This window comes from Pilimelia columellifera subsp. columellifera (assembly GCF_039532605.1).
Classification (GTDB): Bacteria; Actinomycetota; Actinomycetes; order Mycobacteriales; family Micromonosporaceae; genus Pilimelia; species Pilimelia columellifera.
In genome coordinates this window covers 1-42,876 of record NZ_BAAARY010000019.1, presented here as the reverse complement: position 1 = coordinate 42,876, position 42,876 = coordinate 1, and the positions used below count along the sequence as shown (strand labels likewise).

The 42,876-nt window shown below is 71.1% G+C and carries 38 protein-coding genes, 2 pseudogenes and 1 riboswitch; of the genes and pseudogenes, 17 read left to right on the top strand and 23 right to left on the bottom strand.

The annotated features are described in order from the left end of the window. Positions 1 to 229: 229 nt before the first annotated feature. Positions 230 to 742: a DinB family protein gene (locus ABD287_RS16005; protein ID WP_344173891.1), complete on the top strand. Its 513-nt coding sequence runs from the start codon at positions 230 to 232 to the stop codon at positions 740 to 742. A gap of 160 nt (positions 743 to 902) precedes the next feature. Here ABD287_RS16005 and ABD287_RS16000 read toward each other — a convergent pair whose 3' ends face one another. Next, positions 903 to 1,274 (bottom strand): peptidase inhibitor family I36 protein, encoded by a 372-nt coding sequence (locus ABD287_RS16000; protein ID WP_344173889.1) that lies wholly within the window; start codon positions 1,272 to 1,274, stop codon positions 903 to 905. Between the two features lie 193 nt (positions 1,275 to 1,467). Between ABD287_RS16000 and ABD287_RS15995 the strand changes: the two genes are divergently transcribed. From ABD287_RS15995 to ABD287_RS15985, 3 genes are all read left to right on the top strand, one after another. Next, a complete protein-coding gene (locus ABD287_RS15995) occupies positions 1,468 to 3,747 on the top strand; it encodes a tetratricopeptide repeat protein (protein ID WP_344173887.1) in 2,280 nt (759 codons plus the stop codon). Positions 3,748 to 3,811: 64 nt separating this feature from the next. Then, a complete protein-coding gene (locus tag ABD287_RS15990) occupies positions 3,812 to 4,153 on the top strand; it encodes a PadR family transcriptional regulator (RefSeq protein WP_344173885.1) in 342 nt (113 codons plus the stop codon). After that, complete coding sequence (locus ABD287_RS15985) at positions 4,150 to 4,881, top strand: hypothetical protein (RefSeq protein ID WP_344173883.1); 732 nt, start codon at positions 4,150 to 4,152, stop codon at positions 4,879 to 4,881. Before ABD287_RS15990 ends, ABD287_RS15985 begins: the two co-directional genes overlap by 4 nt. A 19-nt stretch (positions 4,882 to 4,900) precedes the next feature. On the opposite strand, the gene ABD287_RS15980 is transcribed toward ABD287_RS15985, so the two are convergent. Genes ABD287_RS15980 through ABD287_RS15960 form a run of 5 tightly spaced genes read right to left on the bottom strand, consistent with a single transcriptional unit; the run spans position 4,901 to position 10,380 of the window. Continuing rightward, positions 4,901 to 5,608, bottom strand: a complete 708-nt coding sequence (locus tag ABD287_RS15980; RefSeq protein WP_344173881.1) for an ATP-binding cassette domain-containing protein — start codon at positions 5,606 to 5,608, stop codon at positions 4,901 to 4,903. Further along, positions 5,605 to 7,392 carry a dipeptide/oligopeptide/nickel ABC transporter permease/ATP-binding protein gene (locus ABD287_RS15975; protein ID WP_344173879.1) on the bottom strand — a complete coding sequence of 596 codons (1,788 nt, stop codon included), beginning with the start codon at positions 7,390 to 7,392 and terminating at the stop codon, positions 5,605 to 5,607. The genes ABD287_RS15980 and ABD287_RS15975 overlap by 4 nt, the downstream gene beginning before the upstream one ends. Next, entirely contained in the window at positions 7,389 to 8,357 is a 969-nt protein-coding gene (locus ABD287_RS15970; RefSeq protein WP_344173877.1) for an ABC transporter permease, read from the bottom strand. The genes ABD287_RS15975 and ABD287_RS15970 overlap by 4 nt, the downstream gene beginning before the upstream one ends. 6 nt (positions 8,358 to 8,363) lie before the next feature. Beyond that, positions 8,364 to 9,935 (bottom strand): ABC transporter substrate-binding protein, encoded by a 1,572-nt coding sequence (locus tag ABD287_RS15965; RefSeq protein WP_344173875.1) that lies wholly within the window; start codon positions 9,933 to 9,935, stop codon positions 8,364 to 8,366. After that, on the bottom strand, positions 9,925 to 10,380 hold the full coding sequence (locus ABD287_RS15960; protein ID WP_344173873.1) for a (2Fe-2S) ferredoxin domain-containing protein: 456 nt from the start codon (positions 10,378 to 10,380) through the stop codon (positions 9,925 to 9,927). The genes ABD287_RS15965 and ABD287_RS15960 overlap by 11 nt, the downstream gene beginning before the upstream one ends. A gap of 127 nt (positions 10,381 to 10,507) precedes the next feature. Then, positions 10,508 to 10,736: riboswitch (cobalamin riboswitch) on the bottom strand. A gap of 46 nt (positions 10,737 to 10,782) precedes the next feature. Here ABD287_RS15960 and ABD287_RS15955 point away from each other — a divergent pair. After that, positions 10,783 to 11,187 (top strand): annotated as a pseudogene (locus ABD287_RS15955) (glycosyltransferase family 2 protein); the annotation flags it as partial. 720 nt (positions 11,188 to 11,907) lie between these two features. Here ABD287_RS15955 and ABD287_RS15950 read toward each other — a convergent pair. Next, on the bottom strand, positions 11,908 to 13,485 hold the full coding sequence (locus ABD287_RS15950; protein ID WP_344173871.1) for a glycosyltransferase family 2 protein: 1,578 nt from the start codon (positions 13,483 to 13,485) through the stop codon (positions 11,908 to 11,910). A 228-nt stretch (positions 13,486 to 13,713) separates the two neighbouring features. Between ABD287_RS15950 and ABD287_RS15945 the strand changes: the two genes are divergently transcribed. From ABD287_RS15945 to ABD287_RS15915, 7 genes are all read left to right on the top strand, one after another. Next, entirely contained in the window at positions 13,714 to 15,009 is a 1,296-nt protein-coding gene (locus tag ABD287_RS15945; RefSeq protein ID WP_344173893.1) for a glycosyltransferase family 4 protein, read from the top strand. 67 nt (positions 15,010 to 15,076) lie between these two features. Then, entirely contained in the window at positions 15,077 to 18,184 is a 3,108-nt protein-coding gene (locus tag ABD287_RS15940) for a M14 family metallopeptidase (protein WP_344173869.1), read from the top strand. Positions 18,185 to 18,456: 272 nt separating this feature from the next. Then, on the top strand, positions 18,457 to 18,651 hold the full coding sequence (locus ABD287_RS15935; protein WP_344173867.1) for a hypothetical protein: 195 nt from the start codon (positions 18,457 to 18,459) through the stop codon (positions 18,649 to 18,651). 36 nt (positions 18,652 to 18,687) lie between these two features. Then, a complete protein-coding gene (locus tag ABD287_RS15930) occupies positions 18,688 to 19,257 on the top strand; it encodes an Asp23/Gls24 family envelope stress response protein (protein WP_344173865.1) in 570 nt (189 codons plus the stop codon). Further along, positions 19,254 to 19,655 carry a hypothetical protein gene (locus tag ABD287_RS15925; protein ID WP_344173863.1) on the top strand — a complete coding sequence of 134 codons (402 nt, stop codon included), beginning with the start codon at positions 19,254 to 19,256 and terminating at the stop codon, positions 19,653 to 19,655. The genes ABD287_RS15930 and ABD287_RS15925 overlap by 4 nt, the downstream gene beginning before the upstream one ends. Before the next feature lie 19 nt (positions 19,656 to 19,674). Beyond that, complete coding sequence (locus tag ABD287_RS15920) at positions 19,675 to 20,199, top strand: hypothetical protein (protein WP_344173861.1); 525 nt, start codon at positions 19,675 to 19,677, stop codon at positions 20,197 to 20,199. Then, positions 20,196 to 20,822, top strand: coding sequence for an Asp23/Gls24 family envelope stress response protein (locus tag ABD287_RS15915; RefSeq protein WP_344173860.1), 627 nt, complete (start codon positions 20,196 to 20,198; stop codon positions 20,820 to 20,822). The genes ABD287_RS15920 and ABD287_RS15915 overlap by 4 nt, the downstream gene beginning before the upstream one ends. 46 nt (positions 20,823 to 20,868) lie before the next feature. Here the strand turns inward: ABD287_RS15915 and ABD287_RS15910 are convergent. Next, positions 20,869 to 21,195, bottom strand: a pseudogene (locus tag ABD287_RS15910) (Scr1 family TA system antitoxin-like transcriptional regulator); the annotation flags it as partial. 462 nt (positions 21,196 to 21,657) lie between these two features. Here ABD287_RS15910 and ABD287_RS15905 point away from each other — a divergent pair. After that, positions 21,658 to 22,116, top strand: coding sequence for a GNAT family N-acetyltransferase (locus ABD287_RS15905; RefSeq protein ID WP_344173858.1), 459 nt, complete (start codon positions 21,658 to 21,660; stop codon positions 22,114 to 22,116). A 39-nt stretch (positions 22,117 to 22,155) separates the two neighbouring features. On the opposite strand, the gene ABD287_RS15900 is transcribed toward ABD287_RS15905, so the two are convergent. The 13 genes from ABD287_RS15900 to hemE form a co-directional block, all read right to left on the bottom strand. Next, positions 22,156 to 24,138: an ABC transporter ATP-binding protein gene (locus tag ABD287_RS15900; protein ID WP_344173856.1), complete on the bottom strand. Its 1,983-nt coding sequence runs from the start codon at positions 24,136 to 24,138 to the stop codon at positions 22,156 to 22,158. Beyond that, positions 24,135 to 25,868, bottom strand: a complete 1,734-nt coding sequence (locus tag ABD287_RS15895) for an ABC transporter ATP-binding protein (RefSeq protein WP_344173854.1) — start codon at positions 25,866 to 25,868, stop codon at positions 24,135 to 24,137. The genes ABD287_RS15900 and ABD287_RS15895 overlap by 4 nt, the downstream gene beginning before the upstream one ends. Before the next feature lie 96 nt (positions 25,869 to 25,964). Then, positions 25,965 to 26,678 (bottom strand): hydrogen peroxide-dependent heme synthase, encoded by a 714-nt coding sequence (gene hemQ / locus ABD287_RS15890; protein WP_344173852.1) that lies wholly within the window; start codon positions 26,676 to 26,678, stop codon positions 25,965 to 25,967. Further along, positions 26,675 to 28,075 (bottom strand): protoporphyrinogen oxidase, encoded by a 1,401-nt coding sequence (gene hemG / locus ABD287_RS15885; protein WP_344173850.1) that lies wholly within the window; start codon positions 28,073 to 28,075, stop codon positions 26,675 to 26,677. Before hemG ends, hemQ begins: the two co-directional genes overlap by 4 nt. Positions 28,076 to 28,218: 143 nt before the next feature. Further along, entirely contained in the window at positions 28,219 to 29,151 is a 933-nt protein-coding gene (locus tag ABD287_RS15880; RefSeq protein ID WP_344173848.1) for a type II secretion system F family protein, read from the bottom strand. Then, a complete protein-coding gene (locus ABD287_RS15875) occupies positions 29,152 to 31,104 on the bottom strand; it encodes a VWA domain-containing protein (protein ID WP_344173846.1) in 1,953 nt (650 codons plus the stop codon). It lies immediately after the preceding gene. Then, positions 31,101 to 32,564, bottom strand: coding sequence for a TadA family conjugal transfer-associated ATPase (locus ABD287_RS15870; protein ID WP_344173844.1), 1,464 nt, complete (start codon positions 32,562 to 32,564; stop codon positions 31,101 to 31,103). The genes ABD287_RS15875 and ABD287_RS15870 overlap by 4 nt, the downstream gene beginning before the upstream one ends. Positions 32,565 to 32,566: 2 nt before the next feature. After that, entirely contained in the window at positions 32,567 to 33,736 is a 1,170-nt protein-coding gene (locus ABD287_RS15865; protein ID WP_344173842.1) for a CpaE/TadZ family protein, read from the bottom strand. A 10-nt stretch (positions 33,737 to 33,746) separates the two neighbouring features. Next, a complete protein-coding gene (cpaB, locus tag ABD287_RS15860) occupies positions 33,747 to 34,544 on the bottom strand; it encodes a Flp pilus assembly protein CpaB (protein WP_344173840.1) in 798 nt (265 codons plus the stop codon). 21 nt (positions 34,545 to 34,565) lie between these two features. Continuing rightward, the gene (locus ABD287_RS15855; RefSeq protein WP_344173838.1) at positions 34,566 to 35,720 is read right to left on the bottom strand and encodes a pilus assembly protein TadG-related protein; all 1,155 of its coding nucleotides are present in this window, start codon (positions 35,718 to 35,720) and stop codon (positions 34,566 to 34,568) included. Next, a complete protein-coding gene (locus ABD287_RS15850) occupies positions 35,708 to 36,091 on the bottom strand; it encodes a TadE/TadG family type IV pilus assembly protein (protein WP_344173836.1) in 384 nt (127 codons plus the stop codon). The genes ABD287_RS15855 and ABD287_RS15850 overlap by 13 nt, the downstream gene beginning before the upstream one ends. Positions 36,092 to 36,227: 136 nt before the next feature. Further along, complete coding sequence (locus ABD287_RS15845; protein ID WP_344173834.1) at positions 36,228 to 36,407, bottom strand: Flp family type IVb pilin; 180 nt, start codon at positions 36,405 to 36,407, stop codon at positions 36,228 to 36,230. Positions 36,408 to 36,677: 270 nt separating this feature from the next. Continuing rightward, positions 36,678 to 37,727 (bottom strand): uroporphyrinogen decarboxylase, encoded by a 1,050-nt coding sequence (gene hemE, locus ABD287_RS15840; RefSeq protein ID WP_344173832.1) that lies wholly within the window; start codon positions 37,725 to 37,727, stop codon positions 36,678 to 36,680. A gap of 72 nt (positions 37,728 to 37,799) precedes the next feature. Between hemE and ABD287_RS15835 the strand changes: the two genes are divergently transcribed. The 4 genes from ABD287_RS15835 (at position 37,800) to ABD287_RS15820 (ending at position 40,957) form a co-directional block, all read left to right on the top strand. Beyond that, a complete protein-coding gene (locus ABD287_RS15835; protein ID WP_344173830.1) occupies positions 37,800 to 38,372 on the top strand; it encodes a DUF3000 domain-containing protein in 573 nt (190 codons plus the stop codon). Between the two features lie 113 nt (positions 38,373 to 38,485). After that, positions 38,486 to 39,718, top strand: a complete 1,233-nt coding sequence (locus ABD287_RS15830) for an HRDC domain-containing protein (protein WP_344173828.1) — start codon at positions 38,486 to 38,488, stop codon at positions 39,716 to 39,718. A gap of 412 nt (positions 39,719 to 40,130) precedes the next feature. Then, positions 40,131 to 40,478, top strand: a complete 348-nt coding sequence (locus tag ABD287_RS15825) for an AbrB/MazE/SpoVT family DNA-binding domain-containing protein (RefSeq protein ID WP_344173826.1) — start codon at positions 40,131 to 40,133, stop codon at positions 40,476 to 40,478. After that, positions 40,475 to 40,957, top strand: coding sequence for a PIN domain-containing protein (locus ABD287_RS15820; RefSeq protein ID WP_344173824.1), 483 nt, complete (start codon positions 40,475 to 40,477; stop codon positions 40,955 to 40,957). Before ABD287_RS15825 ends, ABD287_RS15820 begins: the two co-directional genes overlap by 4 nt. Positions 40,958 to 41,465: 508 nt before the next feature. On the opposite strand, the gene ABD287_RS15815 is transcribed toward ABD287_RS15820, so the two are convergent. Together ABD287_RS15815 and ABD287_RS15810 are read right to left on the bottom strand one after the other, a co-directional pair. Beyond that, positions 41,466 to 41,975, bottom strand: coding sequence for a hypothetical protein (locus ABD287_RS15815; protein ID WP_344173822.1), 510 nt, complete (start codon positions 41,973 to 41,975; stop codon positions 41,466 to 41,468). An 18-nt stretch (positions 41,976 to 41,993) separates the two neighbouring features. Then, positions 41,994 to 42,632 (bottom strand): hypothetical protein, encoded by a 639-nt coding sequence (locus ABD287_RS15810; protein ID WP_344173820.1) that lies wholly within the window; start codon positions 42,630 to 42,632, stop codon positions 41,994 to 41,996. Positions 42,633 to 42,876 lie beyond the last annotated feature (244 nt).

Sequence of the window (42,876 nt, the reverse complement as noted above, 5' to 3'; positions counted from 1 at the left end):
ATCACCGGGACACAGGACCAACGCCGCCGCAGCAACAGACATGCCGCATTGTCTCGCACCCAACTCGTCAAATCACTTCAGACACGCGACACTAGGGTCGAGCCGCGCTCGGACAGTGAAGAGCCGCAGTCGCGCTTCCCTGACGCGGACGCATCCCACCATGCGGCGGAAGGGCACCCTCCACGTTCGGGTCCCCCACGCGTTCCCTGATGAGCGGTACGGTGCCCGGATGACCGCCAACGCGCCCCTCGCCGCAGAAGAACGTGTCAGCACCGCCGGAGAACGGGAGGTTCTCGAAGCGTTCATCGACTACTTCCGGCAGGTAATCGTCAGCAAGCTCGCCGGGCTCTCCGACGACGACGTCCGCCGCCGCCTGGTCCCTTCACGGACCACGCTGATCGGCCTGGTCAAGCACGCCGCTGCTGTGGAGCGGGGCTGGTTCCACCACCGTCTTGCTCAACGGCCGCGCGAGCAAATCGGCGCAAACTCGCTCGGCGATGATGCCAGCTGGGACGTTACCGCGGACGAAGCGATCACCGACGTAGTCGCCGAATACGCCGAGGCTTGCACCGAGTCGAGGGAGATCGCGGCCCGCTTCGCGCTCGACGACACCGTGCCGCATCACCGACTCGGCCGAGTGTCACTGCGCTGGATCTACGTGCACATGATCGAGGAGATGGCCCGGCATGCCGGTCACGCCGACATCCTGCGCGAACAGATCGACGGGGCAACCGGCGACTGACCGCCCACAAACCCGACACCGGCCCGGCCGGGCTTCGCGGATGAGATGCGTGCTGGCCGTCACGTAGTTGCCGCGCGTTGGACGGTCCTGCCGGGGAGACTGGAGCTCCCCGGCAGGACCGCTCGGTGGCGCAGCAGGTCGCGGATCCCTACCCGGACGGTCAGAACGGCTGGAAGGAGCTGATCCGGTCGTTGGCGCCCGAGCCGACGTTGGCGGTTGAACCTCCGCCGTCGAGGCAGAGCAGCTGGCGCTGGTAGTTGGTGTCGTTGTAGAAGCAGACCTTGCGCCCGGTCCGGTTCCAAATTGACGTGGTGAGGTCGTTCATGGCTGAGCCGATGTTCGAGACGAAGAGGTCGTGCTCCGGCTGGAACCGGTACCGGCCCGCGTAGTTGCCGTCTCCCCAGAGGCAGACGTAGCGGTCAGGGCAGTCCTTCCACTCTGCCTGAGCGGCTCCGGTCGTGACGACCTGCATGGCCGCGGCGACGACGAGGGTGACGACGGCCGCCGCGGCGGCCTTGAGGCTGATACGCATTAGGATCTCCATACCGTGGAATGTGGTCTGTGGGTCGCACCTCACCAGCTGGTGCTGCGCCCTATCCTTCGAGACGGTCAGTCACGGCGACAGGCTGTCCACCGGACGTTCACCGGAAGTCAGGTTCGCCGCAGGGGTCGACTCGCGGCAGTTTCCGGTCCCGATGGGCCAGTGGCAGTTTGAAGGGGGAGCCTTGTTCGGGGAGTCGACCCGGGACTACCGCAAGAGGCTCGCGCTCTCCCAGGAGGAGCTGGCAGAACGCACCGGGCTCAGCTCCCGTGCCATCCGGGCGATCGAGACCGGCCGCAGCGCAGCGCCACGACCGAGCACCGTGCGCCTGCTGGCCGAGGCGCTCGAATTGTCTGATCAGGAGCGCCGCAGGTACACCGCGCTGGCGACTGGCCGGGACACGGCCGGGACGGCCACCGCTACTCCACCGGCCAGGGACGCGGTGGCGGAGCGGGTGCCGCGTGGGCTGCCTCTCGCCGTGCCGGTCTTCGCCGGGCGCCGCGGGTATCTGCGGCAGCTGACCGCCTACCTGGACGACGGCCGTCCCGGCGCGATCGTGGTCTCGGGAACCGCCGGTGTCGGCAAGAGCACCCTGGCGATCCACTGGGCGCACCAGGTCGCGGATCGATTTCCGGACGGTCAGCTCTTCGTCAACCTGCACGGCTTCGGACCGGGGCAGGCTGTCGTCAGCGCCGGTGAGGCGATCCGGGGGTTCCTTCAGGCGCTGGATGTGCCGGAACGGCGGATTCCGGCGGACCTGGCTGGCCAGGTCGCGTGCTACCGCAGCGTGCTGGCTGGTCGGCGGGTTCTGGTGGTGGTGGACAACGCCCGCGATAGCGACCAGATTCGGCCCCTGATTCCAGGCAACCCAGACTGTCTGGTGTTGGTCACGAGCAGACGAGAACTCGCCAGCCTGGTCGTGACGGAGGGCGCGGCGCCCGTGCCGCTGGGCCTGCCCAGCATCGAGGAGGCGCGGGCGCTCCTGATCAGCCGGTTGGGAACACGGCGCATGATGGCCGAGACCGACGCGGCCGACGCCCTGATCGACCGCTGCGCACGACTGCCGCTGGCGTTGGCGGTTGTGGCCGCCCGCGCTGCGCTGCGACCGACCTTCCCGCTCAGTAGCATCGTCGCCGAACTCGACGACGCCGACGACCAACTCAGCCGCCTGCACGGCGGTGACGCCGTCAGCGACGTACGGACCGTCTTCTCCTGGTCGTACCGGCAACTGTCGGGGGGCGCCGCGCTGTTCCGGCTCCTCGGCCTGCACCCGGGACCGGACATCGGCACGGCGGCGGCGGCCAGCCTGGCCGGTCAATCCGTGGCCGAGGTCCGGCAGCGCTGCGCCCAACTCGCCGAAGGCAACCTGATCACCGAGGCCACGCCGGGACGGTTCGTCCTGCACGACCTCATGCGAAGCTACGCCGGCGAACTCGCCGGGCGGATCGACAGCGCGTCCCAACGACGGTCCGCCGTTCGGCGGATGCTCGACTTCTATCTGCACACCGGCCAGGCCGCGGCCACGCTGCTCGCTCCGCACAACGAGACGATCAGCCTCGACCCGGCCGCCGAGGGCACAGCGCAGCTCGCGGTCAAGGATCAACACGACGCGCTCGCCTGGTTCACGGCCGAAATCGGGACGCTGCTGGCGGCGAGCCGCCTCGCCGCCGAGTTCGGATTCGACGCCCACGCGTGGCAGCTCGCTTACACCATGCACCCCTACCTGCACCGCCAGGGCCGATGGCATGAGGCGACAGAAATCCTCCACGGCGCGCTGCGGGCAGCGCGGCGGCTCGGCAGCGACGTGGGGCAGGCACACACCAACCAGCTCCTCGGCCGGGTTCTGATCCATCTGGACGTGCTGGAAGCGCGGCAGCATCTGGAATCCGCGTACGCGCTGTTCCACAGCCTGGGCGATACCGCAGCGGCGGCCCGTTCCCAACAGGCCATCGGCATCACCTACGAGCGCGACGACCCGGCGCGTTCCCTGCCACACGCCCGCCTCGCGCTGCGCCTGGCGACCTCGGCCGGCAACAGCTACTTGCAAGGACGCATCATGAACGGGCTCGGCTGGCTACACGCCCTGCTCGGAGATCACGCCGAGGCGCAGACCCACTGCCGGCGGGCGCTGCGTCTGATGACCGAGATCGGCGATGACGACGGCGCAGCCGACGCCTGGGACAGCATCGGCTTCGCACTCCACCATCTCGGTGATCTGACCGAGGCGGTCCGGTGCTACCACCAGGCGCTCCGGCTCTACCGCGTCCTCGGCCACCGGTACTACCTGGCGCTCACCTTGACCCATCTCGGCGAGACCCACCGGGCCGCAGGCTCCCCTGACCTGGCGCGACAATCGTGGCAGGACGCGCTGGAAATCTTCACCGAACTGCGCAGCCCCGAGCGAGAAGGCGTACAACAGCAGCTGAGAGAGCTAGGCGCAGTTCCTGATGGCACGGACCTGTAACTGGGCGCTTGGCAGCGCTTACTGTGGATGGTGATGCTAGCTAGATTGCCATACTATGTAGCTTGTGGATGATGAGGGGTTTCCAGCGGAGTGGCTGCGGGGCGCTCTCGGGCTGAGCGTGCTCGGGGCGCTGAGGGACGGCCCGACATACGGCTACGCGTTGAGCCAGCGCCTGGAAAAGGCCGGGCTCGGCGTGATCAAGGGTGGGACCCTGTACCCCCTGCTGGCCCGGCTGGAAGCCGACGGACTGGTCACCGCCCAGTGGCAGCTCAGCGAATCCGGCCCCGGCCGAAAGTACTTCTCCCTCACCAGCACCGGGCGGTCGACGCTCGCTGCGCGGCGGAACCGGTGGCAACGCCTCGCCGCGATCGTCGCCTCACTCACCAGCGACGAGGAGCAGTCGTGACGGACCAGTGGTACCAGAGACTGACAGCCCAGCTGGCGCTGCACGATGTGCCGGGCAAGGCGATCGGTGAGGCGCTGGCGGAGGCGCGGGCCCACTGCGCGGACAGCGGCGCCACTCCCGCCGAGGCGTTCGGCGATCCCGCAGCCTACGCCGCCCGCCTGGCCGTTGCGCGGCCACGGAAACCCGGGCGGCGCCTGGCGACAATCTGGATCAGCACCCTGCTCGTAGGGTTGGGAATGCTCACGGTCCCGTACGGGATCGGTTGGGCGACCACCCCGTTCGTGGTGGTGACGCTGGGCCACATGCTGTCGGTGCTGCCGCTCCTCGGGCTGGTCGCGTTGTTTCCCTGGCTGCTGCGGGCCCAGCGGCGTTCGACCACCTCGCCTGATCGCCGCGCCCCCGACGAACGCGGTTGGTGGCTCGGCGGCGCCCTCCTGCTGTATGTCGTCGGCGGTGGCCTGGTCTTCCTGGGCGTGCCCCGTTGGCTACCCATCAGACTGTTCGCACTGCCCGGATGGTTGGCTACGGCGCTCGGACTGATCTGCGTGGTAGTCGGCTGGACACTTGCCTTCAGGCAGCGCGCGGCCGCAAGGCCGATCGACCCGAGAACTGGCGCGCCCGTACGCATGGTGTCCACGAAACGGCAGGTGCGGGTGGTGGCGGCAGCGGCGCTGGTGGGATTCGCGGTCGGCGGTCTTCTGAGCTGGCTCAGCGTGTCCGACAGCTGACCCGCAGCCGCCTGGGCAGTCATCCCGCCGAGTTCGGCGAGCCGATCCAAAGAGGCAGGACGTGGTGAGCGATGCCGCGCAGCCAGGTCGTGTCGTGGCTGACGACGATGATGGCCGTCCCGGACTGGCTGGCGTTGGTGAGCAGCTCACTCATGGCGGCGGCCGTGATGACGTCCTGGCGGGCGGTCGGTTCGTCGGCGACGATGAGCGCGGGTTCGGCGATGAGGGCGCGGAGCAGGGCGACGCGCTGGCGTTGCCCGCCGGAGATCTGTCCAGGCCGGGCGGTGGGGTCGAGGTGGCCGAGTCGGGCCCGGTCGAGCCACTGCCGCGCGGTGGCCCGCAGCGCGGCGCGGCCGGGGTTGCCAGAGGCGGTGAGCGGCTCGGTGAGGGTACGCCAGATCGGCCAACGCGGGTCGAGGCTGGCGGAAGGGTCCTGAAAGATCGGCATGACGTAGCCGGCCCGCGGGTAGCGTGCCGTCCGGGAGCGCGCCGGCCAGGCGGCCCGGTCGCGGTAGCGCAGCTGCCCGCTGTCCGGTCGCTCCATTCCGGCGAGCAACCGCAGCAGCGTCGACTTCCCGGACCCGGAGGGCCCCCGGATCCCGAGGATCTCGCCGCGGCGCACCGCCAGGCTGACCTCGTGGACGGGTGTGATGTCGCCGTGGGTGGTGCGATACCTGCGGGTGATCGAGTCAGCCGAGACGACGGCCGGCTCCGCGGTGGCGTTCATCGCTGGTCGCCGTTGAAGCAGGCCACACCGCCGACGAGTACGGGCTCACGGTCGTGGCAGATGCTGCGGGCTTCCACACATCGCGGGGCGAATGCGCAGCCTGGGTCGATGTGGTGAGCCAGGCTCGGCGGGGCGCCGGGCAGGGATCGTGCGGGTGGCCCTTCTACAGGGGGCGTCGCGGCGAGCAGTGCCCTGGTGTACGGGTGGCGGGGGTTGTCCAGGATGTCGCCGGTCGTTCCCGTCTCGACGATCCTGCCGGCGTACATGACGGCGATGTGATCACTGTGTCGGGCGACCAGGCGCAGGTCGTGGCTGATGAGCAGCACCGCCTGGCTCGCTTGGCGCAGCGTGATCAGTACGTCGTCGGAGAGGTCCGCGTCGAGGGCGCTGGTCGGCTCGTCGGCGACGGTGAGCGCCGGTTGGTGGACGGTGGCGGCGGCGATGGTGGCGCGTTGCAGCATGCCGCCGGACCAGCGGTGCGGGCGTTCGGCGAGCCGCTCTCGCGCGTGTTGGACACCGAGATCGGCGACCCGTCCGGTCACGGTCGACCTGTCGGGGCGTCGGCGGTGCGCCAGCCATGCCTCGGTGACGTGGTGGCGCACCGGGTGGAGAGGGTCGCAGGCGGCATACGGGTCCTGGGCGACGTAGCCGATGGCGCGGCCGCGGGCCCGGCGCATCGCGGGGGCGTCGAGGTTGAGGATGTCCTGGTCGTCGACCTGCACGTGTCCGGTGATGGTCGCGGCCGGGGGCAGCAGTCGCAAGACGGCTCGGGCGAGCGTGGTCTTGCCGCATCCGGACTCGCCGACGACGGCGAGACACTGCCCGGAGCGCAGCGTCAGGCTCACGCCGCGGACAGCACGGGCGCCGTCAGAGTAGGTGACGGCCAGGTCGGTGACCCGCAGGGCGACGGCGTCCGTCACGGTGGCGGGCGCCCGGACCGCGACTGGCGGCGCGGTCCGGGCACGGACCTCGGTGGGCTGTGGGTCGAGCACGTCGCGCAGGGCGTCGCTGAGCAACATGGCCGCCGTGACGGTGAGCGCGATGATCACGGTCGGCCCGATGAGCAGCCATGGTGAGCTGACGAGGGAGCCTTGGCTGTCGGCCAGCATCTGGCCGAGCTCGGCGGTCGGGGGTTGGGCGCCGAGGCCGAGGAACGACAACCCGGCCAGCACCAGCACCGTCTCACCGACCGTCGCAGTGGCGGCAACCACGACCGTCGCCAACGCTCCGGGCAGGATGTGGGTGCGCAGCACGCGGGCCGGCCCGATACCGGCCATTCTGGCGGCGATCACGTCGAGGCGGGTATGGCTGCCGAGGGTGGCGCTCCGGGCGATGCGGGCGGGGTAGGCCCAGCCGGCGGCGACGATGGCCAGAATCAGGTTGTCCGCGCCGACACCGAGCGCCCCGACGATCGCCAGGGCGATGATCTGCGACGGCAGGCCGAGCATGACGTCGATGACCCGGCTGATGACGGCGTCGACGATCCCGCCGAGGTAACCGGCCGCGCCACCGACAAGCAGCCCGAGCGTCGTCGTCAGGGCGAAGACGACCAGCACCGCCTGGAGCGAGGTGCGGGCGCCCGCGATGGTCCGGGCCAGCAGATCACGGCCGGCGTCGTCAGTGCCGAGCCAGTGCGCGGCGCCCGGCGCGGCGAGCTGGTTGGCGTAGTCGGGCAGGTCAGGGTCGGCGGTCGCCAGCGCGGGGCCGAACACCGCGAAGGCCACCAGGGCCAGCGCCAGCGCGGTTCCGGCCCGGCCTCCGCGGTGACGCAGCAGTCCGGTCATCGCCCGCTCCGCGACAACCGGACGCGGCGGGTCGATGCCGGCGCGGTGCGCGGATCGACGGCCATCGCGATCAGGTCGACCACCAGGCTGACGGCGACGTATGCGGTGATCCCGAGCAGGGCGTAACCCTGCACGACCGGCAGGTCGCGGGAGGTGATGCCCTGTACGGCGAAGCGACCGACACCGGGCCAGGTGAAGACGGTCTCCACGATCGGAGCGCCGCCCAGCAGCGCGGCGACCCCGGCGCCGACGACGGTGAGGAACGGGACCAAGGCGTTGGGCAGGTCGTGGACCAGGAGCAGCCGCGCGCGGCCGGCGCCGCGGGCCCGGGCGACTTCCACGTGTGGCGCCCCACGGGCCTGGAGCAGCCCGGCCCGCAGGATGCGGGACCAGGTCGCGGCGGTGGCCAACGCGAGGGTGAGCGCGGGCAGGAACACGGTGCTCCAGCTACCGTCGGAGATGACCCGGAACTGCGCCAGCCGCAACACGACCACCTGAAGCAGCACCAGCCCCACGACGAAGCTGGGGAGCACGAGCGCGGGCAGCGCCGCCAGCCGGATCGCCAGGTCGGGCCACCGGCCCGGCGCCGAAGCCGCGACGCAGCCCAACAGCAGCGCCACGCCCAGCGCCAACGCGACCGCGGCGGCGGTGAGCCGCAGCGTGGCCGGCAACCGGCTGCCCAGCTCGTGGCGGACCGGCCGGCCGGTGACCCAGGACGTGCCCAGGTCACCGCGTGCGGCGCCGGCCAGCCAGCGCCCGTACCGGGCCACCGGCTGGCCGGAAAGGCCCAGCTCGACGCGTTTGGCCGTCACCTGGGCGGCGGTCGGGCTGGTGACGTTGTTCGTGGCCAGCACCCGCCGGGCCGGGTCGCCCGGCGCCAACGCCAGCAGCGACCACACCAGCACGCTGCCGACAGCGAGGGTGGCGACGGCCTGCCCGACCCGCCGCGCGATCACTATGATCATCAGGGTTCAGTACGCGGCGACCCAGAGCAGCGCCACCGGTGGCACCTGATAGTCGCGCAACCTCGGAGCGGCGACCACGGGCACCCGTTTGAGGGTCAGGTACAGGCTATGGACCTTCTCCTCGACGATGATCCGCTGCGCCTCGCCCATCAGCGTGTCCCGGGTGGCCGGGTCGAACGTCTCGGTGAGCTGGCCGATGAGCCGGTTGAGCTGCGGGTCCCTGATGCCGCCGTAGTTGTTGTCGCCGGACGGGGTGAAGTTCGCCACGAGCGGCGTCACCGGGTCGGTCTGGGTCCAGTCGATCGCCCCGTTGCCCCACACGGCGGCGTCCCAACCTGCGGGGTTCTTCGCCGCGGCGGCGATGTCATCGACCTGGCGCACCTGCACGTCGACGCCGATCGTGCGGAGCTGCGCCTGTAGCGCCACGGCGACGGTCTTGGAGTCGGGCTGCTGGGGGTAGCTCAGCAACGTCACCGTCAACGGCTTGCCGCCCTTGCTGCGCGTCCCGTCGCCGCCGCGAACCCACCCGGCGCCGTCGAGGAACTGGCTGGCCTTGACCGCGTCGAACGTCTGGTTGCGCTTGGCGTAGGGCAGAAAAGCCGGGTAGAAGCCGACCGCGGTGTCGTACTGGCCACCGAGGACCTGCGTCGCGAGTTGCCCATAGTCGATGCCGAACCGGAGCGCCTGCCGTACCCGCACGTCCGCCAGCGGCCCGGTGCGTGGGTTGAGGACGAGCTGGAATCCCTCCGCGGCGGTGCCGGCGTCCTGGTTCAGGTACACCGCGTCCGTGCGTCCCTTCAGCTCCCGGGCGGCCGACGACGGCGGGTACAGCGCCAGGTCGGCCTCCCCGTTCTGCACCGCCAGGATCCGGGCCTGGGCCTCGGGGATGAACCGGACGGTCAGCTTCTCCAGCTTCGGCGGCGACACCCGGTAACCCGGCGTCGGCGCCAACGTCATCGCCTCGGGCGTCAACGCGGTCACCGTGTACGGGCCGGACCAGATCTTCGCCGCGATCAGCTCCGCCGGCCGGCCCTTCGCCTTCTGGTAGGCGGCGTGGTCGAAGATCGGGAACATCGACTCGTGGGCGAGCAGGCTCGGCACATAGGACGTCGGCCGCGCCGTCGTCAGCGTGACCGTCAGCGGGCCGGTCGCGGCAACGGTCGCCCCGGGCAGCAACGGCGTGACCGAGGTGTTCTCCCGTAAGTGGAACGTCATGACCTCGACCAGCGCGGCGGCGTCGATGGGTCGGCCGTTCTGGAACGCCAGTTCGGGCTTGAGCTGAAGGGTCCACGTCGTCGGGCTGGCCTGCGTCGCCGATTCCAACAGCCACGGCTGAAGTTTGCCGCCGCGCACCGGCTGGAGCAGCAACGCGCCGAACCCGAACTCCGGCGCCCAGAATCCGTTCTTCAACGGGTCCAGGTCGCTGATCGCGAAGCTCGTCGCGATCCTCAGCTGTGTGACCGGCGTGGCGTCGGCAGGCTTGTCTGTCGACACCCCCGCACACCCGGCGCCGAGTAACGTCAACGCGCTCAACACCACCACCAGGCGGACCCGGCGCGTCAACCGCTCAACGGACACGGTCGCTCCCCACGGACTTCGGCGCCGGGAACACCTGAAGGCTCAGCGCGGCGGGAAGCGACGCCAGACCCGGCCCGCCGGCGGCCAGCCAGCTCTCCAGCAAGTCGATGGCAGCCTCATCACGCACCAGTCCCAGCCACACCGGCCTTCCGCCGCGACGGCGCCCGGCCACTGATGGGCGCACCACCACCACGTTGGCCTGCTCGCACGGGCCCAGGCACTCCGCCGTACGGACCTGAACCTGGCCAGGGCGTTCCTGCGCCAGGCGCCGTAGCCTCGCCAACTGACCATCATGATCTGTGCCAGGAATCTTCGCGGCGCTGCCGCAGCAGCAGCCCCGGCACAGGACCACCCGGACGCAGCCGTCCCCGTTCGCCCTGGCGGAGTCACCTGACCTGGCAGCCGGCGGGCTGGCGTCCTGACTGGACAACTCGAGAACTGTCATTGCCGCTCTCCCTCGCGAGACCCGACGATCCGGGCCAGGCGTGGAGGGCGCGACAGACGGGCGCGGCACAGGAAGCCGAGCGTCGGTGCGAGGCCCTCCCACGAGGCCCGAAACCGGCACGCGCACGGCGCGCGTGCCGCCGACGGCAGGTCTTCGGACTTGCGGGCGAGCGCCAGCCGGTTTCACCTGGCGCGCCTACTGGCCGTCGCTTCCCAGACGCGGTCGCGTCCAGTGCCTATGACGGCGGTCGTTCCCACTCACCGCTGCGGGGCAGTCCCGGACTCACACCGGGTTCCCTCTTACGACGCCCACCCCCGAGCATCGGGAGCAGGCGAACCGCTGGCGCGCAGAAGCATACAACGTCGAAGCGACCGCGAGTGTTCGACCGCGGTTCACGTATCGATGCTGGTGGTGTACCCCGCTGATGGGGAAGCGTCGACGCCTGTGAGTTCCCAACAGGCGCCGACGCTGTCGGTGGTGGTTCCCGTGTTCCGCGTCGCGGCGTACCTCGACGAATGCCTCGACTCCATCCTCACCCACGCGCCGGCCGACCTTGAGGTCATCGCCGTCGACGACGCCTCGCCGGACGGATGCGGGGCGATCCTCGACGATCGCGCGCGCTGTGACCCACGCGTGCGGGTGCTGCACCTGCCGGTCAACAGCGGCCTCGGACCGGCCCGCAACGCCGGCCTGGCGCAGGCGCGCGGCGAGTACGTGTGGTTCGTCGACTCCGACGATTGGCTCGCCCCGGGCGCCGTCGCGCAGGTGGCGCAGCAGCTGGGTCACTACCGGCCGGACGTGCTCATCGTCGATCATGCGGAGGCGCACCCCGATGGCCGCGTAGTCGCCCAACGCTCGGCCGACGTCGTCGGCGGCCTGACCTCGCCGGTGCGGCTGGCCGAGCGTCCGCAGCTGCTGCGGCTCGCCCAGGCGGCCTGGTCCAAGATTGTCCGCCGGGAGCTGCTCGACCGCGCCGGGTTGTCCTTCCGCCGCGGCTGGTACGAGGACTGCTCCTACAGTCACCCGTTGCTCATGGCCGCCGAGTCCATCGAGGTCCTGCACCAGGTCTGCTACTACTACCGGCAGCGTCCCACCGATCGGATCACCGCCACCGTCAGCACCCGGCATTTCGAGGTCTTCGACCAGTACGCCGCGGTCTTCGCCGCCGTGGACGCCAGCGGAGGCGCCTACGACCAGTTCCGTGGCGAGCTGTTCCGGGTCATGGTCAACCACTATCTGGTGATCGCCGGCAACGAGCAGCGGCTCCCGGTCAGCAGCCGGCGGGCGTTCTTCGATCGCGTCGTCGCCGACTACCGGCGCTGGCTGCCCGCCGACGGCTACCCGGTCCCCGCGGGCGTCACCGGGCTCAAGCACCGGCTGACGCGCTGGGGCGCCTGGCCCGCGTACGCGACGCTGCGGCACGCGCACCAGGCTGTCGGGGCGCTGACGCGACGGCGTCCGGCCGGCCCGGGGCGTCATGCGGCCGCGCGGGCGATGCCGGCGGCGACGCCCTCCGTGCCGACGCCGTCAGTGCCGGCGCCGCGCCAGAGCAACGAGCTGCGCCACAACGCGTCCCGGAGTGACCGGAACGACCGAGATCATCAGCTGGCCCGACTGGTCCCGGGTGGGCGCGACCGCGAAGCAACGCACACCACGCCGGACGAGCGCCGGGCGCGGTGATCGCAGGCCGGTAGCCCGCACCTGGGCTGAGCCGAACACGTCGCCCAGGCGCATGGTCGCCCGGATCGACCGACGCTGGCCGCTCTCGGCGCTGGCCGCCACGAGGTCCCGCAGGCGCAGGTCGGCGCGCAGGGTGGTCTCCTCGCCGGCGCCGACGACGACGGCGTCGGCGCCGATGTCCTCGGCGACCACCCGCACCGGTCCGCTCACCCGCTGCCGCAGATCAGGCAGTGGGCTGCGCAGGGTGAGCGACAGCACCCGGGCGCCGGAGCTGTCGCGGCGCCATGCGGTGTCGGTGGCATCGAGCCTGGCCGCCCAGTCGGCGGCCCGGTCGGTGACCTCGAAGGCGGCGTCCGGCGCCTGCGGCGGACTGGCCCGGAACCCCGGGTACCCGGCGAACCAGCGGTCACCCTCGATCACCGTCGCCGGGACACCGGCCTGGGCGTCGTGGCGCAGCACCGGCAGCAGGGCCGCGTGCCGGCCGGCGCGCAGGACGCGCAGCCGCAGCCAGGTCTCGATGTCCAGTCCCCCGGCGATGGCGTCGTCCAGGTGCTGGTCCGCCAGTTCGCGGATCGTGTCGCCGACACGGCGTCGGGTGTCGTCGTCGGCGAGCGCCAGGTCGTCGCGCAGCAGCACCGCGACCTCAAGGGCGAACAGCCGGGCCAGGACGGCCCGGCGTTCCGGGCCTTCCGGGATGAGGCCCACAGTGAACTGGACGAGGCGACGCAGGCAGGCCAGGCGGGCGTCGACATCGCTGAGCTGGGTGATGTTGCGGGCGTTGAGCCGGCGCACCGCGTGGTAGCAGGTGTAGTCGGCGACCACTGAGATTTTCCTGGCCCGGTAGCAGGCTTCCAGGGTGAAGGGCAGGTCGCTGCCCAACGGCATGTCCTCGGGGTAGCGGATGGCGTGCTGTTCCAGCAGGTCCCGCCGGAAGAGCTTGACGTTCATCAACGACCACGGCAGCGCCGAGTCCGCCAACCCGATCCGGTCCGCGTTGCGGGCGAAGACGTCCTGGTAGACGAACCGGCTGTTGACGCCGACGACTTTGCCGAGCACCACATCGGCGTCCAGCCGGTCGGCGGCGGCGACCAGCCGTTCCAGGGCCTGCCCGCCGAGATAGTCGTCGGCGCCGACGAAGTAGACGTAGCGGCCCGCGGCGACGTCCAGCGCCCGGTTGCACGGGCCGGCGGGACCGCCAGAGTTCGGTTGCCTGATCACCCGTACCAGGCCCGGGTAGCGGGCGGCGTACCGGTCCAGCTCCCGGCCGCTGCCGTCGGTGGAGCCGTCGTCGACGGCGACGATCTCCATGCGGTCGTGGCCGATGCTCTGCCCGACCAGCGACGCCAGGCAACGACGCAGGTACGGCATGGTGTTGTACACCGGCGCCACTACGGTGACGTCCGGCATGTCGCGGGTGTGTGCCATCCGGTCCTCGTCATCGGCAGCGTCCGGCGCTGAAGCAACGCGGAGTATAGCCACGACAGATGTCGATGAAGGGGCGTCGGCAACGGCCATCTTCGCGTTGTCCGCTCGTCATCGCGCCAGTGTGAGAAGTTCGCCGCCGACGCCTACAGTGCGACGATTTCGCTCGCCGCGCCGGTCAGCTCCCGGCCGTGACAAGGAGGCAGATCTGTGGTGCGGGGCCGGATCGTCATGCTCGTCGACAACGCCGTCGAGGGCGATTCCCGGGTGCAGAAGACCGCCCGCTCGGCGGCGGCGGCCGGTTGGGCGGTGACTCTCCTCGGCCGTGCTGACAGCGTGGCGCGATCCTGGCGCGTCGGCGAGGCGAAGGTGCGGCTGCTGCCGATGGGCGGCGCCGGGGGCGCGTCCGTTGGACGCCGGGGGCGCGAGCGCCTGAGGCGCTCGCGGCTCGTCGGACTGCTGCGACGCCCGGTGGACCTGGCATTGGTCCGCTTCTGGCGGTGGCGGCTCGGCGACGGCGCGTGGCGGCGGCTGGAGCCGTCGCTGTGGGAGTTCGAGGCCGCGTACGGGCCGGCCATCGACGCGCTGGCGCCGGACATCATCCACGCGCACGACTTCCGGATGCTGGGCGTCGGCGCCCGCGCGGTCCTGCGGGCCCGAGCGTCGGGCCGCGCCGCCAAGCTGGTCTGGGACGCCCACGAGTTCCTCCCCGGGATCCAACCCTGGCGGGACCACGCCCGATGGCTGCCGGCCCACCGCGGACACGAGCGCGAGTACGCCCGGCACGCCGACGCCGTCGTCACCGTCTCGCCCGAGCTGGCCCGGCTGCTGCAACGCGAACACCACCTGCCGCGCCTGCCCAGTGTGGTGCTCAACGCCCCGGACATCGCGCCAGGCGTCCCCATCACCCTGGACGGCGGGCCGGACACGCTACGCGTCCGCTGTGGCCTCGGGCCCGGCGTGCCGTTGCTGGTGTACAGCGGCGCCTGCGCGCCAGCCCGTGGGCTGGCGCTCGCGGTCCGGGCGCTGCCCCGGCTGCCCGGCGCGCACCTGGCGCTGGTGGTCAACCAGCCCGACGGGCCGCACGCCCGGGAACTGGTCGCGCTCGCCCGCCAGCTCGGCGTCGCCGACCGGCTACGCCTGCTGGACTACGTCCCCGCGGACCGGGTGGCGGCGGCCCTCGCCGACGCCGACGCCGGCATCATCCCGATCCAGCGATGGCCCAACCACGAGATCGCGCTCATCACCAAGTTCTTCGAGTACGCCCACGCCCGGCTGCCCATCGTGGTCAGCGACGTGCGGGTGATGGCGGCGACGGTGCGGGACACCGGGCAGGGCGAGGTGTTCCGGGCCGACGACCTCGACGACTACGTGCGCGCCGTCCGCGCCGTCCTCGGCGACCCGGCGCGCTACCGCGCCGCGTACGCCCGGGCGGGCCTGTTGGACGGATGGGGTTGGAGCGCCCAGGCCAGGGTGCTCAACGAGCTTTATACGCGATTGACCAACGACACGGTCGATCTGGTGTGAACATTGACACACGCGAGTCCAGCGGCGAGGCTCACGCAGGATCACCACACTCACCATCGGAGGCACGATGAGGCGCGTCCTGCTGGCTTCGGCCACTGCGCTCGCTCTGTCCGGCGCCACGTTGGGACTGCCCACGGCAGCGCCCGCGGCCCCGCAGACCCAACACGACGGGCTGGAGGTGTACACCGGAACGCTCTCGGCGAAGCAGGTCGACGGCCTGCGTGACGTCGGACTCGACCACGGGAGCGCCCGCACCACCCGTCGCGGCGACGGGAACTACGCCGTCGAGGCCGTCCTCAGTGGCGAGCAGCTACGCCAGCTCGCCGGCCAGGGCATCACCCTCCAGGTCAAGAAGGTGCGCGGCAAGGCCGCCTCCGAGGAGTTGCGGCAGCAGGGGCTGGCCGGTTGGAAGGCGTTCCGCTCGTTCAGCGAGCCCGGCGGCCTGCGGGACGAGATCGCCGCGCTCGCCGCCCGGTACCCCGGTCTCACCAAGACGCAGACCATTGGCACCTCGGTCAACGGCAAGCCGATCATCGCCATCAAGGTCACCAAGGACGCCAGGAAGATCCCCGACGGCAAGCGGCCGGCGGTCATGTACGCCAGCACGCAGCACGCCCGCGAGTGGATCACGCCGGAGATGAATCGTCGGCTGCTGCACCACATCCTGAGCAGCTACGGGACCGACGACGAGATCACCGCGGTGGTGGACACCACCGAGCTGTGGTTCATCCCGGTCGTCAACCCTGACGGCTACGACTACACCTTCACCCCCGGCAACCGGTTGTGGCGCAAGAACCTGCGCGACAACAACGGCGACGGAAAGATCACCACCGGGGACGGGGTCGACCCGAACCGCAACTTCCCCACCAGGTGGGGATACGACAACGAAGGCTCCTCCCCCAACCCCTCCAGCGACACATACCGCGGCCCCAAGCCGGCGTCCGAGCCGGAGACCCGGGCGCTGGACAAGCTCTTCGGCAGGATCCCTTTCCGGTTCTTCGTCAACTACCACTCCGCCGCCGAGCTGCTGCTCTACGGCACCGGTTGGCAGGTCAGCACCCCCACCCCCGACGACGTCGTCTGGGAGACCCTCGCCGGCGACGACAAGAACCCGGCCGTCCCGGGCTACGACCCGGACATCTCCGCCGAGCTGTACACCACCAACGGCGAGACCACCGAACACATGAGCGTCAAGCACCGGACCCTCGGCGTCACCCCCGAGATGTCCACCTGCGAGACCGCCGCCAACTGGTTCCCCGACGACCAGTGGAAGCCTGAGGACTGCGTCAGCGGATTCGTGTTCCCCGATGACGAGAAGCTCATCGAGATGGAGTTCCGCAAGAACATCCCGTTCGCGCTGTCGTTGGCGAAGTCCGCCAAGGACCCCGGCAACCCGTTCTCGTCGATCAACCGGGTCGCCCCGGACTTCGTCCCCGACACCTTCGCCGTCTCCTACGGCGTCAAGCAGCCGGTGGCCGCGACCGTGAAACGCTCGCTGGCCAGCGTCAAACTCAACTTCCGGATCAACGGCGGCAAGGCCCGCGCCGTCGCGACCAGGGCGTGGAAGGGCGGCGAGCGCTACGGCGGCGACAACAACCGCTACTACGACGAGCGCCGCGGCGTCGTCACCGGCGCCAGGGCCGGCGACCGCGTCGAAGCGTGGTTCACCGGCGTCAAGGGCAAGGGCAGGAACGCCAAGAAGGTCGCCAGCGCCAGTTTCACCTACCAGGTGCACACCGGGATCGGCGGGGACGTGCTCGTCCTGGCCGTCGAGGACGTCACCGGCGCCAGCCCGACCCAGGAGGGCACGAGCGCCAAGCACGCGGCGGCGTACGTCGCCGCGGCCAAGGCCGCCGGGCACCGTCCCGACGTCTACGACTTCGACACCCAGGGCCGGCGCGCCCCGCACCCGCTGGGCGTGCTGTCGCACTACAAGGCCGTCGTCTGGGAGACCGGCGACGACGCGATCCTGCGCGCGCCCGGCCAGCCCGCCGGCACCGCCGCCAAGGCGGCGCTCGACACCGAGCTGGCCGTCCGCGACTACCTCAACGAAGGCGGCAAGCTCCTGGTCAGCGGCCAGAACGCGCTGCTCGCCCAGGCATCCGACGGCCAGTACTCGTACGACCCGAGCGGGACGACCGAGTGCGTCACCGCCGGCAAGGCCCCGTGCCTGACCCTGGGCAACGACTTCGTCCAGTACTACCTCGGCGCCCACACCTACGTGGACAACGCCGGCGCCGACGGCGACAAGCTGCACCCGGTGGCCGGCAACGCCGGCGCGTTCGCCGGGTTCGCCGGCGTCCTCAACGCCGAGGGCTCGGCCAAGAACCAGACCCACTCGGCCTCGTTCCTGCCGACGTCGAGTTTCTTGCCGCCCCAGCAGTTCCCGCACTTCGGCGGCCAGGCCGTCGTCGACTGGAAGCGGCCCGGCCCCGCTCCGTTCGACCCGTACGACGGCGCCTGGTACGTCCGCAGCGCCGACGCGTCCCAGAGTTACCAACGGCTCAGCCGCACCGTCGACCTCACCGGCGCCAGCGCCGCCGACCTGAAGTTCTGGGCCTCCTACGACACCGAGGCCAGCTGGGACTTCCTGTTCGTCGAGGCCCGCGAGGCAGGCACCGGGGCGTGGACGACGCTGCCGGACCGCAACGGCGCCACCACCGACGCCACCGGCGAATCCTGCAAGGCCGACATCGCCGACCGGCTGCACCCCCAGCTCAAGCACTACATGGGCGCCGACTGCTCGGCCAAGGGCACGACCGGGGTGTGGAACGCGGCCACCGGCAAGTCCAACGGCTGGAAGGAGTGGTCGGTGGATCTGAGCCCGTACGCGGGGAAGAAGGTCGAGCTGTCGATCACGTCGATGACCGACTGGGGTACCCAGGGCCTGGGTGTGTTCCTGGACCAGGCGCGGGTCACCGCCGACGGCGCGCCGCTGGCGGGCACCTCGTTCGAGACCGACCTGGGCGGCTGGACTACCCCCGGCGCCCCAACCGGCTCCCCCGCCGACGCCGGCGACTACACCCGCAGCCAGCTCGCCTTCGACGAGGGCGCGGTGGTGAGCACCGCCGACACGGTGCTCACCGGCTTCGGTCTGGAAGGCCTGGCGCCGGCGCAGCGGGCGGACTTCCTGGCCCGCGCCTTCAGACACCTGAAAGTCAAGCCTGGCAGGTGACGGCGTGCGCCGTGGCATACGGCGTGTGACGATGGCCGGTCTCCGTTCGCGGAGGCCGGCCATCGTCTGATGGGCGCCTCCCAGGCATCGCCCGATTCGCTGAAACCAACCGGCCAAGGGCGTACGTTGAGGTCGAGGCGTTCCGCACCCAAGTGAACAATCCGACCTGGCCACAGGCGTCAGTGAGCGCAACTGGCGGCCGCGACGCCGAACTACCGCCCATCCGGCGCTGAGGCGCACGCCCGGCGACGCCGCAAGGGACAGAGGTTGGCATGTCTACTCAGCAGTTCGCATTCTTGGTGGGTTTCCTCTCCGCCGCGCTGTGGGCGGTGGCGGGTTTGGCAGCAACGTTCGCTGCCCTGCTGCTGGGGGCCGCCGGATGGTTTGTCGCCGCGCTGGTCACTGGCCGGCTGAGCGTGCCCGACCTGGTGGAGCGGTTCCATTTCCTGAGCCCACACGGGCGTTGACATCTCGGGATCCGGTATATCGACAAGGGAGTCGTCATGACCAGTGCCACCGAGGCGCGTCAGAGCGCCGCGCAGTCCGAGGCTTCCCGCGGCGAAAGCCGCGAGCCAAACTCGAAGAAGATGCAGCAGTCGCCGTCGGGCAGCGGCCCCAGCCGGCCGGGAAGCGGTGTGTCCACCCGGCCCGGCGCCAACACGGCGCACGCACAGCTGGTCAGCGAGCACGGCAAGACCACCATCGCTGACATGGTCGTCCAGAAGGTCGCCGGGCTGGCCGCCCGCGAGATTCCTGGCGTGCATTCCATGGGCAGCGGCATGGCACGTGGCGTCGGAAAACTCCGATCGGTGATGCCCGGCACCGACCCGACCCCCGCCCAGGGAGTGGCGGTCGAGGTCGGCGAGCGGGAAGCAGCCGTCGATCTGGACATCGTGACGTGGTACGGGCAGAGCATCGCCGACGTCTCCGACGCCGTTCGCCGAAACGTCATCGACCGGGTCGAGGGAATGACGGGCCTGACGGTGGTAGAGGTCAACATCAGCGTCGATGACATCCACGTCGAGGGCCTGAACGAGGACGACGGCGGCGCCCGGGAGCAGCGGGTCCAGTGAACACGCACGACACAGTGGCCCTGGCCGCTGCGTTGTCGGCGGCGGCCGAAGCTGTGCCGGGGGTAGGTCGGCTCGTTCCCGGTGACGGCGCCACCTACGTCTCGACGCAGTACCCGGGCGGCCGCATCGACGGCGTACGGCTCGGCGCCGACCGGGTGGAGCTGTACGTGAGCGTGGACCGCCTTCCCGCGCAACCAGTCGCCGACACCGTGGCCGCCACCGCCACCCGCATCCTGCGCGCCCACCAGGACCAGCGACCGCTGCACGTCGTTGTCGCCGACATTGAGGACCGCGCGTACCTCACCGGCGTCGCCACGGCTGCCGCGGAGGTTGGCGAGCCGGCGTCGGCGGGCGCCCCGGGCACGCCGGAGCCCGCTGGGCGGATGGGGACGCCGTGAACGGCAGGAGAGGTCAGCGATGCGGGTGACGAACAGGTTGGCCGCCATGGTGTTGGGTTTGGCTCTCGCCGTCGCCGGGCTGGTCGCGGCCGTCGAGGCGCTGCTCGTGGCGTCGGGGGGGCCAACGTTGCTGGTGCCGCGCGACGACTGGCACGCCGCGCTCACCAGCACCCGTATAGGCGACGGCATCGTGTTGGGAGTCGCGGTGACCGTCGGGCTGGCAGGTCTGCTGATCCTGGTGGCCCAGGTAAGGCCGTGGCCGCCCGAGAACGTAGACACCGCCATGGCGGACTGGCGCCTACGACGCTCCGGCGTCCAGCGTCGGGTCGCCGCAGCCGTCGACCGTGTCCCCGGGGTCAGTCAGTGCCGGGTTCGGGTCCGCGGCCCCGAACGCCGCAGCAGGCTGAAAGTACGGGCGTCCGGGGACCGGGCCAGCCGTCCGGCCGTCCTGGCCGCGACCCGCGCCGAACTCGGCCGCCTCGCCGTCACCATGCCGGACGAGCGTGTCGCGGTCCGGCTGAACCGGGCCCGGAGAGTCACATGACCAACAGAGCCAACCGCATCATGTGGACGGTCATCGGCGCGCTGCTGGCCATCGCAGGCGGCGCCATCATCCTCGCCAACCGTGGCGCTCTGCCGGGGGTGGAGACCTCCGCCGTCCTGCTGCCGGTTTCGGCAATCCAACGCTGGCACGACCTCGGCCCGTGGGGACCCACGACTGTTGTCATCGCCGGACTGGTGGTCGCGCTGCTGGGCGTGCGCTTGTTCCTGGCTCAGACGCGGCGGCGCTCCCAACCCGCGCTCCCGGACCTGCGCCTGCGGGCCGGCGGCCCCGCCGCGACCGACCTACCCGCCGACAGCCCCGACAGCGCCCGCCCGGTGGTCCGGGGCGAGGTCACCGTCGCCGCCCGGGTTCTCGCCCGGTCGCTGGAACACGACCTGGCGCGGGACCGGCACATCCGACACGCGGCGGTGAGCCTCACCGGACACGCCCCGGACCCTGACGTGTGGGTCCGCCTCGACATCGCCGGCAGCGCCGACGTGCCCGAACTCGGCGAACGCGTCACCGCCGCCCTGGACCGGTTCGCGACCACCTCCGGCCTCACCCCGCGACGGGTCGACATCACCGCGAAGACGGCCAGCGCCGGCAGATACACGCCACGCTGAGCGCGTGGAGCCGATCAGGACCGCCACGCCCACGGCCCCTGGCTGGTCAGGGCGCCACCGTCCAAGCTCGTCCCTCCTGCGGCTGAGTGATGGTGATAGCCGCGGAGGGCGTCTCAATGGCGACCACGGCCGTGTCGAAGATCCAGAACCCGGTCATCGGGATAGCGGTCCGTTTCCCTGTCGCGGGTAAGATGCCGAGCTGAACGTGCGGCAGGGTGAGGCAGACGAGCAGGTGGGTCAGTTGCTCAGCTTGGACGTCGGCGGTGCCCATCCAGGTCCACAGCGCCCGGTCTTCGAGGATGACGTGCACACGCTTTGAAGGGACTCCCATCACAAGCTGGGTGCGCTGCTGCTTACTAGCAATGGTTTCCTCGGTGTCGTCGGGCGCGTCGAGGAAGTCGTACCAGTAGCGGAGCTAGGTACTTGAAGAAGCCCTCGATGTCGTGGAAACCTTCGCCACCAAGTCGGGCAAGTCGACCAGCGCGTTGCAGCGCTCGCACCAGGCGTGAAGGTCGACATCGGTAGGGAGCTGTTTGCCAGTCTCGATCGAGCGAGCTGCCGTCCTCAGGCTGCCTGGAAGGGGCGGGGCTCTTACCGCAACCGCCCAAGCGTTAGCGCTGATCGACGCCCAGCTCCACCGCCTGTTCCGCTAGACAGCCGCGCGACAACACCGGCCGGCAGACGTCCGCCCATCGGCTACGTCGGACACACTCTCGTGGTATGAGGGAGCGGCGACCGACGTCGGCCATGGTCCCGCCCCAGCCTCGGCCTAGTCAGCGACATCACCCGCCGCCCTGCCAAGGGCGCCGCCGCCGGGCGTCGTAGGATCGCCGCCGTGACCGAACCGCTGCTGCGCGTCGCCAGCTTCGCCGAGCTGGATGCCGCCGACCTGTACGAGATCCTGCGGCTGCGCGCGGAGGTCTTCGTCGTTGAACAGAACTGCCCCTACCAGGACCTTGACGGCCGGGACCGTGAGGCCGGTGCCAGACATGTCTGGGCCGCCGACCGCGTGGGCAACGTGCTGGGCTGCCTGCGTGTCCTCGGCGATCCCGACGGCGTGGCCCGGATCGGCCGGGTCGTGGTGGCGCCTGCGGCGCGCGGCAGTGGCCTGGCGCAACGGCTGATGACCGAGGCGCTGCGGCTGTCCGGCGACCGGCCGGTCGTCCTGTCGGCGCAGGCGCACCTGGCGGGCTTCTACGCCGGGTTCGGGTTCGTGGTCGACGGCCCAGGGTTCATGGAGGACGGCATCCCCCACCTGCCGATGCGCCGTCCCGGACTCCACGTTCGGCGCTGAGCCCGTCCGACGCAACCCGACCGAAGCCCTGCTGGCGTGTTAACTCGGGGGTTGGTCGTCATTTACCAGTGCCTTGGCGAACTGGGCGTTGTAGAGGGTGAAGTAGGCGCCCCGCGCCGCGATCAGGTCGTCGTGGGCGCCCTGCTCCACGATCCGGCCGTGCTCCATCACCAGGATCCGGTCGGCGTCCCGGATGGTGGACAGCCGGTGGGCGATCACGAAGCTGGTCCGGTTCGACCGCAGCGCCGCCATGGCCTGCTGCACCAATAGCTCGGTGCGGGTGTCCACCGAGCTGGTCGCCTCGTCGAGGATCAGCAGCGGCGGGTCGGCCAGGAACGCGCGGGCGATCGTGATCAGCTGCTTCTCCCCGGCGGAGATGTTGCCGCCCTCCTCGTCGATCACCGTGTCGTATCCGGCGGGCAGGCTGTGCGCGAACCGGTCGACGAACGCGGCGGTCGCGGCGGAGCGGACCTGCTCCTCGGTGGCTTCCGGCCGGCCGTAGCGGATGTTGTCGCGAATAGTTCCGCCGAACAGCCAGGCGTCCTGCAGCACCATCCCGATCTGACCGCGCAGGGCGTCCCGACGGAGCTGGGCGATGTCGGCGCCGTCGAGGGTGATCCGGCCGGTGCCCACCTCGTAGAAACGCATGATCAGGTTGACCAGGGTGGTCTTGCCCGCGCCGGTCGGGCCGACGATCGCGACGGTCTGTCCCGGCTCGACCACCAGCGACAGCTCCTCGATCAGCGGCTCGTCCGCGCGATAGCGGAACGACACGTCCTCGAAGGCCACCCGGCCCTGGGCCTGGGCGATCACCGCCGGCTCGGCGGGGTCCGGGCTCTGCTCGTCAGCGTCCAGCAGGTCGAAGACCCGCTCCGCGGAGGCCACCCCGGACTGCATCAGGTTCGCCATCGCGGCCACCTGGGTCAGCGGCTGGGTGAACTGGCGCGAGTACTGGATGAACGCCTGCACGTCGCCGAGGGAGATCGCGCCGGAGGCCACCCGCAGCCCGCCCACGACCGCCACCGCCACGTAACTGAGGTTCCCGATGAACATCATCGACGGCATGATGATGCCGGAGACGAACTGGGCGCCGAACGAGGCGGTGAACAGAGCGTCGTTGCGCTCGGCGAAGCTCGCCTCGACCTGCTGGCGCCGGCCGAAGACCTTCACCAGCTCGTGTCCGGTGAACGCCTCCTCGATGTGGGCGTTGAGGGCGCCGGTGTGCGCCCACTGGGCGACGAACTTGGGCTGCGAGCGCCGGGCGATCTGTTGGGTCAGCAGCACTGACAGCGGCACCGCCACCAATGCGATCAGCGCCAGCGTGGGCGAGATGACGAACATCATGACTATGACGCCGACGACGGTCAGCAGCGAGGTCAGCAGCTGGCTGAGCGTCTGCTGCAGCGTCTGGGCGATGTTGTCGATGTCGTTGGTGACCCGGCTGAGCAGCTCGCCGCGGCCCTGGCGGTCGAAGTACGGCAACGGCAGCCGGTGCAGCTTGGCCTCGACCTCGGCACGCAGCTGGAGCATCGCCGGCTGCACCGTGCCGGCCAGCAGGTAACCCTGCACCCACAGCAGGACGCTGGCCAGCGCGGCCAGGACGGCCGCGAACGCCAACACCCGCGACAGCTCGTCGAAGTCGATTCCCACGCCGGGAACCACCTGCATCCGCTCGAGCATCGCCGCCAGCTCGCCGTCGCCGGCCGCGCGGGCGTCGGCGACGACCTGTTCCCGGCTGGCGCCGGCGGGCAGACGCTGTCCGAAGACGCCGGTGAAGACGATGTCGGTGGCCCGCCCCAACACCAGCGGCACGTACACCGACAGCGCCACGCTGGCCGCGCCGAACGCGACGACCAGCGCCAGCCGGACCCGGTAGGGCCGAAGGCGCCGGATCAGCCGCAGCGCCGACGGCCAGAACGTCATCGGCTTCTCGGCGGGCATGCCGACGTGCGCGTGCGGGGGCCCGCCCGGGCGCGCCCCGGCCGGCAGCCGGCCCGGCACGGACTTGGGCTGCTGGCTCATGCGCTCGCTCCCACGCCGCGCTGCGACTGCGCGATCTCAGCGTAGGTGGGACAGGTCTTCAGCAGCTCCGCGTGCCGGCCGACCCCGACCACCTCCCCGTCCTCCAGCACCAGAATCTGGTCGGCGTCGATGATGGTGGAGACCCGCTGCGCCACCACGATCAGCGCCGCGTCCGCGGTGACCTGCCGCAACGCCGCGCGCAGCTGGGCGTCGGTGGTCAGGTCCAGGGCCGAGAACGAGTCGTCAAACAGGTAGATCTCCGGCTCCCGCGCCAGCGCGCGGGCGATCGCGAGCCGCTGCCGCTGGCCGCCGGAGACGTTCGTGCCGCCCTGGGCGATCTCGGCGTCCAACCCCGCTGGCATCGCTGCGACGAAGTCGCGCGCCTGCGCGATGTCAAGGCAGCGCCAGAGCTTGTCGTCGGAGGCGTCCGGGTCCCCGTAGCGCAGGTTGCTGGCGACGGTGCCGGAGAACAGGTAGGGGCGCTGCGGGGTCAGTCCGATCAGGCGCCACAACGTATCCGGGTCCAGCTCACGCACGTCGACACCGCCCACCAGCACCGCGCCGGAGGTGACGTCGAACAGCCGCGGAATCAACGACAGCAGGGTCGTCTTGCCGGCGCCGGTGCTCCCGATGATCGCCGTGGTCTGACCGGCCCGCGCCACGAACGACACATCACGCAGCACCGGCGCGTCGGCGCCGGGATACCGCAGACTGACCGATCGAAACTCGACCGTGGCGCGCGTCTGCGTCCGCGTCACCGGCACGGCGGCGGTGACCAGCGTCGACTCGGTCGCCAGCACCTCGGCGATCCGCTCGGCGCAGACCACCGCCCGCGGCACCATCATCGCCATGAACGTCGCCATCATCACCGACATCAGGATCAGCACCAGGTACTGCAGGAACGCGGTCAGGGCGCCGATGTTCAGGGCGCCGGCGTCCACCCGGGACGCGCCGAACCACAGCACCGCGATGCTGGAGGCGTTGAAGACGAACATCACCGTGGGGAAGATCCGGGCCTGTAGCCGGCCGACCCGCAGCGCGGTCGCGGTCAGGTCGGCGTTCGCCGCGGCGAACCGACGGGACTCGTGCGGCTCGCGGACGAAGGCGCGGACCACCCGGATGCCGGTGAGCTGCTCGCGTAGGACCCGGTTCACCTCGTCGATGCGCACCTGCATGGCACGGAACTCCGGCGCCATCCGGGAGATGATCAGCCCGACGGACAGCACCATCGCCGGCACCACGACCAGCATCAGCCAGGAAAGCCCGACGTCCTCACGCAACGCCATGGTCACGCCGCCGACCGCCATGATCGGGGTGGTGACCATCATCGTCAACGTGACGACCAGCAGCATCTGCACCTGCTGGACGTCGTTGGTCGTCCGGGTGATCAGCGACGGGGCGCCGAAGCGGGCCATCTCCCTACTGGAGAAACCCCCGACCCGGCTGAAGATCGCGGCCCGCAGGTCCCGGCCGAACCCCATCGCCGTCTTCGCCCCGACGTACACCGCCGCGATCGAACAGGTGATCTGTAGCGCGGAGACCAGCAGCATCCAGCCGCCGGTGCGCACGATGTAACCGGTGTCGGTCCTGGCGATGCCGAGGTCGATGATGTCGGCGTTCAGCCGTGGAAGGTAGAGCGCGGCCATCGTGCCGGCCAGCTGAAGGGCCAGCAGCACCGCCAACTGTCCCCGGTACGGCCGCAGATGTCGGCGTAACAGTCTGATCAACACCTACGCTGCCCGCTTTCTGTTGGTTCAGCCTGCGGCAGCGTACGGGCTGACGGCCACCCTGGCCACGCCTTTTCGCGCTGGCGCCGCCGGCGGGGGTCAGGGCAGGGCGGCGATGATCTCGGCCATGGAGCGGCGGCGCCCGGTGTAGAACGGCACCTCCTCGCGCACGTGCCGGCGGGCCCGGGAGGCGCGTAGGTCCCGCATGAGGTCGACGATGCGGTGCAGCTCGTCGGCCTCGAACGCCAGCATCCACTCGTAGTCGCCGAGGGCGAACGAGGCGACGGTGTTGGCGCGCACGTCGGGGTAGCCGCGGGCCATCTGACCGTGCTCGGCCAACAGCTCCCGGCGCTCGGCGTCCGGCAGCAGGTACCACTCGTAGGAGCGGACGAACGGGTACACGCACACGTAAGAACGCGCCGGCTCCCCGGCCAGAAAGGCCGGGATGTGGCTGCGGTTGAACTCGGCCGGCCGGTGCAGCGCCATCTGCGACCACACCGGCGCCAGGTGCCGGCCGAACGCGCTGCGCCGCAGCGCCCCGTACGCCTCCTGGAGGGTGTCGCTGGACTCGGCGTGCCACCACACCATGACGTCGGCGTCGGCGCGCAGGCCGGAGACGTCATACGTGCCGCGCACCTCGACGCCCTTGTCGGCGAGCGCCGCCAGCAGCCCGTCCACTTCGTCCACGAGGTTCTCGCGCAGCGCCGGCAGCGGGCTGTCGGCGCGGAACACCGACCACATGGTGTACCGGACGGTGGCGTTCAGCTCGCGTAGGCGGGCGGCGTTGGACTGGTCGGCGTTGGGCTCGCTCATGGTGTCCCCTCGGTGAGTGCTTGCATGATGTGGTCGGCGGCCGCCTGGCCGGACTTGACGCAGACGGGGATGCCGACGCCGTCGTAGGCGGCGCCGGCCAGGGCCAGGGTGGGGTGGGCGGCGAGCGCGGCGCGGGCGGCGGCGACCCGGTCCAGGTGGCCGGGGCGGTACTGCGGCAGCGCGCCGCCCCACCGTTGGACGTGGCTGGCCAGCGGCGCGGGCAGCGGCGCGGGCAGCAGCCGGTTGAGGTCGCCCAGGACGGCGGCGGCGAGGGCGTCGTCGTCGCGTTGCAGGGCGCGTTCGTCGCCGTGCCGGCCGACCGAGGCCCGCAGCAGCACGGCGCCGTCGTGCTGGCGTAGGTGCTCCCATTTGGCGCTGAAGAACGTGGCGGCTTTGACGAGCAGCTCGGGCGAGGCGGGGGCGAGCAGTCCGGACAGCTCGGGCAGCGTGGCGCCGGCCGGTAGGACGAACGTCACCAGCGCCAGGCTGGCGTAGTCGAGCGCGCCGACCAGGCCGGCGGCGCCGGGTTCGAGCTGGTCGAGCAGCCGGGCGGCGGGTCGGGCGGGCACGGCGAGGATGACGGCGTCGGCGTTCTCGACGACCGGGGCGCGGGTGGGGCCGTGGACCAGGCGCCACTGGTGGCCGTCGCGGCTCAGCTCGCGCACCGGGGCGCCCAGCGAGATCCGGGCGGCGGTGGCAGCCGCGGTGGCGTCCACGAGGCGGGTGAGGCCGCCGGCGATGGTGGCGAAGACCGGCTGCCCGGGGCTGCGGGGCAGCGCGCCGAGGGCGTGCCGGACGGCGCCGGCGAGGGTGTGTTCCTGGCGGCAGGCCCGGGCCAGGCCAGGCATGGTAGCGGCCAGGGAGAGGTGGTCGGCGCGGCCGGCGTAGACGCCGCCGAGCATCGGGTCGACGAGCCGGTCGGCGACCTCGTCGCCGAGCCGGGCCCGCACCAGGGCGCCGACGGCGACGTCCTCGTCGGGGCCGAGCAGCGGGGCGCCGGTGTCCCGGTCGTCGGCGGTGGGGTGGGCCAGCGGCGGCAGCGCGCCCGGGTCGCCGGGGACGCCGACGAGGGTGCCGGCGGGGATGGGCAGCAGCAGCCCGTTGACGGCAATGGCGGCGCGCCCGGTGGCCGGGTGGACGAGTTCGTCGCCCAGGCCCAGCTCGCGGGCCAGGGCGAGGACGGCGGAGTCGCCGCCGGCGGGGTCACGGCACAGGAACGCCTCGGCGCCCAGCTCGACCTGGCGCCCGTCGAGCGTCCCGGTGCGCAATTTGCCCCCGAGAGCCGGGCTGCCTTCGTACACGGTGATCCGGGCGCCCGGCAGACGCTGCCGAACCCGCAACGCGGCGGCCAGACCAGTGATCCCCCCACCGACAACCGCGACCCGATCCAGCCCCATACCCCCACCCAACCACCACCCCCAACCATCACCCCACCCGGGCCCCAACCCCAAGCGGCGTTGACCATGACCGCTGCGGATGAATCGGCCGTGATTCACGCGGCAGGAGTCATGGTCAACAGCCTGGGGCGGGAGGGGCGGGGTTACTTGGAGAAGACTTCGATCATTTCGAGGACGGCGGGGCCGAGGATGACGACGAACAGGGAGGGGAAGATGAAGAACAGCACCGGGAACAGGATCTTGATCGGGACCTTCTGGGCCAGTTCCTCGGCGCGCTGGCGGCGGCGCAGGCGCATCTCTTTGGACTGCTCGCGCAGCACCCCGCCGATCGGCACGCCCAGGTCTCCGGCCTGCACGACGGCGGTGACGAAGGTCCGCAGCTCCGGCACCGTGGTGCGCTCGGCAAGCGCCCGTAGCGACTGCGAGCGCGACTTGCCGATCTGCATCTCCTGGAGCACCCGGACGAACTCGCGGGCGAGCGGACCGCGGGCGTTCTGGGCGACCTGCGCGACGGCCGCGTCGAAGCCGAGCCCAGCCTCGACGCTGATGACCAGGGTGTCCAGGATGTCCGGAAGCGATCCGACCATCTCCTGCTGCCGCTTGAGCCCCAGGTTGTAGACCATGAGGTCCGGGGCGAACAGCCCGAGCAACGCCCCTCCGATGACGCCGAGCACCGCGCCACGCCCACCGCCGAAAGCCGCGCCGACCAGGCCGCCGAAGACGGCCCCGACCGCCAGTGCCACGCCCTTAGCGGGGATGACCCGTTCCACCGGCCACGCCGGCGGGTTGCCGGCGTAGTCCAGGTGCCGTTGCAGCCGCACCACCGCGGCGCCGGGCGTCAGCGCCCGACCGAGCCCGCCGAGCCTGGCCCCCAGCGGGGCGCCGACCCGCTCACGCAGGGACCGGTCCCGGGGGGCGACGTAGCCGCCGACCGGGCGGGCCCGGTCCAGCGCCGCGAGCGAACGTTGGATGTCGGCCTGAGCCCCACTGACGCCGACCAGAGCGAGCACGACGATGACGAGGGCGCCGGCTACCCCGGCAAGTCCGATGAGCAGGATCACGCCACCTGGCGGCATCTAGACCTCCACCTTGACGATGCGACTGAGCCAGAACGCCCCGATCCCGATCATGACAGTGGAGGCGACGAGCATCGCGATGCCCAGCGGCTCGGTGTAGAGCGGGCGGACGTACTCGTTGCGGAAGAAGAACATCCACAGGCCCAGCACGATCGGCATACCCAGCAGCACCATCGCCGACAGCCGGCCCTCGGCGGACAGGGCACGCACGTGCCGGAACAGCCGACCCCGCTCGCGCATCGTCTCCACAGCGGTCTCCAGCACCTCGGACAGGTTGCCGCCGACCTCGCGTTGGATCCGGATCGCCATCACCAGCCAGCGCATGTCCTGGCTGCCGTTGCGCTCGCCGACCTTCTCCAGAGCGTCCTCAAGGTCGCCGCCGAGTCGGGTCTCGGCCAGCGCGCGGCCCAGTTCGCTGGCTACCGGCTCGGCGCCCTCACGCACCAACGCGTCGATCGACTGTGGCAGCGAGAACCCGGAGCGCAGCGAGCCGACGACCAGCTGCAGCGACTCGGGCAGCTGCTCGGCGAATCTGCGGGTGCGCCGTCCGGCGCGGAACCTCAGGTACCCGGCGCTGCCGAGCCAGCCGACGATCGCGCCCAGGGGCAGGCCCACGATGACCGGCAGGATCAGCGCGCCGACGATCGCGCCGCCGGCGGCGACCCCAGCCCGGATGAGCTGCCACTCGGCCGCCCGCAGGTTGCTGCCGGCCCGGTCCAGGGCCAGTTCGATACGTTCGCGGCGGTCGGGGCGGCGCACGGCCCGCTCGGAGAAAGACAGGGCGGCGGCGAGCATCTGGTTGCTGCCGGCCGCGGACGTCTTCGCGCCGCGCTGCGGGACGAACCGGTCGAGCCGACTGAGCCGCTGCTGGACCTCGCTGCGGCCCACCAGCGGCAGCAGGGTCACCAGCACCAGCGCGAACAGGGCGACGCCGACGACGGCGGCGAGAACGGTCGGGCTGAGCCCGGTGGCGCCGCTGACCTGGAAACTCTCCGGTCCGGTGGCGGCCGCCGGGTCGGCGCGCAGTTGGGTCGGGACGCTGGCCGCCAACGTCGTGCCGCCGACCGCCACGCTGACCTGGAGCGTGGTGCTCTGGCCGCTGAGCTGCGGCGGGACAGTGGCCCGCACGATGAGCGGCGGGGTGAGACCGGCGGCCATGGTCCGGAACACCGCCCGCAGGCCAGCCGCGTTCGCCGCTGGGAAGACCTCGCCGCCGGTCGGGCCGGTCAGACCCGCAAGCTCAGCCTGGTCGGCTTCGCCGAAGGCGACTGCGTCGACGATGGCGGTGGCGCGGGAGAGGTCGCCGGCGAGCCGGTCGTAGCGGGTCGTCGAGGCGGTGTCCTCGCCATCGGAGAGCACGACGACGCGTCGTTCGACGAACGCCGCTGCGCCGGGGGTCTGCCTCGGGTCGAGCATCGCCCGGGCCGCCTCGACCCCGTCGTAGAGCGCGGTCTTGCCGGTGGCGGTCAGCCCGTTCACCGCGGCGGTGAAGGCCGGCCGGTTGGCCGTTGGGGCGATCATGGCGCGGGCGACGTCGGAGACGGTGACCAGGCCGAGCCAGACGCCCTCGGGGGCGGTGGCGGCGTAGTCGAGGGCGGCGGCGCGGGCGGCGCCGATCCGGTCGTCGTTGGCCATCGAGCCGCTGGTGTCGAGCACCAGCACGACGGCCCGACGGGGCGCGTCCGGACCCGCGGCGCCGCCGACGGCGCGCACGGTGCTGTGCAGCGGGGTCTGCCCAGCGTGGACGGTGACGGTGGCGTCGGCCAACGACACGCCGGCCGGCAGGGCGCTGGCAGCCAGGAAGAACTCGACCGCCCCGGGGGTGGCCTGCACCCCGGTCACGGCGACGGCAGGCCCGTCGGCGCCCGCCGCTGCCGGCGTCAAGGCGAGCGTGGCGAGCGCGCACAGGGCCGCCGCGGCGGCGGCCAGGGCTGGCAGCCGGCGGACGGTCATCTCAGGCCGCCCGCCATGAAGGTCTCCGGCGGCAGGGTGACGCCGTAGGCGGCGAGGTTCTCCAGGAAGCGGGGCCGCAGGCCGGTCGGGCCGAGGATGCCACGGAACTTGCCGTGGGCGTCCTGGCCGGCCTTGAAGTCGAAGATGAACAGGTCCTGGAGGGTGACGATGTCGGCCTCCATGCCGATCACCTCGGTGATGTGAGTGATCTTGCGGCTGCCGTCCTTGAGCCGACTGACCTGGATAATCAGGTCCACAGCGGAGGCGACCTGCTCGCGAATGGCGCGCACCGGCAGGTCCATCCCGGCCATGAGGACCATGGTCTCCAGGCGGGCCAGGGCGTCCCGGGGCGTGTTGGCGTGCAGGGTGGTGAGCGAGCCGTCGTGGCCGGTGTTCATGGCCTGGAGCATGTCCAGGGCGGCGCCGTCGCGGACCTCGCCGACGACGATCCGGTCCGGGCGCATCCGCAGCGAGTTCTTCACCAGGTCCCGGGCGCTGATCTGGCCACGGCCCTCCACGTTCGACGGACGGGACTCCAGCCGCACCACATGGTCCTGGTGTAGTTGCAGCTCGGCGGCGTCCTCGACGGTGACGATCCGCTCGTCGTGGGGGATGAAGCTGGACAGCACGTTGAGGGTGGTTGTCTTGCCCGAGCCGGTGCCGCCGGAGACGACCACGTTGAGCCGGCCGCGGATACAGGCGCGCAGCAGCTCGGCGGTCTGCCGGGTGAGGGTGCCGAACGTGATGAGGTCCTCGACGCTGAACGGGTCCTTGGAGAACTTACGGATCGTCAGCGACGAGCCGTCCAGGGCGATCGGCGGGACGATGGCGTTGACCCGCGAGCCGTCGGGCAGGCGGGCGTCGACCATCGGGCTGGCCTCGTCGACGCGGCGGCCGACCCGGGAGACGATCCGGTCGATGACCCGGCGCAGGTGCGTCTCGTCGGCGAACTCGACGTCGGCGCGCACCAGGCGGCCGGAGCGCTCCACATAGATCTGGTGCGGGCCGTTGACCATGACCTCGCTGATGTCGGTGTCACGCAACAGCGGCTCGATCGGGCCGTGGCCCAGGATGTCGTCGTGGACCTCCTGGGTGATCCGGGCCCGGTCGGCTGTGGTGAGCGGGGTCTCCTCCCGGGCCAGCAGCTCCGACAACGTCTGCCGGACCAGCCCCTCAAGGTCGTCCCCGCCGCTCTCCGCGTCGTAGAGCTTCGGCCCGAGAATGTCGGCCAGGGTGCGCTGGAGCCGGGCCTTGACCTCGACGACCTTGTCGCTGATCGGACGGCCGGCGGCCCGGTACCGGTCGCCGCCACGGCCCCGGTCGCCCTCTACCGGTTCCGCCAGGCCCGCCGCCGAGGCGGCGCCCTGGACGGTCGGTGCGCTGTCGCCGTCGGCCGATGGGGCCGCTTCGGGCGCCCGGTTGCTGCCGAGGCCGCCGGAGAGTCGATCTGCCAGACCCATCGTTAGCCCCTCCGTCCGAACACCTTGAAGCCGCGCCGGTGGGTGGCCGGCCGGCTGGACTCGCCGGTGCAGCGGTCGGCCAGCTCCTTGATGGAGCGCGACACCGGGTGGTTGGGGTTGTCCACCGCGATGGGGACGCCCCGGTTGACCGACAGCGGCACGTCCCGCGACGAGGGCATGAGCACGTTCATCGACATGCCGACCGCCTTCTCGATGTCCGAGATCGTCAGCCCGACCTGCGAGTCGGCCCGGTTGAGGATCGCCAGCCGGCGCTCCTTCGGGTACTCCAGCAGCTCGAACATGTCCTGGGTCAACCGCACGCTCTTGAGCGTCGGCAGGTCCGGGGTGACGACCAGGGCGAACCAGTCGGTGAGGTCCAGGGTGGCCAGCACCTGGTCGCTGAAGTACGGCGGGGTGTCGACGACGATGTAGTCGAACATCTGCCGGGCCACCCCGATGATCTCGCCGATGAGTTCCCGGGTGACGTGGTCGCCCTCGGCCGGGCCGGCCGGCGCGAGCAGGGCGTCCAGGCCAGGACGGTACTTGGTCAGCAGCGAGCGCACCGCCGCCTCGTCGAGCCGCCCGGCCATCGGGATGGCGTCGGCGATGCTGCGCTCGGGCTCCAGCTGAAGCATGATCGCCACGTCGCCGAACTGCAGGTCCAGGTCGATGAGCAGGACCCGACGGCTGCCCCCGGCGGCCAGGATCGCCGCGAGGTTCGTCGACACGGTGGACTTCCCGCAGCCGCCCTTGCCGGCGAAGACAGTGATGAGCTTGGCCTCGCGTGACTCCGGTCCGCCGGCGATCGGACGCACGGTGGCGCCGAGCTGACGGGAGAGGTCCAACGACCGCTCGCAGGCCAGCGCCAGGGCGGCCGGCTCGGACGCCGGCACGACCTCGCGGACGCCCGCGCGGATCGCCTCGGCGAGCACGGCCAGCTCGACGACGCCGCGGAGCAGCACCACGCCGAGGCTGGGGTGGGCGATGCGCTGGCCGGAGGCGAACCGCAGCGCCTCGGCCATCGCCACGCCGGGTCCCAGCACCACGAGTTGGGTGTCGGGCTGCGCGGCGAGCGCCTGGTCCAGGGCGGCGAAGTCGTCGACGGGGGTCACCTGACCCGGCAGACCTTCCGGCCGCGGGGCGCCGCCGGGAGGCTCACAGTAGATCGTCATCAGTGGCCTCTCACGGGAACAGGGTGTTGTTGTCGACGCCCAGCCCTGGTGCGATCGTGGCGGTGTCGTCGAGCAGGGCCAGGTAGAGGGTGCCGGTCTGGGCGGCGTGGATGAGGCGCTCGGCGTCGGACTGGATCACCCCGACCGTGACGACGATGGTGGCGTTGGTCTTGGCCTTGGCGGGGGCGTCCGAGGCGGACGGGGTGGCCCCGGCGACCGATCCGGGCGTGCCCTGTTCGCCGACGGCGATCACCTCGACCCGGGGCAGCAGCACCCGGGTGGCGTGGTTGTTGGCGGCGTTGCTGTTGATGGAGGTGTCACCGGACGGGATGCGGCCCTTGCCGGCGCGGACGGTGAAGGTGTTGAAGATGGCGATGTTGGCGCCCGGCTTGACGAACCCGGCGACCCGGGCCGCGGCGCTGACCTCGACGCTGACGGCGAGTTTGCCTTCGGGCAGCGCCAGGCCGCCGGTGAGCTTGGTGGGCTCGCCGAACATGCCGCGCAGCAGCAGCTGGCTGGGCTGGATGTCGGCGGTGACGGCCAGGATGTCCAGGGTGATGCTCAGTTCGCTGATCGCGGTGGCGGGCACGGTGGCCCGGGGCATGATGACCTGCTCGACGTAGCCGCCGGCGCGCAGGCTCGCCCCGCTGGTGCCGGCCGGGATGCGTTTGGCGGCCACGAGCACCTTCACCGGGTCCCTGCCGGCGACCGCCCGTTCGTCGGCCGAGCGCACGTAGACGACGACGGCCAGGCAGCCGACGACCGCCAGCAGCAGGGCGACCAGCACCGCGAGCAGCCGCCGTTTCATCCGTTACCTCAATCCCCCGCGCTATCCGACAAGGTCGACCACGACCACGCCGAAGTTCGCTCCGGAGGTGGCTATCTGCCCTATCGGCAGCAGACGCCCGCTGGTGAAGTATCCGCAGACATATGTGGTCGAACCGCCGTGCGTGTTGGGGCAGACGGTCCCGCCGGGGAGCCAGGAGTTGGCGGAGGCGCCCGGAAAGCGGTAGCCGGTGAGGACGAACGAGGCGAAGCCGGCCAGGTGGTACTCGGTGTTCGAGCCGGCGCCCCGCACCCCGTCGTAGATCGGGATCGGGATCTCGACCCGGTCCTCGTGCAGTGAGTCGAGCGCGGTGCGGCAGTTCTGCGACGCCGAGGCGCCCGGGTCGCCGCCGTAGCTGCCGTCGTCGTCGACGGTCACCTCGCACAGGCCGGTGCCGTCCTCGTCGAGCCAGCCGAAGCTGCCCGGGGCGTCCCACCCGGACGGGCCGGCCGGGCAGCCCGACAGGCTCTTGGTGGTGTGGAACGTGACGACGCGTTCGCTGGACGCCGGTGGCGTGCCGCCGCCCGACGGCCACAGGTTGAGCCCGTCGCCGGTCAGATCGTTCCATTCGCAGACCGAGAAGGTGAGGCTGAGTCCTCGGGCGCGCGCCGGCGGGCCCCAGGCCGCGCGGGCGCACGCGGCGACGGTCGCGCCGGCGTATGCGCCGCCGGTGAGGGCCTTGATGAAGGTGCCGGGCAGGATGCTGCCGCCGCCCTGGATCTGGGTTTCGGTGTGCGCCTCGACGTAGTTGATGTCCGCGGGCGCCTCGCCGAGGCAGCCGGTGAGGTTGGTGGGCGCCGGGCAGCCGGGGCTGAGGTTCGGGCCGTTGCCGCAGATCGCGGCGACGCCGGCGGTGCCGTCGTTGGCGTTGGCGTTGGCGAAACCCTGCGCGGTGGCGTTCTGTCCACAGTCGGCGGCGGTCCGCACACACTGCTCGGCCAGCGCCCGTGCGGCGGCGTCCGCGCCGCTGAGGAGTTGCTCACGTTCGGCGTAGAGGCGGCCGACGTCGATGACGACGGCGCCCATGCCCATCATGACGCCCATGCCGGCGACGATCGCGACGATCGCGGCGGCCGCGCCGTGTTCGGAGCCCCCACGGCGACCGGGTCCGACGGCGGCACGCGCGCGGCGCAGGACGGCGCGGGTCAGCCGGCGCATGGCATCACTCCGGTGGCGGTCAGGATGATCCCGCCGACCATCGGTCCCAACGGGGTGACCGGGTCGAACGCCTGGGTCAGCTCGACGGTGGCGTTGTCCTCGGCGCCGGGGACGTCCGGGCAGGTCTCGATGACAGGGGTGGCGACGCCGACGCCGAGGACCGCCTCGATACGGGCCGCGCCGGCGGCCCCCAGGGACTCGGCCCGGGCCCCCTCACGGGCGGCCTCGGTGAGAGCGATCTGGGCGTTGAACATCCGTCCGAAGTCGATGATCCCGAACAACATGAGCAGCAGCAACGGCAGGACCAGGGCCATCTCGACGGCGGCGGCGCCCCGGTCGTCGCCCTGGCGGAACCGAAGCGTCGCGCGCACGTGGCGGCTCCTTGGTGTGAGGGACGGCCCCGCCGGTCCCGGGCCCAGGTCGCACGGGGGTACAACCTGGGCGCCGGAACCGGCGGGAGTCTGTGGAGGCGTCGGCGAACCGCCCGGCGCCCTCACGGCGCGTGGATCAGGGGGTGGTGACGGCGTCGTCGACGTCCTGGAACAGGCCGTCGAGGCTTCCGCCGAGCAGGGTGACAGTGGCGATGATGGCTACGGCGATCAACGCGACCATGAGGCCGTACTCGACGGCGGTCGCGCCGCGGTCATCCCGAGTCCGTTCGAGGAGAGCGGAGAGGTAGGCCAGCATAGGGGGATCTCCTTCTGATCAGGCGACCCCGTCCATGGGGCCATGTACAGATCGAGATCGGATCGCGACAGAAAGTCATTAGACTTCCCGCTGATTTTTTCAGTTGGCTTATGCTGGCGCTGCGCCCGCCGAAGGTACAGGCACGCCCGAAACGGGCAACCACGCCGCTCTCGTCGCACCTGACCTGATCGGCAGCCGGTCCGGGGCATTCAAGGACTCGTGGCGGGTCCGCTGCCCTAGGCGCGGGCCCGCCACGAACTCACCCGCCGGTCAGGCGGTCAGCTCGTGCGCCAGGGCGACGACCCGGGTCAGCACCTCCGGGTCGGTGTCGGGCATCACGCCGTGTCCCAGATTGAACACATGCCCGCTCGCGGACGTGCCCTCGGCCAGCACCCGGCGCACCTCGGCCTCGATCACCGGCCACGGCGCGAACAGCAGGCACGGGTCAAGGTTCCCCTGTACCGCCTGGTCCGGGCCGACGAGACGCGCGGCGACGTCCAACGGCGTCCGCCAGTCCACCCCGACGACCTCGACCCCGGCCGACGCCATCGCCGGCAGCAGGTGCCCGGCGCCAACGCCGAAGTGGATCCGGGGGACGCCCGCGCTGGCCAGCGACGACAACACTGCCTGCGAGTGCGGCAGCACGAACGTCCGGTAGTCCGCCTCCGACAGCGCCCCGGCCCACGAGTCGAACAGCTGCACCGCCGACACGCCCGCGGCCACCTGAACCCGCAGGAACTCGCCGGTGATCTGGACCAGCCGCTCGCACAGCGCGTGCCACAGCTCCGGGTCGCCATGCATAAGGGCCTTGGTCAGCACATGCGAGCGCGACGGCCCGCCCTCGACCAGATAGCTGGCCAGGGTGAACGGCGCCCCCGCGAACCCGATCAGCGGCGTGCCACCCAGCTCGGCCGTCAGCAGCCGCACCGACTCGGCCACGAAGTCGACATCACCGGCGACCAGGGGACGCAGCCGCTCAAGATCTTTCTCCGTGCGGACCGGCTCGGTGACCACCGGCCCGGTGCCCGCGACGATGTCCAGGTCCACCCCGGCGGCCGCCACCGGCACCACGATGTCGCTGAACAGGATCGCCGCGTCCACCCCGTGCCGACGCACCGGCTGCAACGTGATCTCGGTGACCAGCTCCGGCCGGCGGCACGACTCAAGCATGCCGACACCGGCGCGGATGGCCCGGTACTCAGGCAGCGACCGACCGGCCTGACGCATGAACCACACCGGGGTGTGCGGCACGGGCAGGCCGTGGCAGGCGCGCAGGAACGCTGATTCGCTCGTCGCGGGGCTCGTTAACATCACCGCCATGCTCGCATGCGCGGGCCGTCGGCCGGCGTGCCGGGCCGGTTGAGCACCCACCGAGCCCTAGGCTCTGCTGTCATGCAGCCGCAGACCGGTCTTCCCGACACGTTCGCCCGGGCGGTGGCGGGATTGCGGACGTGCCAGCCACGCGCCGAGATCACGTTGACGGAGGTCACCGCCCCGCAGCGCCTGGCCCCGTACGCCTTCGCGCTTGGCGCCTCCGTGTGCCGGGACAGTGATGAGGTGGCCACCGGCCGACTCATCCTGCTGTACGACCCCGAAGGCCACGAAGCGTGGGAGGGCCCGATCCGGCTGGTGACGTACGTCACCGCCGACCTGGAGCCCGAACTGGCCGCCGATCCGATGCTCCCGGCCGTCGGCTGGAGCTGGCTCATCGACGCGCTCGCCCAACACCGTGCCGCCCACCGGGCCATCGGCGGCACCGTCACCCAGACCATCTCCACCCGCTTCGGGGAGCTGGCAGGACCGCCCGCCGTCGGCGACTACGAACTTAGGGCCTCGTGGAGCCCCGTCGACCCCGACCTCACCGGGCACCTGCCCGCCTGGTGCGACGTCCTGGCCTCCACCGCCGGCCTGCCGCCGGAAGGGGTCACCGCGCTCGGCGACCGTCGCGCCAACTCGGGCGTCTGACCGCTCGGCCGCACAGGCCGGCCAGCGCCGCCCGCCCGCGACGCGCCCGGCCTGGCGACGCGCCGAGGCCGCCGGTGCGTCGGAGCGACTAACCCGACGCGTACGGTGTCCGGATGAGCGACGCAGCCACCTCGGGCACCGGAGCCCCCGACGCCTCCACCCCGCTGGTCGCTCCACGTGAGGGCACGCCAACACCGGTGATCGACGCGCCCGGGCTCGCCGAGGTCGCCGCCCGGTTCGCCGCCGGCGCCGGCCCCGTGGCCGTCGACGCCGAACGCGCCTCCGGCTACCGCTACAGCCAGCGCGCCTACCTCGTCCAACTGCGCCGCTCCGGCGCCGGCACCGCCCTCATCGACCCCATCGACCTGGCCGACCTGCGGGTCCTCGACGACGCCATCGCCGACACCGAATGGGTCCTGCACGCCGCCAGCCAGGACCTCCAGTGCCTGGCCGAAGTCGGCCTACGACCCCGACGACTGTTCGACACCGAACTGGCAGCCCGGATCGCCGGCTTCGAACGCGTCGGCCTGGCCGCCCTCACCGAATCCCTGCTCGGCTACACGCTGGAGAAACACCACTCCGCCGCCGACTGGTCCACCCGCCCCCTGCCCGACTCCTGGCTCACCTACGCCGCCCTCGACGTCGAGATGCTCGTCGAACTACGCGACGCCCTCGCCACCGAGCTGCACGCCCAGGGCAAACACGAATGGGCCGCCGAAGAGTTCGCCGCGCTCGTCCGCTGGGGCGGCCAACCGCCCAAACCACGGGTCGACCCCTGGCGGCGCACCTCCGGGGCGCACAAACTGCGCGGCCCGCGCGCCCAGGCCCGCGTCCGCGCCCTCTGGCAGGCCCGCGACGACCTCGCCCGCCGCCGCGACACCGCCCCCGGGCGCATCCTGCCCGACGCCGCCATCGTCGCCGCCGCCGAAGCCGACCCCGCCGACGAACGCTCCCTGATGGCCGTCCCCGGCTACGCCGGCCGGGCCACCCGACGCCTGGCCAGCGTGTGGCTGCGGGCGCTCGCCGACGCCCGCGCGCTGCCCGACAACGAGCTGCCCACCCAGCCAGTCACTGACGGCCCTCCCCCGCCGCACCGCTGGAACGAACGCGACCCGGCAGCCGCCGCCCGGCTGGCCCGGTGCCGCCAGGTCGTCACCGGATCGGCGTCCACGCTGGCCCTGCCGCCGGAGAACCTCATCACACCCGACACCGTCCGCCGGCTGGCCTGGATGCCCCCGGACGAGATCAGCAAGGAGACGGTCGCCGCGGAGCTGCGCGGGCTGGGCGCGCGGGAATGGCAGGTCAAACTCATCGCCGCCGACCTCGCCGTGGCCCTAGCCGGCTGATCGGTTCGCATCAACCGGCCAGGGGAGTGTCCGATGATAATCCGACAGTCCCGCCGCTGGGTGGCCAGCTCGGCGAGCCGGTCATCGGCGTCGGTGCGGTCGGATGCCGTGGCGGGCAGCAGCGGCCCGGACGGTCCGCCGACGGCGTGGCCGGGTCGTCTCGGGGCGGGCAGCAGGTCGCCGGTGAGGGCGGGGGAATCGTCAGACATCAGACTCCTGACCCGGCTCGGCGACGGCTGAAAATCTTGTCGGTAATGACCGTTACCGACAAGAGGCACCATACCGGACCACAAGTGCGGCGCGTTCTAAGAACATGGCGCGAATTCCGATCAAGCCAGGATCAGCGTAGTGTGGTGGGCACGGCTAAGCGGGCGGGGTTGTTGAACCCCGCCGGATGAAGGGGAGCTGACTCATGCAGCAGGTGGGGCTGGCCCGTCCAGAGCCCGAGACGATCCCGAGCCGGGTCACCGGCAACCGGGTGCAGATCCCCCTGGAGGTGCGCCGCACCCTGGACCTGAAGCCCGGCGACCGGCTGGTCTGGATCACCGACGCCACCGGCGTGCGGGTCACCACCGCCCGCGCGCTGGCCAAGGCGGTGTGGGCCAAGAACACCGGCGGCGACGCCGGCGATTCCGGGGAGTACGTGCGTGCCCAGCGCGAGGCTGAGGAGCAGCGCGTCCGGCACACCGACGAGGCTGACTGGGATGGCGTCGACACCGGCAGCTCCAAGCTGGCCGCGGCGCTGTTCCCCGGCGTGTGAGCGCCCCGGCCGCAGCGGGTAAGACCGTCCTGGTTTTCGACACCTCGGCGGTCCTGGCCTGGCTGTTGCAGGAGGCCGGTCGGTGGAAGCGGATCGACAACCTGCTCAAGCATCCGGACGTCGAGGCCGTGTTGCCGTCGGCGGCGGTCGCCGAGGTGCTGTACGGGGCGCCGATGCGCGGTAACACCGCCACCCGTGAGGAACTGCTGGTGAGCATGGCTGCGCATCTGCGCGTGGAGTCCGTCACCGCTGAGGACGGGGCGTGGGCCGGCGACCGCATCCTTGAATCCCACCGCAACCCGGTGGTCTGGCCGCCGGCGAAGAACCGGAAGAACAGCACGCTGGCCTTGGGCGACGGCCTCGTCTTGGCCGTGGCGCACCGGCTCGGCGCCCCGGCGGTCACCTTCGACGCCGCCTGGGCCAAGTTCCCGACGATGCAGTTCCAGCTGTTCAACCCGTACGACGTGCCCAACACCTGAGCACCACTCGGTCCGCGATCAGCGGGCCCGGACATGAGCGAGGCCCGCACACAACGGGGGCCCCGCCACTCCCGTGAAGCAGCAGGGTCAATCCCAAATCAAGGCCCAGGCCGGGCCCGGACCGTTGGACACCGCCGTGACCGAGATCCGCAGCGAGCTGGCTCGCGTGGATAGCAAGGCAGGCACGTTGCTGACGCTGGCCGGTGCCGCGCTCACCGGTCGGCTTGGCCGCGTTGGACCGCCCCGACCTACCGGCCGAGGCCAGCTACGGAGCCGTACGGTGATCGCTCGTGTCATCGACGGTGAGCTTTGACGCACGCGGCACCCACCGGATTCCCATATCGGGCAGCGGGGTGCTCGGTCATGTCGGCATGAAACATCGCAGGGCCGCCCCAGCTATCGGGGGGCCCTGCGTCATGTTCAGAGGCGTTCGTACTCCTCGTCTAGGTCGACGACGTCGACGTGTTCGTCGTCGTCGAGTAGCCGCGCCAGGCCGTCCGGGTCGGCCCTAGGATGTGGACTTTTCTGGCAGGTAGGCGAAGGCGTAGCCGCCGGTCGCCGTTGTCTGCGTGGTGGCGGAGAAGCCGATATGGCTGCTGGCTGTGGTCGGGATGCTGCGCCGCAGTATCTTGTCGCCGCAGGAGTGGCGGGTGCGGGCGCCGGGGATCTCGGCGCCGTTGTCGGCGAATGAGACCTCGAGCGTGGCTCCGCCGGTGCAGGCCAGCACGAATGTCATCGAGCCGATGCCGGGAGAGTCGGGCAGGGTATTGCCGAAAACCGGTGCCAGTGGACCACTTCCGCTGGAGAACCTGGTTTCGTCGTCGCTGTCGCCCAGCGCCCGTGCGAGTTGCTGCTCGGCTGCCTTGCCCAGCGCCGCCTCGGCGGAGGTCGACGCCGGCGCGGACGAGGTTGGACTCGTCGGCGACGGCGCGTCGGGATCGCGGTCATCGGTGGTGCAGCCGGTCAAGGCGACCACGACGGCGATCAGGCCGCCGATCCGCCTGAGTGATGCGGTCACGCTACACCGGTCCTTTGGTCAATTGTTGAATCGGCCGATGGAGAGGTCACCGACCTGCGGAGCGGCGATCCTACCAGTGGTCTTCTTAACTTTGCACGGCGGAACGATATCGGTTTTTGTGTAGGTGATTCGATAACCCTTGTTTCCGAGCACTGCGCGGTAACCCTTTTTACCGGTGTTCTTGTCGGTGACTTTCCGGCCGGTCTTGGATTTGTACTCGTAGCCGGCGCTGATTTTGAGACTCGTTTTTGCCTTGGCCAGCACCACGCCGGCTTCGGCCTCGGCGCCGACCTCGACCCCGAGTTTGAAAGTGTGTTCACTCTCCATGGTCCAGCTCACGCTCTGTCCGGGCTCCAGCCAGGTCGACATAGGGTCGGAGGTGTCCTTGATGAAGTGCGGCTTAGACTTCACGGAGTAGACGGGCGGATCGTCGACCTCTGGGCACTTCATCGCTGACGTGACGTCCTCGGCCTCGGTGGGCTCACCGACGAAGGTGAACTCCAGCTCTTCGCCGTCCACTACATCACCGTTTTCGTCGACAAAGTACGACTCGCCCGGCGGCTCATTGGCGAGGGCAACCCCTGCGTTACCGACGAGCGCCAGAGAAACCGCCGCCGACATGGCCGACAGCGAGCGGATCAGAAGCTTCCCGCGCATGTGTTCTAATCCATTCTATAAGCCAACTTTGGTGGCTCGCCATCGCAATACCACCAGTCCTGCTCGAATCGACGAAAGGCTAGCACGGATAGCGCATGCGGGCCTGTCGGCTATCCGACAGGCAGCGAAGTGATCTCACCAAGGAATTGAGCCTTTCCGGGCAACGGTGCGGTGACTGTGTGTCACGTGGTGCGGTCGGCTTCCATGTGTAGGAGCACCAGTGCGGCGGCGACGATCTGGCCGA

Excerpts from the sequence above, each read along its gene's own strand:
- ABD287_RS16005 (WP_344173891.1), top strand. The coding sequence starts at position 230 with ATGACCGCCAACGCGCCCCTCGCCGCAGAAGAACGTGTCAGCACCGCC.
- ABD287_RS16000 (WP_344173889.1), bottom strand. The coding sequence starts at position 1,274 with ATGCGTATCAGCCTCAAGGCCGCCGCGGCGGCCGTCGTCACCCTCGTC.
- ABD287_RS15980 (WP_344173881.1), bottom strand. The coding sequence starts at position 5,608 with ATGAACGCCACCGCGGAGCCGGCCGTCGTCTCGGCTGACTCGATCACC.
- ABD287_RS15975 (WP_344173879.1), bottom strand. The coding sequence starts at position 7,392 with ATGACCGGACTGCTGCGTCACCGCGGAGGCCGGGCCGGAACCGCGCTG.
- ABD287_RS15970 (WP_344173877.1), bottom strand. The coding sequence starts at position 8,357 with ATGATCATAGTGATCGCGCGGCGGGTCGGGCAGGCCGTCGCCACCCTC.
- ABD287_RS15960 (WP_344173873.1), bottom strand. The coding sequence starts at position 10,380 with ATGACAGTTCTCGAGTTGTCCAGTCAGGACGCCAGCCCGCCGGCTGCC.
- ABD287_RS15950 (WP_344173871.1), bottom strand. The coding sequence starts at position 13,485 with ATGGCACACACCCGCGACATGCCGGACGTCACCGTAGTGGCGCCGGTG.
- ABD287_RS15945 (WP_344173893.1), top strand. The coding sequence starts at position 13,714 with ATGCTCGTCGACAACGCCGTCGAGGGCGATTCCCGGGTGCAGAAGACC.
- ABD287_RS15940 (WP_344173869.1), top strand. The coding sequence starts at position 15,077 with ATGAGGCGCGTCCTGCTGGCTTCGGCCACTGCGCTCGCTCTGTCCGGC.
- ABD287_RS15935 (WP_344173867.1), top strand. The coding sequence starts at position 18,457 with ATGTCTACTCAGCAGTTCGCATTCTTGGTGGGTTTCCTCTCCGCCGCG.
- ABD287_RS15930 (WP_344173865.1), top strand. The coding sequence starts at position 18,688 with ATGACCAGTGCCACCGAGGCGCGTCAGAGCGCCGCGCAGTCCGAGGCT.
- ABD287_RS15920 (WP_344173861.1), top strand. The coding sequence starts at position 19,675 with ATGCGGGTGACGAACAGGTTGGCCGCCATGGTGTTGGGTTTGGCTCTC.
- ABD287_RS15915 (WP_344173860.1), top strand. The coding sequence starts at position 20,196 with ATGACCAACAGAGCCAACCGCATCATGTGGACGGTCATCGGCGCGCTG.
- ABD287_RS15900 (WP_344173856.1), bottom strand. The coding sequence starts at position 24,138 with ATGAGCCAGCAGCCCAAGTCCGTGCCGGGCCGGCTGCCGGCCGGGGCG.
- hemQ (WP_344173852.1), bottom strand. The coding sequence starts at position 26,678 with ATGAGCGAGCCCAACGCCGACCAGTCCAACGCCGCCCGCCTACGCGAG.
- hemG (WP_344173850.1), bottom strand. The coding sequence starts at position 28,075 with ATGGGGCTGGATCGGGTCGCGGTTGTCGGTGGGGGGATCACTGGTCTG.
- ABD287_RS15880 (WP_344173848.1), bottom strand. The coding sequence starts at position 29,151 with ATGCCGCCAGGTGGCGTGATCCTGCTCATCGGACTTGCCGGGGTAGCC.
- ABD287_RS15875 (WP_344173846.1), bottom strand. The coding sequence starts at position 31,104 with ATGACCGTCCGCCGGCTGCCAGCCCTGGCCGCCGCCGCGGCGGCCCTG.
- ABD287_RS15870 (WP_344173844.1), bottom strand. The coding sequence starts at position 32,564 with ATGGGTCTGGCAGATCGACTCTCCGGCGGCCTCGGCAGCAACCGGGCG.
- ABD287_RS15865 (WP_344173842.1), bottom strand. The coding sequence starts at position 33,736 with ATGACGATCTACTGTGAGCCTCCCGGCGGCGCCCCGCGGCCGGAAGGT.
- cpaB (WP_344173840.1), bottom strand. The coding sequence starts at position 34,544 with ATGAAACGGCGGCTGCTCGCGGTGCTGGTCGCCCTGCTGCTGGCGGTC.
- ABD287_RS15855 (WP_344173838.1), bottom strand. The coding sequence starts at position 35,720 with ATGCGCCGGCTGACCCGCGCCGTCCTGCGCCGCGCGCGTGCCGCCGTC.
- ABD287_RS15845 (WP_344173834.1), bottom strand. The coding sequence starts at position 36,407 with ATGCTGGCCTACCTCTCCGCTCTCCTCGAACGGACTCGGGATGACCGC.
- hemE (WP_344173832.1), bottom strand. The coding sequence starts at position 37,727 with ATGGCGGTGATGTTAACGAGCCCCGCGACGAGCGAATCAGCGTTCCTG.
- ABD287_RS15835 (WP_344173830.1), top strand. The coding sequence starts at position 37,800 with ATGCAGCCGCAGACCGGTCTTCCCGACACGTTCGCCCGGGCGGTGGCG.
- ABD287_RS15830 (WP_344173828.1), top strand. The coding sequence starts at position 38,486 with ATGAGCGACGCAGCCACCTCGGGCACCGGAGCCCCCGACGCCTCCACC.
- ABD287_RS15825 (WP_344173826.1), top strand. The coding sequence starts at position 40,131 with ATGCAGCAGGTGGGGCTGGCCCGTCCAGAGCCCGAGACGATCCCGAGC.
- ABD287_RS15810 (WP_344173820.1), bottom strand. The coding sequence starts at position 42,632 with ATGCGCGGGAAGCTTCTGATCCGCTCGCTGTCGGCCATGTCGGCGGCG.